The organism is Microbacterium hominis NBRC 15708, assembly GCF_001592125.1.
GTDB classification, from domain to species: domain Bacteria; phylum Actinomycetota; class Actinomycetes; order Actinomycetales; family Microbacteriaceae; genus Microbacterium; species Microbacterium hominis.
Genome location: NZ_BCWI01000006.1, coordinates 55289 through 112211, shown reverse-complemented (window position 1 = coordinate 112211; position 56923 = coordinate 55289). Strand labels below are relative to the sequence as shown.

The window sequence follows — 56923 nt, the reverse complement described above, 5'->3', positions numbered from 1 at the left end:
TCGCGGTCGCGGCGTCCGCGGCCGGCGGTTGCAGCGGTGCGACGACTCCGACGAGTCCCGAGAACACCGCCGCAACGACGACCAGCATCGAGAGGAGACGACGGCGGAGGGTCCGCGGGGCTTCACTCACGGCTGATGGACCAGCACCGATGCGGACGAGCCGGCCGAGGTCGGCGAGGTGAAGCTCAGAACGAGCGTCCAGTCGCCGGGCTCGGCCGCGATCTTGATCAGCCCGCAGTTCACGGCTGCGGGCGTGGCGTGGGCCTCTGTCTGGGCGGTGAGGACGCGACCCGTCGCCGATGTGGCGGTCAGCGAGCACGTCCCCTCCTCGTCGGCGTCTCCCGTGACGAGGCCCGATGCGAAGACGTCCTCCCCGTCCGCTCCCGAGCTGACGATCGTGACCGTCGCCGTGGCGCCGGGCGTCGGCGACGCGATCGGAGAGGGCGTCGCCGGGGTCGCAGAGGACGTCGGCGTCGGCACGGCAACGGTCGCGCTAGTGGGAGGAACCGGAGCGGTCGTCGTCGAGCCCGGCGAGCCTGCGGAGCCGGTCGCGCATGCGACGAGGGACATCATCGCGCCGACCGACACCAGCGCGCCGAAACCGACGCGCCTCATCGCGTCGCGCCGCTCGCCGAGACCAGGCTGCACTCGTTGACCGTAGTTCACTCCCTCAGTATCAACCACAGTTGGCGAGAATGGTCGAGATCAGCCCGCGTGCCCTTCACGGACGCGACTCGCAAGCGATCCCGTTGTTGTCGCGGTCAAGCCTGGCGACATCGCCGTAGTACGGCTTGTACTTGTCGAACCATGCCTGCGCTTGCGCCTGCGTGTCAAAATCGTCGCAGTTGACCGTATCGCCGGGGTTGGCGGGCGTCCCGCCGCCGGACGAGCCGCCCGTCGACGGCGCGGAGCCCGGCAGGGGATAGCTGGCCCGCCACGCATCGGCCTCGGCTCCCGTGAGCACCCGTACGCCTCCACCGGGCTGCCACACCATGAGGCCGTGCTGGAACGGAACCTGGCACTGGCCGCTGAAGCACGACTCGGGCCCCTCGACGAGACCGAGGTGACCGTCGGGCCCACCTTCGCGATAGAGCCAATGGTCGACGTACGCCGTGGAGAGCGACACGATCCCCGTGGACGACGACGTCAGCGTGCCTCTACTGAACTGCTGATAACACGCCGCTCGTTGACACTCCATCGCACCGAGCGGAACACCGAGAGAGCCACCGCCCCCTCCTCGGGCGATCCAGTCGCCGTAGAACCAGCGCTTCGTGACGGGGAACGTCACGCCGTAGCCGCCCGGATTCCAGACGATGACACCACCCGTGAACGAAGCCTCGCAGTACCACCCGTAGCACTTCTCGGGCCCCGAGACCAGACCGATGTCGCCGTCCGGTCCGCCCCACGCAAGCCACGTGCGCACATAGGAGCTGGAGAGTTTCACGATCTGGGTGCCGTCCGAGGTGAGCACGCCACCCACGAACTCCTGCCAGCACGAGGACGACTGGCACGTGAGGCCGTTGAGCGGGATGCCGATCTCTCCGGTGACCGCACCGAGCCGCTTCCACGCCTCTTCGAACCACGGGTGCACGAGGATCACCTGAACCCCGACGCCGGGCGTCCACCGTGCGACACCGTGGGTGAACGGAGTGGCGCAGTACGTACCGAAGCAGGATTCCGGGCCCGCGACCAGCCCGAGCCCGCCGTCCGGGCCTCCGGCCGCGAGCCATGTCGAGACGTACTCGGTGGAGAGCTTGACGATCCGGGTCCCATCGGACGTGAGCACTCCGCCGGCGAACTCCTGCCAGCACGAGCTCGACTGACACTGCATCGGGTGCAGGGGTGCGCCGAGGACGCCGCCGGTTCCGCCCAATTCGGTGTACGTCGGTTCGAACCACGGGTGCACCGGGATGTCGGTCGAGGCAGCCGGTGCGCTCGACGCCGTCGAGCCGGCGATACGTGCGGGCGCGGCGTCCACGGGCGCGGCGTACGCACCGGTGCCCGCTCCTGCGGCGACGATCACCACGACCAGGGCTGCGCAGACCGCGCTGAACAGAGAAAGGCGCCCCCGCCGCCTTCGCGCCCCGACCATGGACACCAATGGATTCGACTGCACAGTCATGTCCTTTCATCCCGCAGACGGCTCGTCTCCCGCGCCTCGACCACACGCTACCGTTCTTCCGGGATCCGCCGAGGGCGTCACCGCCGTCCACGCCCCCGATCACGTGCCGCCTTCGCCGCCCGGGTGCGATAGCGTCGCCGGGTGGACACGCTCACGCAGGAGACACGACGCCGAAACACCTCGGGTCGGCAGTGGTGTCTCTTCCTCGACCGCGACGGCGTGATCAACACCCGCATCATCGACGGCTATGTGCGCACGTGGGAGCAGTTCGCGTTCGAACCCGGGGCACTCGAGGCCCTGGCAGTCCTCGCGCAGTGGGCACCGCGCATCGTGGTCGTGACGAACCAGCAGGGCGTGGGCAAGGGGCTCATGACGGCTGCCGACCTCGACGACATCCATCGGCGGATGCGCCTCGAGATCGAAGGGGCGGGAGGGCGGATCGACGACATCCGCGTGTGCCCCCACCTCGTCGGCGCGGACTGCGACTGCCGCAAGCCTGCTCCCGGGATGGCGCTGAGCTACCTCGCCCAGCATCCGGAGGTCGATGCGGCACTGTCGGTCATGGTGGGCGACACGGAGTCGGACATCGAGATGGGACGGCGACTGGGAGCGCGCACCGGCGGCACGATGACCGTGCGCATCGATGCCGTGGACGATCCGCACGCCGACGTCACGTTCCCGACGTTGGCGGCATTCGCCGCCGCCGCCGCGGGGCCGGATCACTCCGCGGAGTAGCCGAACCCGTCCTCGATGGCCTGCATCAGCGAGTGGATGACGACGAGCTCCGACTCCTGGATGCGGTCGGCCCAGCGACTGGCGCCGAGGGCGATCGTCACATCGGCCAACGCCCCGATCGGGCTCTCGGCCGTGCCCGACGAGGCCACGACCTTGCCTCCCGCCGCCTTCATCGCCTCCGCCGCGCGGAGCACGTTCGGTGACTTGCCGCTCGTGCTGAGCGCGAGCAGGACGTCGCCGGGGCGAGCGAACGCCTCGACGAACTTGGAGAACACGAACTCGTAGCCGTAGTCGTTGGCGACGCAGGTGAGGTGGGACGGGTCGGAGATCGCCATCGCGCGCAGCGGCGGCCGATTCCCACGGAACCTGCCGGTGAGTTCCTCGGCGAAGTGCTGAGCGTTGGTCATCGAACCGCCGTTGCCGCAGGCGAACAGCGTCCCTCCCCCGCGCAGTGAGGTCACCATGGTCTCCGCCGCGGCCGCGAACGACGCTCCGAAGCGCTCGTCCTCCGCGAGGGCCGACATCCGGCGTGCGTTCTCGAGCAGGTTCTCCTGAACGATGTTCATCTTGTGATTCCTCTCCCGCGCGGCTCAGCCGCGACGCACCTGTTCGCCCTGCGACAGCTTCGTCGTCGAGACACCGTCGAGGAGGGTCACGATATGGACTCTGCCGCCCCAGGCCTTGGCATCGTCTCCCCCGACGACCTGATCGGGTCGGTAGTCCGATCCTTTCACGATGACGTCCGGCTGGATGGCCCGGATCAGCTCGCGGGGAGTGTCCTGCTCGAACACGGTGACGAAATCCACGTAGCGTACGGCGTCCAGCACCGCCATGCGGTCCGCCTGCGGTTGCAGCGGTCGCGACGGTCCTTTGAGTCGCGCCGTCGAGGCATCCGAGTTCACTCCCACGACGAGCACGTCGCCGAGCGAACGGGCCTCCTTGAGGAGAGCGACATGGCCGGCGTGCAGGAGGTCGAAGACTCCGTTCGCGAAGACCACCGTCCGGCCCGCGTCCTTCTCCACCCGCACCAGTCGCGCCAGCTCATCCCAGTCCTCGATCGTGCCCGGCCGGTGGGCGGGAGAGGAATCGATCAGCAGTTCGTTGAGGAGGTCGGCCGAGGTCACCACCGCGGTGCCCGGACGGGCGCAGGCGATGCCGGCGGCCAGGTTTCCGACCTGCACGGCCTTCAGGGTGGACAGGCCGCTGCCGAGGCCCACTGCGAGACCCGCGATCATGGAGTCACCGGCACCGGAGACGTCGGCGACGAGACGGGCGCGCGTGGGAAGCCGCGTGCGCGCGCCGCCCTCGACGACCTCGACGCCCAGCGCGGACAGGGAGATCGCGACGGCCGACACATCCGGGACGGCCATCGCCTCGGCGATCTGCGCGAGCACCTCCTCGGTCGGCGCGGTCGCCGACACCCCCGCCATGAGGGCCGCCTCGGCGAAGTTGGGCTTCACGACCGTCGCGCCGCTGTACTTGCGGATGTCCGCCGACTTCGGGTCGACGACGACGGGCAGGGAGCGCTCTCGGGCGAAGGCGATCACGCGCTGCACGACCGCCTCGTCGAGCATGCCCTTCGCGTAGTCGGAGAGGACGATGACGCACCGATGGTCGTGCCCCTCGACGGCATCGCGCACAGCGCTGAGCACGGCATCCGCACCGGCCGCATCCAGCGACGACGTGTCCTCGCGATCGATGCGCACGATCTGCTGCTGCCCGGCCACGACCCGCAGCTTCTCGATCGTGGGGGCATCGCCTCGGGCGACGCGGCGCGCCTGGACGCCGGCGGCCGCGAGCAGTCTCTCGAGCTCCCGGCCCGCCTCGTCCTCGGCCCACGCCGCGATGAGAGTCGCCGCGGCGCCGAGCCCCGCGATGTTCATTGCCGCGTTCGCGGCGCCTCCGGCCACCGAGCGGTCCTGGGCGACGCGGAGCACGGGGATCGGCGCTTCCGGAGAGATGCGGTGCACCGCGCCCTCGACGTACCGATCGAGCATCGCGTCGCCGACGACGACCACATGCACCGCCTGGAACCCGAGGACGTCGTGAGGAGTGATGAGGGGAAGAGAAGTCATGGCGGGTTCCAGATCAGTGACGGAGACAGGACGCGGTTCAGCCCGCGGACGCCGGTGTCTCGGAAGGACGAGAGGACTCACCGATGAGCGCGAGGGCGGCGCCGGCGACATCGGCGGAGTCGACGGCGAGGATGCAGTGCGGCTCGCGGGACGAGCACTCCTCGCCGCATCCGGGTGCGGGCCGTTCCGGCTGGAGAACCGCTCGCTGACGCGACCACGGGCCGAATCGCTCCGGCGCATTGTCGCTCCAGGGCGAGCCCGTCGCGGGATGGCAGGTGACGACGACGGTGGGAACGTCGAGAGAGCTCGAGATGTGCTGCAGACCGGAGTCGTTGCCGATGAAGAGGTCGCACTGCGAGATCGCCGCGGCGCTCTCGCTCAAGGAGAGTTCGCCCGCGAGATCCACGGCCGCGATCCCGCGGTCGCGGAGAAGCCCCACGAGTTCGGCCGCACGCTCGCGGTCGGTCGGGCCTCCGAGGATGCGGACGCGGACCGGCCCGCTCTTCGCGATCTCGACGACGGCCTCGGTCAGACGTTCGACGGGCCACTGACGCTTCGCGTCCCGTGCGCCGATGCCGAGGCCGATGACCCGTCCGCTCTCACCGGGCAAGGAGGCGCGGGCTTCTGCGCGCGCCGCGTCGGCGGCGTCGAACAGGGCTCGTCCCACCGGCCGGGCGCCCGGATGGGTCCATGCCAGCCCGAGCCAGTCCGCCAGGCGGCGCAGCTGAGCGACGGTCAGCAGGGGGTCGTTTCCGCGCGGGAGCTCATCGGTGAAGAGCGCGCTCTGGTCGCCGAGCCAGTCGGGCTCGCGCTGGGGGACGGGGGTGAAGCCGACGACCGAGCGCGCACGGGCGGCGACCGCGAGGTACCGGATCGGGGTGTCGTCGAAGTCCCAGCGCGGCAGGACCGCCAGATCGTAGCCGCGGAGCCCGAACCGGCGCAGAGCCTGCCGAACCGTGAGGATCTGCCGCTTCAACGCCGAGCCCTCCGTGATCGGCGACCAGAAGATCAGACGGTCGACGCTGGGGGCGGCATGGAAAGCGGACCCCGGGCCCGGCTTGACCACGAGGTGCAGTTTCGCGGAGGGCCACTGGCGACGCATGGCGTCCAGCAGCGTCAACGTGCTGACGGTGTCGCCGATCTCGTCGCTGCGGAGGATGACGACCCGGCGCGGCTCCTGCGTCGGGTCCCAGGAGCGCCGCCGGCGCGAACCGAACAACCGGACAAACCGCCGTGGCGACAGAGGATCGCGATGCCGGATGGCATTGATCTCCCACTGGACGCGGTGAAGCAAGGAACGCGCGTTCATCCGAGCCATTCTACTGCTCACGCGGCGCCGCCCCCGCGGCGCGGTGGCGGAGGACGTCGTCGACGATACGTCCGGCCCGCGCGTCGAAGGAATGATCCCGTCGGATGCGCTCGGACGCGGCCGCGAGCCCCTCCGCATCCGGGAACAGATCGGCGGGGTCGCGTGCCAGCAGCTCGAGCAGTTCCTCGTCCGTTCGGAACACGGGCACGGCGTCACCGAACACGCGGTCGATACCGTCGACGTCCTCGCTGATCACCCGCCCGCCGGCGGCCACGACGTCGAACGGCCGCATGGCGATGAACCCTTCTTGCCGCATCGCCGGCCATTGGTCGTTGAGGACGATGGAGGCCGTCTCATAGCGCTCGCTGAGCCGGTCGTTCGGAAGGTTCTCCGCCGCGATGGCCGAGGCGGGGATGTAGGTGCGCCAATCCGGTCCGTAGACGCGCACCGGGATGCCCGCCGCCAGTGGCACGACGACGCTGGGCCGAGCGATTCCTCGCGCGGTGCCGACGAAGACGATCTCGTCGGTGCGCGCCAGGCCACGCGGGTAGAACTGATCGGCGTCGGTGCACTCCAGCAGCGGCGAGACGGTGATGTTCCACCGCTCGGAGGCCGCTGCACTCCACAGATCGGATGCCGCGTAGACGATGTCGAAGTCGTCCACCTCGGCTCGCGTGATCTGGTCGGGGTGGCTGATGATCCACTCGACGCGGGTACCCGTCGTCGGGGGAGAGATGCGGTACGGACCTCGCACCACCAGCGTCACGTCGTCGAGGGCAGACGTCCACCGGTCCCGGGCATCGAAGCTGTCCACGGCCACGAAGTGTCCGCGTCGTCTGAGGGCCTTGGCGAGTCCGTCGGCGAAGTGCGTGTCGCCCCAGACGGCGCCGAGGGGACCGGGCGGTGCGCAGATCTTGATGGCCCACCGCAAGGCCGCCGGCTCCGGGCGTCGCCACTCGAGCTCGGGCAGCGGTGCGGCGGACGGCGTGAGCGCAGGGCGCCAGGCCGTCACCCGGAAGCCCGCTGCACGGAGGATCTCTTCGGCGCGACGGCGCTCGTCGGAGAAGGGCGCCGCGGCGGGTTCCTCCGTCCGGAACGCGGTGTGGCGCGCGTACGACGTGCTCCGGATGCCCGCGTCGATCTGGCAGACGAAGCCGGGAACTCGAGCACGCAGGGCGGCGCTGAGGGCAGGCACGGCCGCTCCCGCCGAGACACCGTCGAACCCGCCGATCGCGGACCAATCCTCACGAGCCATCGCGAACGTGGGACCGGCCAGAAGGGGCACTTCGATGCGCGACGTCCCGAGGAGATCGAGGTCTTCGCGGGGATGGCCGCTGAGAATCGCGTAGGGCACGGTCCCGCCGGTGCCGGCCGCGCCGAAGGCCGCGACGGTTCCGTCGGGCGCGATCTCCACGGGTGCGACCGCCCGGCCCGGCACGACGCCTTCCCGCAGTGCGCGGATCTCGGCCGTGGTGAGGTCCGATCGCGGGCCGACGATCGTGATCGTGCCCGATCCGCGTCGGGGCGCGGCGTCGGCGCTGCGGACGGCATCCCGATAGGACGCGGCGCGCGGAACGATCACTCGCCGCAACGACGGGAACAGCCGTGCGGCGACGTCGAGCCCGATCCACTGACCGGCTTCGCATCCGACCGCGACGACGACCACGTCATCCGTGTGGGCCAGGGGGGTGACCTCGAGGACGCGACGGGGGTAATCGCGATCCCGCCGCTGGAGGATCCGAACGACCAGGTCGGCTCGATCTGCGTCCCCGGCGGGTGCGCGCGTCCCCCGTCGCCACTCTTGCGCGGCCTCCATCGCCCAGGCGCGCAGCTGCATCACCGGCACGGACCGCGACCGTTCGCCGATCCGAACCTCGACGATCGCGCTCTCCCGGCGCGCCCAGACGTCGTCCAGTGGCGCAACGCCCTCGGCCCGGTGGGCGTCGGCCGGCGCGTCCCACCAGGGATGGACGGACACCGTGCGTCGATCGCTCACGAGGTAGGCGTAGAGCGCGGGGACCCGATCGGGCTCGGGCAGCGCCCGCCCGGCGACGAGCTCGTCGAACAGCGGATTCAGGCTGAGGCCGGATCTGAATCCGCGCGTGACGTAGTCCACGATCGCCCGCGCGTCACCGGCACGGCGCCATCCGCGCTGTGCGGCGTAATACTGCGCGTCCACCAGGCCGGAGCGGCGGATGACCCGCCACCACAGCAGACGGTCCGCGGCCCTGACGAGCGCGCCGGCCACCGGAGCGCCCCTGACGCGACGCCAGGCGGCGCGCAGACGCGATCGGGAAGCGGTCATCACGAGTCGCCTCGGCCGCCCAGACGTCGTCGCAGACGCCGCAGACGCGAAGCGATGGGCTGATGAGAATCGATGTCAGCACGGATCTGCTCCCGGAGGCGGTCGGCCGACGCATCGACGTGGTCCGCCAGCCGCCTCTCCATCCCCGCCAGGTACAGCGGAAGGCCCATTCCGTTGGCGGACGTCCAGGCGGCGAGCTCGCGATCGCGCACGAGGGCGTCGTCTTCGGCGTGTCGATCCTCGAGGGCGAACATGCTGTTGGACGCCACTCCGGTGGCGGAAGGGCGTTGGGTCCATATCGCGAGGGGAGCACCGGGGATGAACCCCACCGAGTGTCGAGCGAGCACCCGCAGCAGGAACTCCCAGTCCTCGACGGTGCCCAGTCGCTCGTCGTAACCGCCGACCTCGTCGTGGACCCGACGTCGGTAGAGCAACGAGATCGGGACGACGCGATTGCGATCGAGCATGTCGGTCAAGGAGACGCGGGTCATCCCTTCCCAGAACGGCACCCGTGAGGCCTCGACCCATACGCCGCCGACGTTCTGCTCGTAGGCGATCGCGGTGGCGACGGCGACGCCCACGTCCTCCGGGTGCGCGTCGAGCCAGGCGACCGTGCGCTCCAGGAAGCGCGGGTCCCACAGGTCGTCGTCGTCGTGGAGGACGACGAACTCGCTCCCGTCGGCCGCCGCGACTCCGGTGTTCGCGGCGACGCACCGCCCGCCCGGTGCGGCGGTGTCGATCAGTCGGGAATCGACGCCGGCGGAGGACACGATCTGCGCGGCCACGGCGCGGTCGCCGCCGTCATTGACGACGACGATGCCGACGTCACGGAAGGTCTGTGCCGAGATGTCAGCGAGAGACCTCGTCAAGAACTCCGGTCGGTTCTTCGTCCGCACGATCACGGTGACACGAGGAGGCATGACTTACACCCTAGAACCGCGCGCGTCCTCGCGCGTCCTCACAGGTCGGCGTGCAGCTGCCAGACCCGCTCGGCCGCGCTGAGCCAGGAGAAGGCGCGTCCGCGGTCGGCGGCGAGCACGGCCTGCCGCTCGACGACGGCCGTCGACGACAGCAGGCCCGCGAGCGCGTCCGCGAAGGCGCCCTCCTCGTCCGCCGGCACCAGCACGCCGCCGTCCCACACGATCTCGCGGTGCGTCGGCGAGTCCGCGGCGATGACGGGCACGCCGACGGCGAGCGCCTCGACGACCCGCCACGGGAAGCCCGCGAGCCGGCTCGGCGCCAGCAGCGCGACGGCGCCCCCGAGGACGGCCGCACGATCGGCATCCTCGAGCGTCCCCCGCACGTGCACGCGGCCCTCCGCCAGACCGGATGCCGCGGCCTGCTCGGCGAGCGCGGGCTCCTCCCCCTCGGGGGCGTCGAGGACGACGACGGGCAGGTCGGCTCCCGAGGCCGCGATCGCCGTGAAGGCGTCGGAGAGACCCGCGGATGCCGCCGCGGAACCGGACATGACGAGGCACCCGTCCGGGATGTCGAGCGCGCGGCGTCGACCCACCTCGTCGGTGGGGACGGCGAAGCGTGCGGGTGCGGCGCCGGCGATGACGCGGAGGCGGTCGCCCAGGGGGGCGATCTCCGCGAGCCTCTCCGCCATCGCATGGGTGGGCACCACGACGGCGTCGGCATGCTTGACGGCGCGCTTGAGCATCGCCCGATGCCACGCGACGGCGGGACGCGACATCTCCGCGGCGCGCTCCCACGCGGCGAGATCCCACATCGTGACGACCGTCTGATCGTTCTCGTGCACCCGATCGTGCTTCACCAGGGGCGCGAGGGAGGTGGGCGAGTGGATCATCCCTCCCCCGATGCCCGGTGCGATCCCGAGCTGCCACGAGGCGGCGAGCTCACGGCGCGGCAGCGAGGCGCGAGTGACATCGACGAGGCCGGGAACGGCGGCCTCCAGCGCGGCGGCCGCGTCGGGCACCGACGGCACGATCGCGGCGACGTCGCACCCCGACGGCGCGGTCGTCACGAGGGCGCGGGCGATCTCGCGGGTGGCGATCGCGAGATCGGCGTCGGTCGCGGCGACGATCTGATCCAGCACCAGGCGGAGGGTGGCGGTCATGACCTCAGCCCTCCGGGGTCGGCGTGGGCGAGGGCGGGTAGAGCGCCTGCTGGATGAGGTCGCGCACGTGCGCGTACTCGTCGGCCGTCGGCTCGTCCGTGTCGATGCCGGCGCCCTCGGGCGTCAGCTCGAGCGTCTGCACGGGCTGCTCCTTCGCCTTGACGCCGAGCTGCACCAGATACCCCAGCATCGAATCGGGGATGTCGGTCTTCACGAGGTCCTCGCCCGCCGCGGCGACCGCCTGGAAGCGGCTGAGGACGTTCGCGGGGTTCGCCTGCGCCAGGATCGCCTGCTGCAGCTCCCGCTGACGGCGCATGCGGTCCCAGTCGCTCGTGGTGTACCGCGACCGCGCGTACCACTGCGCCGTGTCGCCGTCCATGTGCTGCGCTCCGGCCTCGATCCAGCCGATCGCCCAGTCCTCCGCCGGCTCCCCCTCGTAGGTGGGACCGCCGCCCTTGGGCAGCCGCTCCTGGACGGTGATGTCCACGCCGCCGAGTGCGTCGACGATGTCGGCGAACCCCTTCATGTCGACGAACACGTAGTACGGGATCTGGATGCCGAGGATGCCCTCCGCGGCATCCTTCGTCGCCTCGATGGCAGGGGTGGAGCTCTGCGCGGCGGCGTCGGGGTAGATCTCCGCGCCTCCGTCGGGCTGGCAGATCTCGACGGCGTTCATGAGCTGGTTGATGCCCGGGCCCCAGCCGCACGTCTGCGAGGGGTGGCCCTCGAACCCGTCGGGATAGCGGTCGTGCATGGGTCCGTCGGCGAACGGCGCGTAGGCGAGGTCGCGCGGGATGCCGGTGATGTGCACGGCGCCGGTCTCGGCGTTGACCGAGACCACCGAGATGCTGTCGAACCGCATCGAATCGCGGCCCAGGCCGCTGTCGGCGCCGAGGAGCAGGAAGTTGTAGTACCCGTCGGAGGGCGGCACCGGCGGGGCGTTGTTCGTGAAGATCGCCGCGATCGCCTCGCGAGCCGGAGCCAGCAGCTGCTGCGCGGCGTACACGGCGCCGCCGCTGCCGACGACGAGGCTGAGGATCGCGAGCGCCGCGACGATCGGCCGCGAGCCGCGGCGGACGTTCACCAGCCGGATCAGCCGGAGCGTGTCGATCGTGAGCACGACCCACAGCACGGCGTACGCCAGGAGCACGAGCTGGATGACGAGCAGCGCGAACCCGTTCGTGCCGATCGTGAAGAGCAGCGACGGCCAGATCAGCGCGGCGACGCCGGCGAGCACGACGACCACCCACATGAGCAGGGTCGCCGTCAGGCCCACCCGCCCGAGGCGACGGCTGCCGGCGAGGGCCTGAGCCGAGCCGGGCAGGAGGAAGTTGAGGGCCAGGAGCCACCAGGCGCGCCGCGTCATGACCTGCGGCGAGCGGGTGTCGGGACGACGCATCGGCTGCTCGCCGACGATCACGCCTCCCCCGGCACCGCCTCCCGCGCCACGGGGCGGACGCGGCGGGGCGGCGATGCTCACAGCGATTCCTTCAGACGCAGGTTCTTCTCCTCGACCTGCTCCTCGAGGGTCTGCGCGTACTGCTCGACACGGTCGGCCAGTCGCGGGTCGGACGAGCCGAGGATGCGGGCCGCGAGCAGTCCGGCGTTCTTGGCGCCGTTGATGGACACGGTCGCCACCGGGATGCCCGCGGGCATCTGCACGATGCTGAGCAGGGAGTCCAGCCCGTCGAGCGTCGCGAGCTGCACCGGCACACCGATGACGGGGAGGGAGGTGACCGACGCCAGCATGCCGGGCAGGTGCGCCGCGCCGCCGGCTCCGGCGATGATCGCGCGGAGGCCGCGGCCGCGCGCCTCACGGCCGTACCGCAGGAGCTTGTCGGGCGTGCGGTGGGCCGAGACCACCTCGACCTCGTGCGGGATCGTGAACTCGCTGAGCACCTGCGAGGCGTCGCTCATGACCCGCCAGTCGGAGTCCGACCCCATGACCACGCCGACGAGAGGGGATGCCGAGGAATGCAGGGGTCTTGTCACCCGACAAGGCTATGGCGGCACCCTGGAAGAACCCCGGAACGCCACGCTCGAGAGCCGTCGGTGACGAGCGTCGGAGTCATGCCCTCATACCCGTCGACATCACCCGCACGCACGCCCATGCCCACCGATGGTCCGACGTTCGTCACGCAGCAACCGCCGACCCACCCCCACGATCGGGCGCGGGCCGGAGGGCGGAGGGGCGCGTCAGTCGGCGAAGAAGGCCGCCGCCGCGCGGGCCTCGTACACCACGGCATCGAGATCGTCGCCGACGGCGTTGACGTGCCCGACCTTGCGCCCGGGGCGGGGCGCCTTGCCGTAGGTGTGCACCTTCACAGCGGGATGGGCCTCGAGCACCGCGGGGAATCGACTCTCGAGCGTGTCGTGCTGCGGACCGCCGAGGATGTTCACCATGACCGCCCACGGCTGCCGCGGGGACGAGTCGCCCAGCGGAAGGTCGAGGACCGCACGCACGTGCTGCTCGAACTGTCCGGTGACGGCGCCGTCCTGGCTCCAGTGGCCGCTGTTGTGCGGGCGCATCGCGAGCTCGTTGACCAGCAGCCGCTCGTCGGTCGTCTCGAACAACTCGACGGCGAGCATGCCCGTCACGCCGAGACCCTCCGCGATCGCGGTTCCGATCTCGGCCGCGACCTCGGCCAGACGCGCGCCGCCGCGCGGGGCGGGCGCGATCGCCTCGGCGCACACGCCGTCGCGCTGCACCGTCTCGACCACGGGATAGGCGAGCAGCGCACCCGACGGTCGTCGCGCCACCTGCTGGGCGAGTTCGCGGGAGAAGTCCACGAGCTCCTCCGCCAGCAGCGCGCCGCCGTCGAACCAGTCCGCGACCTCCGCCGGGTCGCTGACGACGCGCACGCCCTTGCCGTCGTAGCCGCCCCGGGGCGTCTTGACGACGGCGCGGCCGCCGTGGGTGTCGAGGAACGCCCGCAGCGCCTCGGCATCGGCCACGGCCGCCCAATCGGGCTGCGGCATCCCGAGCTCGTCGAGGCGGGCACGCATCGCGAGCTTGTCCTGCGCGAACTGCAGCGCGTCGGGCCCGGGGTGCACGCGCACACCGTCGTCCATGAGCGCGCGCAGCACCTCCTGGGGCACGTGCTCGTGATCGAAGGTGAGCACGTCGACGTCGCGCGCGAACGCCCGCACGGTCTCGAGGTCGCGGTAGTCGCCGGTCGCGGTCGCGGCGATCGCGGCGGCCATCCCGGGCTCCTCGGCGAGCACCCGCACCTGCACGCCCAGCTCGACGGCCGGCGCGATCATCATCCGCGCCAGCTGACCGCCGCCGACGATTCCGAGGGTGAGTGCCATGGTGCTCCCTTTCGTCCGCTCCATCTTCTCAGGTCGGCGAGAGGGCGCTCCGCCACCGCGGCCGCGCCGTCCGCCGGCCGGGCCGCACGGGGCTACGGAAGCGGGGGCGGGTCCGGGATGACCGTGGTCGCGGCATCCCACCGGGCGTCGCGATGGGCCAGGATCTGGCTCACCTCGACCTGGTCGGACAGCGCCTCGTGCAGGAGGCGGACCGCGGGGACGTTCACGAGCCGGAGGGGCTCGTCGACGCCGTTGGAGAGCACCAGCGTTCCGGCGCCCCACAGCCGCTGCAGCGGACCGCGGCGCTCCGCGATCGTGTAGCCGCGCGCGTGCAGGAGCTCACGGCGGCGCTGGCCGAAGGTCCCGGACTGCTCGACGACGCGCCGCGTCGTGACCGTGTAGGTGTGCGACAGCCACCGCAGGTACGGGAGGACGACCAGCAGGAGGACGACGGCGCCCGCCGTCGCCCACAGCATCCAGTCCTCGAACGGAGCGGGGAGATTGCCCGTGAAGTAGCCGGCGGCTCCGGCGGCGACGATGAGGACGAGCGCCGACCAGAACAGCCGGCGCGCGTGTCCGCGCACGCGCGCGATGCGGCGCTCGGGTGTCGGCGCGCCCGGCGCGGGCGTGGCGGGTCGCCCGGGGTACGCGGTCGGCGAGGTCACGCTCTCATTGTGCCGGTCACCGCGCCGAAACGGGGCGTGACCGGGCCGAGGTCCGCGATTCGCCCGCCGCCGGCGCGATCAGCGCACGTGCACGACGTCACCGGCGCCCACGACGCTCTCCGGGCCGTCGTCGGTCGCGACGACGAGCCGACCGTCGGCGTCCAGCCGCGCGGCCGTGCCTTCGATGACCCCGCCGTCGGGCAGCGAGACGGTCACCCGCGTGCCGAGCGTGCCGCAGCGCGCGACGACGTCGGAGGCCACCGCGGCACCCCCACCGACGGCCAGGCGGGCGATGCGGTCGCGGAGCGCGTCGAGGAACGCCGCGACGAGCCGGTCCTCGTCGGCGACGGCCCGCAGGGCGGCGAACGAGGTCGCCGTGGGCACGGGCAGCTCCGCCTCGGACATCGTCGTGTTCACACCGGCGCCGACGACGACCGTGTGCGGATCCGAGGGAACGACCTCGACGAGGATGCCGCAGATCTTGCGGCCGTCGACGAGCACGTCGTTCGGCCACTTCACCGCGACGTCGTGGGCGGGCAGCTGGGCGGCGATCGCGTCGACCATCGCGGCGCCCGCGACGAGCGGGATCCAGCCCCGGTCGTGCACGGCGACGGCGCCGACGCGCAGCAGCACCGACACCGCGAGGGCCGATCCGGGGGGCGTCACCCAGGTGCGGCTGAGCCGGCCGCGGCCGGCGCGCTGGTCGCGGGTGAGCAGCACCGACAGGTGCGGATGCCCGTCCGGATCGTCCTCGGCATCGCGGACGAGCTTGGCGTTGGTGGAGTCGACGGTGTCGATGACGTGAACGCGGGGCGAGACAGCGGCCGTCAGGGGATAGCCCTCGGTGGGAATCGACATAGCGTCACCCTACGCCGCACCCGCGAGGCCGGACGGCGCGTCGTTCCGCGGCATCCCACAATCGAATCGCCGTCTCGTTGTGAGCGTCCCCCAACCGACGCACGGGGGCGGTCGCTAGGGTGGGAGGCGTGCCAGAGCAGCCAGACGAAACCGTGCAGCCAGACGAAACCGTGCAGCCAGACCACTCCGCGCAGCCCGACCTGTCGACGACGGCCGGCAAGATCGCCGACCTCCGCGCCCGCTACCAGGCGGCCGTCGTGGATGCCGAGGCCACCGCGCGCGACAAGCAGCACGCGAAGGGCAAGCTCACGGCGCGCGAGCGCATCGAGATGCTCGTGGACCCCGGGACCTTCGTCGAGTTCGACGAGTACGTGCGTCACCGCACGACGGCCTTCGGCATGGACCGCTCCCGCCCGTACGGCGACTCGGTGGTGACCGGCGTCGGCACGATCCACGGCCGCACGGTCGCCGTCTACGCGCAGGACTTCACGACCTTCGGCGGGTCGCTCGGCGAGGTGGCCGGCGACAAGATCATCAAGATCATGGAGTTCGCGCTGCGCGGCGGCATGCCCATCATCGGCATCCTCGACTCCGGCGGCGCCCGCATCCAGGAGGGCGTGGTCGCCCTCGGCAAGTACGGCGAGATCTTCCGCCTGAACACGGCGGCCTCCGGCGTCATCCCGCAGATCTCGATCATCATGGGCCCGGCGGCCGGCGGCGCGGTGTACTCTCCCGCGCTCACCGACTTCGTCGTCATGGTCGACAAGACCAGCCAGATGTTCGTGACGGGTCCCGACGTGATCAAGACGGTCACCGGCGAGGACGTCGGCATGGAGGAGCTCGGCGGCGCCTACACGCACAACACCCGCTCCGGCGTGGCGCACTACCTGGCCGAGGACGAGGACGACGCGATCGACTACGTCCGCTCGATGGTCGGCTTCCTGCCCGACAACAACATGGCCGAGATCCCCGTCTACGAGAACGAGTTCGAGTGGGAGACCACCGACGCCGACCGGACGCTCAACACGGTCGTGCCCGACTCCCCCAACCAGCCGTACGACATCCACCAGGTGATCTCCCACATCGTGGATGCTGGGGACTTCCTCGAGGTGCAGCCGCTGTTCGCGCCGAACATCGTCATCGGCCTCGGCCGTGTCGAGGGCCGCACCGTCGGCATCATCGCCAACCAGCCGTCGCAGATGGCCGGCACCCTGAACATCGAGGCGGGCGAGAAGGCGAGCCGGTTCGTCCGCTTCTGCGACGCGTTCTCCATCCCGATCCTCACCCTCGTCGACGTCCCGGGCTACCTGCCCGGCACCGACCAGGAGTGGACCGGCGTCATCCGCCGCGGCGCCAAGCTGCTGTACGCGTACGCCGAGGCGACTGTCCCGCTCGTCACGGTCATCCTGCGCAAGGCCTACGGCGGCGCCTACATCGTGATGGGCTCCAAGCAGCTGGGCGCCGACGTCAACCTCGCCTGGCCGACCGCCGAGATCGCTGTCATGGGCGGCCAGGGCGCCGTCAACATCCTCTACCGCGGCGAGATCCGCAAGGCGGAGGAGGCCGGCGAAGACGTCGCGGCGGTGCGTCAGCGCCTCGCGAACGAGTACACCTACAACGTCGCGTCGCCGTTCCTGGCCGCCGAGCGCGGCGAGCTCGACGGCATCATCGAGCCCGCCCAGACCCGCGTCGCGGTCGCCAAGGCACTGCGGTCGCTGCGCGGGAAGCGGGCCAGCCTGCCCGCGAAGAAGCACGGTAACATCCCGCTATGACCGCGTCCGCCACGCCGCCGCCGAGCGCGGCCGCCGCCGGTGCGGATGCCGTGCGCATCGATGTCCGCCGCGGCGACCCCACCCCGGAGGAGCTGGCCGCCGTGCTCGCGGTGGTCACCGAGGCCTACGAGCGCGAGGCCGCCGACGCCGTCGCCGACGAGACCCCGCGGCGATCGGCCTGGGAGCTCTCGGCCCGGAACCTGCGCGCGCCCCTGCGGCGCGAGATCGGCTGGGGACGCTTCGCGGGCTGACCCGCTGTCTTTGTCCCCCAAAATACCTACAGACACAGCTTCTCGGAGCCGGAAGAATCGATATCGCTGGAACGCTTCTGCGTTCGGTCGGTTCCGCTTGATGAGCGGATCGGCCCTTCGCGAGTCGGTTTTCGGGTAACCACTCGCATGGCGAGGGGCGGGCGGCTTCGCCGCCCCTCGCCTCCTCTTTCTCTCGAGCCGCTGTCTCGGGCCGCTCCCTCGGGCCGCTGTCTCGGGCCGCCGGCCTCACCCGCGGCGCGGGATCTCGCTCCAGAGGTCCACCTGGTCCTCACCGTCGTCGGACGGGGTCCGCCCCACGACGGTGACGGCGATCTCCTCGTGCGCGGCCGCGCGCACGTAGACGCGTTCCGAGTCGGCATCGGCCAGCACCTCCGCCAGGCGTGCACGGATCACCGCGCGCTCGGCGGGCGACAGCCCGTCCAGTCCGCCCTCGTCCAGCACCGAGACGATGGTTCCGCGCTCCCGGGCGGCGGACAGGGCGGCGCGGACGGCCTCGTCCAGCAGCGCCGATCCGCGAAGCTCGTCGCGCAGCGCCTCCTCCGCGATACGGGCCGCTCGTCGCTCGCCCTCCGTCAGGCGCCCCCGGGTCTCGATCGTCCGGGTGAGCACGGGCCCCGCCAGCGCGAGCGCGCGCTGCACCTGTGTGCGCCGCTCGCGCCGCGTCCCCTCCTGAGCCGCGAGCCATTCGGACGCCGCGCGCTGCAATGCGGTCAGTTCCGCCGTGTCGGATGCCGCGCGGTCGACGAGCCAGGTCAGCAGCTGCGCCACCCCCACCCACAGCACGGCGCCCACGACGCCGAGCGCCAGCGCGTCGACCGGCCCGATCCACAGGGTCGCCTCCGCGGCCAGAAGGAGCACGCCGACCCACGCGACCCACGGACGTCGGCGCACCATGACGATGGCCAGCAGCGCCCCGACCGCCCCCACGCTCCAGGTGCCGATGTCGGTGCGTCGCGCCTCCGTCCCCACGGCGACCCAGCTCGCGTTCGGCACGAGCACCGCCGTCGCCAGCGCCAGCACCGCGGCCCATGCCGGCAGCACCGAGCGGTGTCCGAGGTCGCCGGTGATCGGGTCTCGTCGCGACGGCTTGGATCCGGAGTTCCAGAAGACGCACACCCAGGTGGTCGCGAGGTAGAGCGCCACGGCGACCAGCTGCACCGCGACGTGCGGCGGCGGGCTCGACCACAGCACGGCGCCCGCGGCGAGGTAGGAGGTGAAGGCGATCGCGAGCACCGAGAGCGTGGCGCGCACCCGCAGGTTCATCGCGGGTACTCCCAGTCGAGGGTGACGACGGTTCCGGCGGCGGTGGTCCGCACGCGGGCCCGGCCGCCGACGGCGGCCATCCGCGCGACGATCGATCCGCGGATGCCGAGGCGGTCGTCGGGGATGGCGGCCGGATCGAAGCCCGGTCCGCGATCGACGATCTGCACTCGCACACGAGCGGCATCCGCGCGCAGCGACACCTGCAGCCCGCGCCCGTGGGCGTGGTCGATCGCGTTGCTCACCGCCTGCGTCGCCGCGAGCACGAGCGCCCGGGCCACCCGCCCCGGCAGCACCGGGGCGTCGGCGGCGACCTCCCCCGCGACCGGGGCGGCCCCGTCGAGCTCGGCGACCACGGCGCGGAGGGTCGCCGCAACCGCGGCGGCCGCGACGGGCTCGTCGGGACCCTCGCCGGAGTCCTGGTCGGTGTTGGCGAGGCGGGTCAGCGCCTCGCGCGCCATCGCGGCGGCCAGCGCCTCTTCGCGCGGTGTGCCGGCGCGCTCGGCGGCGATGAGGGCGGCCAGCACGCTGTCGTGCATGAGGGCGGCGACGGCCACCCGTTCGGTCTCGGCCGCGTTGGCCGCGGCGGCCTCGGCGTAGGAGGCGACCGCGTCGCTGCGGGCGCCGTCGATCCCCACGGCCACGCTGCGCAGCAGCCAGCCGAGCGTGATCACGACGGCGGCCAGGATGGCAGCGAAGACGGCGTCGCGCACGACGTCGACGGTCTGGGCGGCGTCGGCGCCCAGCTGCGTCACGCGCGCGATCGCATAGAGCAGCGGCACGAGGGCCGCCCACGCGATCTGAACCGGCAGCCGGAAGGCGAGGACGGCGGCGGAGGTCGCGACGTTCAGGAGGTACCAGATCCACGGCGCACCCGCCGCCTCCTCGGCACGGCCCTGCGTCACCAGCGGCCAGCACAGCAGCGCGACCGGGAACACGACCGCGAAGACGCCCGCCGCGGTGCGCACCCCCACTCCGGCGACGCACGCCGCGATCATCACCCCGAGCGGGATGAAGACGGCCAGCAGCAGCGGCAGATGGGCGGCCGGAGCCTCCTGACGGGAGGCGAGGGCGTTCAGGAACGACTGCGCCCCCAGCACGGCGCACCCCAGCGCCACCACGACACGGATGATCCGCTCGACCCGCGCCTGCGTGAAACGCTCGGCGCCGGCCGCGATGTCGCCGAGCGGGCGACGCACCGCCGGATCGACGGCGATCGGCGGCACACCGGCCGGTGACGACCCGTCAGTCGCCACCGGCGCCCGCTCCGGCGTGGCCGGGCATGAGGCCGTCTTCCATCGCTCGGCGCAGGAGATCGACCTTCGTGGGTGCGGGACGGCCGACCTCGACGTACTTCACGCGCACCCGGGTGATGTTCTCCTTGGCCGTGGAGTAGGCGATGCCGAGACGGTCGGCGACCGCCTTCAGCGGAAGGCCGGCGGCGTACAGGCGCAGGACGTCGCGCTCGCGCTTGGAGAGCTGGGCGTCGGCGAACGCGCGGTCGCCGTCCACCGCGCTCGCCCACTCCACGTTGTCGAGCGCCTCTCCGCGCGCCACCGTGCGGATCGCCGCGATGACGTCGTCGATGCGGGACGCCTTGCTGATGACGCCGGCGGCGCCGGCGGCGAGCGCCTCGCGCACGGCCCCGGGACGGTCGGCGACGCTGTGGATCAGCACGGGCGATCCGTCGGCGACCAGGCTGGAGACGTTCTCCGTGACGGTCGTCCCGTCACCCAGGGTCAGATCCAGCACGACGATGTCGGCGGGGGCCGCTCCGGATCGCTGCCGCCATTCCAGGTAGGCGCGCACACTGCTGCCGGAGAACACGACGTCCTTGGTCACGGCGCGTGCACACGCGGCCTCGAGCCCGAGCCGCACGGACTCGTGGTCGTCGATGAGAGCCACACGCGTCATGGGGTCAGCCTAACCATGACGCGTGGCGCCGACATCCGCCGAACGGGTGAGTTCCGCGGCGCCGTCGGCTCACTCGGCGCGTTGCAGGACCGCCACCGCTTCGACGTGATGCGAGTGCGGGAACAGGTCGCGCGCCTCGATGCGACGCGGCTCGTAGCCGTGCTCACGGAAGCTGCCGAGGTCGCGCGCGAGGGCGACCGGATCGCAGGCGACGTACACGACGGATGCCGGGGCCAACGCCGCGATGCCGTCGACGACCGCGCGGCCCGCTCCCGCCCGCGGCGGGTCGAGGAGGATGACGCCGCGGCTCAGCCGCGCGCGCTCGGCGGCGCCGGCGTCGGCGTTCAGCCGGGCGAGGAAGCGGTCGGTCCGCGCCGTCTCGGCGCGCGCACCGACCCAGTCGGCGAGGTTCTCGCCGGCGTGCTCGGTCGCGCGCGGATCGGATTCCACCGAGGTCACCCGGGTGGCGGCGCCGCCGAGCTCGCCGAGGGTGGCGGCGAAGAGCCCGACGCCGCCGTAGAGGTCCAGATGCTGGGCGGTGTCGTCGATGCCGCCCAGCTCTCGCAGCGCCTCGGCCACGACGGCGGTCAGGGTGTGCGCCGCGAGGCGGTGCACCTGCCAGAATCCGCCCGCGTCGACGCGGAAGCGCCGTCCGGCCGCCTCCTCCCAGACCACCTCGGCGGCGGCATCCGCCCGGCCGGGGCCCGCGGAGGCAGACGCTCCGGCGCGGTTGCGGCCGCGACCCCTCCCGCGTCCGGCGCGTTCCGCTTCGGGACGCGGCACGATCCGCACCCGCCCGTCGGCGGGCTGGACGAGGTCCACCCGACCGGGCTGGGCGGTCAGCTCCCGCGCGGCGCGCGCGATCTCCGCCGTCGCCAGCGGCAGGTCGTCGACCGGCACGACGCGGTGGCTGCGCGCCGCGTAGGGTCCGACGCGTCCGTCCGCGTCGACGTGGAGGCTGACCCGGGTGCGCCAGCCGGTCGCATCCTCCGACTCCGCGGCGAGCACCTCGCCGTCCGCACCGTGCAGCGCCGCCGCGCCCGAGACGGCCACCTCGGGACCGGTCAGCCCGCCGAAGCGCTCGAGGGCGTCGCGGAGCACCTGCTGCTTCAACGCGCGCTGGCGCTCGAGGGTGATGTGGCCGAAGTCGGCACCGCCGGGGCGCAGGTCGGGGTCGACGTCCAGGTCGGCCGCCGCCCAGACGTGGGCGCGCCGATCGGGCGAGGCGTCGAGCACCTCGACCGTGGCCGCGCGCCAGAACGACGACTTCGCGGTGTCGGTGAGACGGGCGCGCACCCGTTCGCCCGGGATGGCGTCGGCGACGAACACGACGCGTCCCTCGTGGCGGGCGACGAACACACCGCCGTGCGCCACGTCGGTGATGTCGAGGTCGATGAGGTCGCCGGAGTCCATCCTCCGATGCTGTCACGTCGGCCGAGCGCGCGCCGACCGCCGGTGATGATCGTCGGATTCTTGTCCGTCCTCCGGCGATCGGCCGCGCGTCCGGCTCGCGCGCAGTGGAAACTCCGACGTTCGTCACGAGCGGGGCCGGGCGGGCGCCGGCGGGGCGGGGCCGGGGCCGGCGGGGGGCGGGTGCCGCGGCGGGGACCGTACCCTTGACGGCATGCGCGTCTGCCTGGCCTCCACCTCGCCCGCCCGCCTGATGCTCATGCGGCAGGCGGGGATCGAACCGATCCTGCGCGCCCCGCAGGTGGACGAGGAGGCCGTCATCGCCGCGGTCGAGGCGAGCGAGCACCGGGTGCTGCCGCCGGACGAGCACGTGCTGCTGCTGGCCCGGCGCAAGGCGGCCGACGTCGCGGCCGCGCTCGTGCGCGACGATCCCGACTTCGACGGACTCATCGTCGGGGGCGATTCGATGTTCGAGATCGACGGCCAGGTGCTCGGCAAGCCGCTGCGGCCGGAGGTCGCGGTCGCACGGTGGGAGCAGATGAGAGGACGCACCGGCATCCTGCACTCGGGGCACAGCGTCATCCGGGTGGCCCCGGGGATGCCGCCGCGCGAGGAGCACGCCGTCGCCGCGGCGTCGGTGGGTTTCGTCGCCGACGTCTCCGACGCCGAGATCGCCGCCTACGTCGCGACCGGCGAGCCGTTGCAGGTGGCGGGGGCGTTCACCGTCGACAGCCTCGGCGGTCCGTTCATCGACCGGGTCGAGGGCGACCCCTCCACGGTCGTCGGGATGTCGCTGTCGACCGTCCGCCGGCTCTGCGCGCGGCTCGGGGTCGTCTGGACCGATCTGTGGGCACCGCCCGAGCAGGCGCCGGAGGCGGCGGCGTCTTCGTAGGCTCTCGCACACGATTTCCCGACGATCTTGTGCGGGTGATCCAAATGCGGGGGGTCGGACGTGGGTAGGCTGACATCCATGCCACGCTCACTGGACCTGGCGGCCGCGCGCCCGCAGATCACCAAAGTGCTCATTGCGAACCGCGGCGAGATCGCCGTCCGGGTGATCCGGGCCGCCCGCGACTCCGGCCGCGGGTCGGTGGCGGTGTACGCCGATCAGGACCGCGACGCGATGCACGCGAAGCTCGCGGACGAGGCCTACGCCCTCGAGGGCGCCACGAGCGCGGACACCTACCTCTCGATCGAGAAGATCCTCTCCGTCGCCCGCCGCTCCGGCGCCGACGCGGTGCACCCCGGCTACGGCTTCCTCGCCGAGAACGCCGAGTTCGCCCGCGCCGTGATCGCCGCGGGCCTCGTCTGGATCGGCCCGTCGCCCGAGGCCATCGAGGCGCTCGGCGACAAGGTCACCGCCCGCCACGTCGCCGAGAAGGTCGGCGCCCCGCTGGCGCCGGGCACGCCCGGGCCCGTAGCCGGAGCCGACGAGGTCATCGCGTTCGCCGAGCAGGTCGGCCTGCCGATCGCGATCAAGGCCGCCTACGGCGGCGGCGGACGCGGGCTAAAGGTCGCCCGCGAGCTGGACGAGGTCGCCGAGCTGTTCGAGTCGGCCACGCGCGAGGCGGTCGCCGCCTTCGGCCGCGGCGAGTGCTTCGTGGAGAAGTACCTCGACAAGCCCCGTCACGTCGAGACCCAGTGCCTCGCGGATGCCGAGGGCAACGTCGTCGTGGTCTCGACGCGCGACTGCTCGCTGCAGCGCCGTCACCAGAAGCTCGTGGAGGAGGCGCCGGCGCCGTTCCTCACCCAGGAGCAGAACCGCACGCTCTACGACTCCTCCAAGGCGATCCTGCGCGAAGTCGGCTACGTGGGCGCGGGAACGTGCGAGTTCCTCATCGGCGCCGACGGCACGATCTCGTTCCTCGAGGTCAACACCCGGCTGCAGGTGGAGCACCCCGTGTCCGAGGAGGTCACCGGCATCGATCTCGTTCGCGAGCAGTTCCGCCTCGCCGAGGGCGGTGTGCTCGACTACGACGACCCCCAGCCGACCGGCCACTCGATCGAGTTCCGCATCAACGGCGAAGACCCGGGGCGCGGCTTCCTCCCCCAGCCCGGCCGCATCCACCAGTTCAAGACCTTCGGCGGCCCCGGCATCCGTCTGGACTCCGGCGTCACCGCCGGCGACAGCGTCTCGGGCGCGTTCGACTCGCTGCTCGGCAAGCTGATCGTCACCGGCCGCGACCGCGCGGAGGCGCTCGAGCGTTCGCGCCGCGCGCTCGACGAGTTCGAGGTCGCCGGCATGCCCACCGTGCTGCCCTTCCACCGCAAGGTGGTGCGCGACCCCGCCTTCACCGCGGAGGACGGCCGCTTCGGCGTGTTCACGCGCTGGATCGAGACCGAGTTCGTCAACGACATCGCCCCGTGGGACGGCGAGGCGGAGTCCCCGGCGGAGGCCGAGCCGCGCCACACCGTCGTCGTCGAGGTGTCGGGCAAGCGTCTCGAGGTGAGCCTTCCCGACCGCATCGCGGTCGCTCCCGCGAAGATCGGTCGCCCGGTCGCCGTGCCGCCGTCGCGCCGCTCGCACGCCCCGTCGGTGTCCTCGGGCGCGTCGGGCGACGCCGTCAAGGCGCCGATGCAGGCCACGATCGTCAAGGTCGCGGTCGAGGACGGGCAGCCCGTCGTCAAGGGCGACCTCGTCGTGGTCCTCGAGGCCATGAAGATGGAGCAGCCGATCCAGGCACACAAGGACGGCGTCGTCGGCGCCATCAACGCCGACCCGGGAACCACCGTGTCCGCCGGCCACCAGCTGCTCACGATCTCCTGACATGACCGCCCGTCGCCGCCGTGTCGCCCTGGTCGCGGCCGCGGCATCCGCCGTCGTGCTCGTCGGCTGCAGCGCGGGCCCCTCCGACGCGGACCGCGCGGCATGGTCGGCCTGGTCGGAGTCGGTCATCGGCTCGGCGCCGGACACGGCCGTCGGCGGCATGCTCGCGGCGGTCGAGGGCGGGCCCGCGGCGACGCTGGACTTCGCCGAGCCGAGCCCGTTCCGCGCGGTGGAGCTGCGCTGCATCGGCGCCGACCGCGCACAGTTCGCCCTCGTCTACACGGCGGGCGGACAGACCCTCAGCACCACCCAGGACATCGTCTGCCAGCAGGGCGCCCTGCGCACGCCCATCGCGATCCCCACCGCCGTGCAGAACCTGACGGCCGTCAGCGTGTCGGCGACCTCTCCCGAGGGCACCGGCATGTGGACCGCCCAGGTGCAGCACTAGCCGTCGCGTTCACCCCGCGGCGGGCGGCGCAGGCGGATGCCGGCCCCCAGCCGGTCAGCCGAAGAAGTCGTCGTCGCGGTTGACGAGGTGCATCGCGCGCGTGGCGTCGGTGATCGAGCCGCTCAACGAGGGGAACACCGCGAACACGCGCGAGACCTGATCGACGGTCAGGCGCCGCTCGACGGCGATCGCGATGGGGTAGATCAGCTCCGACGCCCGCGGGGCGACGATCACGCCGCCGATCACGGTGCCGCTGCCCTCGCGCGCGATGATCTTGACGAAGCCGTCCTTGATCCCCATCATCTTCGCGCGCGCGTTGGCGGTCAGCGGGAGCTTGTAGACGTAGCCGTTGATCGCGCCGGTCTCCAGGTCCTTCTCCTGCCGTCCGACGGTCGCGATCTCCGGCGCCGTGAAGATGTTCGCGGTGATCCGGCGGCGCTCCAGCGGGATGACGGTGTCGCCTAGGGCGTGGAAGATCGCGGTGCGCCCCTGCATCGAGGCGACGGAGGCGAGCGGGACGAAGGTCGTGCAGTCGCCGGCGGCGTAGATGTTGGGAACCGACGTGCGCGCGACCCGGTTGACGCGGATGTGACCCGAGTCGGTCAGCTGCACGCCGGCATCCTCGAGGCCGATGCCGGCGGTGTTCGGGATCGATCCGACGGCGAGCAGGCAGTGGCTGCCTTCGACGGTGCGCCCGTCCGAGAGGGTCACGACCACGCCGTCGCCGGCGCGCTGCACACTGTCGGCGCGCGACTTCGAGAGCACAGTCATCCCGCCGCGGGTGAACACCTTCTCCAGGACGGCGGCGGCGTCGGCATCCTCGCCGGGCAGCACCTGATCGCGACTGGAGATGAGCGTGACCTTGGCGCCGAGGTTCATGTAGGCCGACGCGAACTCCGCGCCGGTGACGCCCGAGCCGACGACGATGAGGTGCTCGGGAAGCGCCTTCATGTCGTAGAGCTGGGTCCACGTGAGGATGCGCTGGCCGTCGGGCTTGGCCGTCGGCAGCTCGCGCGGCGAGGCGCCCACGGCGACGACGAGCGTGTCCGCCTCGACGCGGTCGAAGTCGGTGCCGCCGGGGCCTGTGGCGACCACGAGGGCATGATGGCCGTCGAGGCGTCCGTGGCCGGAGATGATCCGCACGCCCGCATCGACGAGCTGGGCCCGCATGTCGTCGGACTGCTGTCGGGCCAGCGACAGCAGGCGCTTGTTGACGGCGGCGAGATTGATCGCGACCTCGGGCTTGAGCGCGACGCCGCTCTCCCCCTTCGCGAAGAACTGGACCCCGAGGTCGGACGCCTCGGAGATCGCGACCGCGGCATCGGCCGTGGCGATGAGGCTCTTCGAGGGGACCACGTCGGTGATCACGGCGGCACCGCCGACACCCGCGCGCTCGACGAGGGTGACGTCCGCGCCGAGCTGCGCTGCGGCGAGCGCCGCCTCGTAGCCGCCGGGGCCGCCGCCGAGGACGGCGACGGACTGGGTGTTCACGAAGCTCGACGACATTGCTCCATTCTCTCAGGCGCCGGCATCCGGAATGTCGCCCGCCGGCGACGGGGCCGGCTGCGGCGGAGCGAGTGGCCCGGGGCGGTCCGTGTTCCTAGAGTGGGAGGATGTCCGACATGAACAGCAATCCGCTCGACGATCCCGCCGCCGACCCCTTCGAGATCGCGGCGCGCGCCGCGGGCGACATCGCCCGCCTCACGGGCGTCGAGCACCACGACATCGCCCTCACGCTCGGCAGCGGCTGGGGCAAGGCCGCCGACCTCGTGGGCGAGACGACCGCGACCGTTCCGGCCACCGAGATCACGGGGTTCAGCGCACCGGCGCTGGCCGGACACGTCGGATCGATCCGCAGCATCCTCACGCCGACCGGCACGCGCGTGCTCGTCATCGGGGCCCGCACCCACTACTACGAGGGCCACGGCGTACGTCGCGTCGTGCACAGCGTCCGCACCGCGGCGGCGACCGGCGCGAAGACGATGGTGCTCACCAACGGCGCCGGCGGCATCAAGCAGACGTGGACGCCGGGAACCCCCGTGCTCATCAGCGACCACATCAACCTCACGGCGGACTCGCCCCTGGAGGGCGCGACCTTCATCGACCTCACCGACCTGTACTCCTCGCGCCTGCGCGAGATCGCCCGCAGCGTCGACCCGACCCTCGACGAGGGCGTCTACTGCCAGTTCCGCGGACCGCACTACGAGACGCCGGCCGAGGTGCAGATGGCGAAGGCGATCGGCGGCCACATCGTCGGCATGTCGACGGCCCTGGAGGCCATCGCCGCCCGGCAGGCGGGCATGGAGGTACTCGGCTTCTCGCTCATCACGAACCTCGCCGCCGGCATCCAGAAGACCCCGCTCAGCCACGCCGAGGTCATCGAGGCCGGCCAGGCCGCCGAGCCGGTGATCTCCGCCCTGCTCGCCCGCGTGATCGGTCGGCTGTGAGCGGGGCGGATGCCGCGGGCACCGCGGTCCTCGACGCGGCCCGCGCCTGGCTCGCCCAGGATCCCGACCCCGAGACCCGCGCCGAGCTGACCGCGCTGCTGGACGCCGCCGCGGCGGGGGATGCCGCGGCATCCGCCGATCTGGCCGACCGCTTCGGCGCGCGCCTGCAGTTCGGCACGGCGGGGCTGCGCGGGCGTCTGGGCGCCGGCAGCAACCGCATGAACCGCGTGCTCGTCTCGCAGGCCGCGGGCGGCTTCGCCGCGTACCTGCGGGAGAAGGCCGGCCCCGACGCGGCACCGCTCGTCGTGATCGGCTACGACGGCCGCCGCAACTCCGACGTGTTCGCGCGCGACTCCGCCGAGCTGTTCGCGGGAGCGGGGCTGCGCGCGGTGCTGCTGCCGCGGATGCTCCCCACGCCCGTGCTGGCGTTCGCCGTGCGTCACCTCGGCGCCGCCGCCGGCGTGATGGTCACGGCCTCGCACAACCCGCCGGACGACAACGGCTACAAGGTGTACCTGGGCGGCGCGGACGAGGGGTCGCAGATCGTCTCCCCCGCCGACGCCGAGATCGCGGCGCACATCGACCGCGTCGCCGCCGGCGCGGCGGTGCCCGACCTGCCGCGCGGAACGTACGAGATCGCCGAGGAGAGCGTCGTCGAGGCATATGTCGCCGCGACCGCAGCGGTCGCACCCGCGACGGCCGGCGCGGCCGGGATGACCTGGGTCTACACGGCGATGCACGGCGTCGGCTCCGAGACGCTGCACGCCATCCTCGAGCTCGCGGGATACCCGCGGCCGACGGTCGTCGAGGCGCAGATCGCTCCGGACGGCCGCTTCCCCACCGTCGCGTTCCCCAACCCGGAGGAGCCGGGTGCGATGGACCTCGCGTTCGAGACGGCACGGGCGGCGGATGCCGAGTTCGTCATCGCCAACGACCCCGACGCCGACCGTCTCGCGGTCGCCCTCCCCGACCCGTCCGCGGACGGCGGGTGGCGGGCGCTCACCGGCAACGAGATCGGGCTGCTGCTCGGCTGGCGCGCGGCCGCCCGGGCGGCCGAACGCGGGGAGACGGGGTCGCTCGCGTGCTCGCTCGTCTCCTCTCCCGGACTGCATGCGGTCGCCGAGCACTACGGACTGGATTTCCACGCGACCCTCACCGGTTTCAAGTGGATCTCCCGCGCTCCCGGCATCCTCTTCGGGTTCGAGGAGGCCCTGGGCTACCTCGTCAACCCGGAGACGGTGCGCGACAAGGACGGCATCTCGGCGGCGATCGCGATCCTCGGCATGATCGCCGAGGCGCGCGAGCGGGGCGAGGGGCTGGGCGATCTGCTGCGGCGCTTCCAGGACACGTTCGGCTTCTTCGCCTCGGGCCAGGTCTCGCTGCGCGTCGACGACCTGTCGGTCATCGGGCGCATCATGTCCGCTCTGCGCGCCGCCCCGCCGACACGGCTCGGGGAGGTCGCGGTCGAGCGGATCGATGATCTGCTGACGGGCGTCGACGGGTTCCCGCCCGGCGACGTGCTCCGCCTCTGGCTCGACGACGGCTCGCGACTGATCGTGCGCCCGAGCGGCACCGAGCCCAAGCTGAAGGCGTACCTCGACGTGCGCGGCACGTCGGCCGCCGACGCCCAGGCCCGCCTCGCCGCCCTCGACGCCGCCACCCGCGCCCTCATCGCCGCCCGCTCCTGACTCCCGCGAGCCGCCATCCCCCGTGCGAGCCGCCACGCCCCGGGCGGGCCGCGCCATGGCGGCCCGGCCGGGTCGTGGCGGCTCGCGGGAGGGCGGAGGGAGAAGAAGAAGAAGAGGGGAGAGCTAGCCGTCTACGACGGCGACGAGCTCGTCCAGGAAGGGGGTGAAGGTGGTGCCGCGGCGGACGATGCGCTGCACGCTGTCGCGTTCGCTGAACACCTCGACGAGCTGCTCGAACACGGTCTGGAACGCCTCGCGGTCGCTCTCCGAGAAGGCGACCATCGCGATCACCTGCACACGCCCCTCGCCCCACGCCATCGACGGGTCGGCGATCGCGACGGCGATCGCCGTGCGGGTCGCGGTCATCCCGATCGCGTGCGGCACGGCCAGCGCGTCGGTGAACGCGGTCGATGACAGACGCTCCCGCTCGAGGGTGCGCGTGACGTAGTCGTCGTCGATCACGCCCTGCGCGACCAGCCGGGCGCCGAGGTCGCGGATGACGCTCTCCTCGTCGGCATCCGCATCGACCCGCCCCACGAAGGCGTCGGCCGAGAAGTAGCGCCCGAGCTCGTCGCGAAGCCGGGCCAGACGCCGTCCCCGCCGCACGCGCCCCGCCGCGGCCTGCACCCGCTCGATGTCCGACTCGGTGAGGAACGGCTGGATGCGCACGATGCCGTCGCCCGCGAAGGGCGGGTCGATCGTGGTCAGGATGAGGTCGGTGTGGATCGCGCTCCAGTCGGGATCGGCTCGCGTGTCGACGCCGACGACGTCGACCGACTGGCCGAGGGAACGGTCGACGCTCGAGCGCAGCAGCTCGTGCAGCTCGTAGTACCCGGGGCACACGATGGTCGCCGTCAGCACCGTCCCGGCGTGCCGGCTGCGCTCCAGCTGTCCTCCGACGTGCATCGCGATGTAGGCGATCTCGTCGTCGAGAAGCGGGATGCCGAGGAGCCCCCGCAAGCCGTCGGCGATGAAGACCGCGACCTCGAAGATCATCGGATAGGTCGCCTTGAGCGATCGGGTGAGGGGGTTGCGCGACCATGCCTGCTCCTGGGCGCGCAGTCGCAGGTTCTGCACGTGCAGCGCGAGACGCAGCACGAAGTCCTCGTGCTCGATGTCGACGAGGAACTCCGCCGCCGCACGGTGCACCACGTCGCGGACGGCGCTCTCGACGTCGGGCTGCAGCCCGGCGCGGGTGACGGATGCCGCTTCACCCGGACCCGGCGCCACGACACGGCCGAGGACGAGCGCGGCGAGGTGGCGGCGGTCGCCCGCGCCGAGCCGCAGCCCGAGGTGGTGGCCGCACAGCGCGTCGAGCAGGTCGCCCACCTGCTCCTGTGCCGGTGTGGCCGCGTCGACCGCGGCGGTCTCGAGGGCACAGTCGTGGGCCACGCGGTCGGCGGTGATCGCGACGTGCATCATGACGTCGCCGATGCCGAACTCGTTGACGAAGAAGCCGAGGTCGCGCAGCCCCGCCACGAGGTCGGCCTTGAAGGGACCGAACACCGCTTCGCCGATGGACCCCGCGCCCAGGCTGCGCCGGAGCGCGTCGAGGTCGAACGCGCCGTCGTCGGTCTCGTCGTGGGCGAGCCGGCTGAGCAGACGGCGCTGGGCCATCTCCGTGCCGCGCAGGCGCGCGCGCGAGCCGGTGCGTTCGAGGGTCAGCTCGGTGTCGCCCAGCAGGGCGCGGACGCGGGCGAGATCGCCCTCCAGGGTCGCCGGACTCACGTGGAACCCGTCGGCCGTCTCGTACACGTCGATGCCCTCACGACCCGACAGCAGGCTCCGCACCAGCCGATGGACGCGCTCGCGCGGCGTCGCGGTGTCGACGGCGGCACGCAGCGCGAGCGGCGCCTCGGCGCCCGCACGGTAGCCGAGCGGCCCCGACTCCACGACCCCTCCGCCGGGGACGCGGGCGTTCAGGGCCGTGACGTAGCTGCGGATGCTGCGCGGCGTGACGCCAACGATGTCGGCCAGCTCGCCGGCGGTCAGCCAGTCGCCCTCCCGCGCGAGGAGCGCGATGACACGGTCCTGTCGCGCTCTGCTCACGTGTTCCAGTCAACCATGCCCACCGTCGGGTGTTTCCGCCCCCGCGGAAACAGGTGTGGTTGTCGCCTCCCAGGCCTTTCACAAGAATGGCGGAGAAGGAGGCGGATCGATGAGGATCCTCGTTGTGTGCGGCGCGGGAGCGTCGAGCACGTTCGTGGCGCAGCGTGTCCGACACGCGGCGCAGGCGGCCGGGCGCGAGCTCAGCGCCGTCGCCGGCACCGAGCAGTCGCTCCCGATCGACATCGCTGCCGCAGACGTCGTGCTCGTGGGCCCCCACCTGCAGGACAGCCTGGACCGCATCCGTCGCGAAGCGGAGACGCGTCGCGCGCGGGTCGTCCTCCTTCCCCCCGACATCTACAGCGACCTCCACGGCACGCGCACCCTCGCGCTCGTCGACGAGGTGCTGGCGACCGGCCGAGAACAGACCGCCCCGACGGAGAGGAACCCCGCATGAGCACCGTGACCCGCACGATCCGCATCGGATCGTCCAATGGATTGCACGCCCGCCCGGCCAAGCTCTTCGCCCAGGCCGTCAAGGACTCGGGCCTGTCCGTGACCATCTCGAAGGGCTCGGGCGCGCCGGTCAACGCCGCCAGCATCCTCGGCGTCATCTCGCTGGGCGCCGAGAAGGGCGACTACGTCACCCTGGCCGCGGAGGGCGACAGCGCGAACGCCGTGCTCGACACCCTGGCCGAGCTGCTCACGACCGACCACGACGAGAACTGAACCGAAAGAGAGATCTGAAGATGAGCGAACTGCGTGGAGTGGGTATCGGACTGGGCGTCGCACAGGGCCCCGTGGCCCGCATGGCGGACCCGCTGCCGGCCCCCGCGGACGTCCCCAGCACCCTCACCCCCGACGAGGAGCTCGCCCGCGTGCGCGAGGCGGTCGCGGCGGTGGCCCGCGAGCTGGAGGACCGCGGTTCGAAGGCCGGCGGCCTCGCCCGCGACGTCCTGGAGGCGCAGGCGATGATGGCCGAGGACCCGACGCTCGACGCGGAGGTCTCCACGCGGGTGAACGCCGGCAAGACCGGCGAGTTCGCCGTCCACGAGGCGTTCGCGAGCTTCCGTGACAGCCTGGCCGCGATGGGCGGCTACCTCGGCGAGCGCGCCGCGGACCTCGACGACGTCGCACAGCGGGTCATCGCCCGACTGCGCGGGCTGCCCGCACCGGGCGTCCCCGACCCCGGCCACCCGTTCGTGCTCGTCGCGAAGGACCTCGCTCCCGCCGACACCGCCCTGCTCGACCTCGACCAGGTGCTCGCCCTCGTCACGACCGACGGCGGCCCCACGTCGCACACCGCGATCCTGGCGCGCGAGAAGTCCATCGTCGCCGTCGTCGGCGCCGCCGCGGCGAAGGACCTGGTCGACGGCCAGACCGTCATCGTGGATGCCGCGAAGGGCGTCGTCACGACCGACCCCACCTCGGACGAGCTCGCCCAGGCCCAGCACCGCGCCGACACCCGCGCGGCCGCCGGCTCGGCACCGCTCACCCCGGGCGCGCTGAAGGACGGCCACGCCGTGCCGCTGCTGGCCAACCTCGGCAAGCCGGGCGGGGCCGCTCAGGCCGTCGAGCTGGGCGCCGAGGGCGTCGGATTGTTCCGCACCGAGTTCCTGTTCCTCTCCGCGACACAGGCCCCCACCGTCGAGGAGCAGACCGCGTCGTACACCGAGCTGCTGCAGGCGTTCCCCGGCAAGAAGGTCGTGGTCCGGGCGCTCGACGCGGGCGCCGACAAGCCGCTCGCGTTCCTCAACGACGCGCACGAGGACAACCCGGCGCTGGGGCTCCGGGGCCTGCGCGCCCTCCGCGCGAGCGAGGACATCCTGCGCGAGCAGCTGACGGCCCTCGCCAACGCGGATGCCGCGAGCGACGCGGACCTGTGGGTCATGGCGCCGATGGTCTCGACGGTCGAGGAGACGGAGTACTTCGTCACCCTCGCGAAGGAGTACGGCATCAAGACCGCGGGTGTCATGGTCGAGGTGCCGTCGTCGGCGATCCAGGCCGCGCGGATCCTGCAGCTCGCGGACTTCGCCTCGATCGGCACGAACGACCTCACCCAGTACACGCTGGCCGCCGACCGGCTGCTCGGCTCGGTCGCGTCGTATCAGGACCCCTGGCACCCCGCCGTCCTCCAGCTGATCAAGATGACCGCCGACGGCGGCAAGGCGAACGGCAAGCCGGTGGGCATCTGCGGCGAGGCCGCCGCCGACCCGCTGCTGGCCGTCGTGCTCGTCGGCCTCGGTGCGACCACGCTCTCCATGGCGCCCACGGCGCTCGCGGACGTGCGCGCGTCGCTCCTGCAGTACACCCGCGAGGATGCCGAGCGCATCGCCGCGGCCGCCCTCGCCGCCGATGACGCGGCATCCGCACGATCGGCGGCACAGGCCGCCGCTGAGAACTCCGCCGGCTGACGGCGGAGCACACCCGAAGGGAACACACGACAATGACAACGGCGTCTACGACCTCGACGGGGGTGAACCGCGCGCGCGTCGGCGTGCAGCGGTTCGGCACCTTCCTGTCGGGCATGATCATGCCCAACATCGCGGCATTCATCGCGTGGGGCTTCATCACGATGCTCTTCATCTCCGCGGGCTGGTTGGGCGGCTGGTTCCCCGTCGCCAACCTGCTCGGCGGTTTCGGCGACGCGGCGACCATCAACTGGCAGGGCGCGATGACCGCCCTCGCCCAGGACAAGGACGGCGCGACGTTCACGACGTTCGTCGGCCTGGTCGGCCCGATGGTCACCTATCTGCTGCCCCTGCTGATCGCCAACACCGGCGGTCGGATGGTCTACGGCGAGCGCGGCGGCGTCGTGGCCACGATCGCGACGATGGGTGTCATCGTCGGCACGAACATCCCCATGTTCCTCGGCGCGATGATCATGGGGCCGCTGGCCGCCTGGATCACCAAGCAGATGGACAAGCTCTGGGACGGCAAGATCCGCCCCGGGTTCGAGATGCTGGTGAACAACTTCTCCGCCGGCATCCTGGGCATGCTCCTCGCGATCTTCGGGTTCTTCGCGTTCGGCCCGGTGATGCTGGGCGTGAGCACGTTCCTCGGCGGCATCGTCGGGTGGCTCGTCGACCTCCACCTGCTGCCCGTGCTGTCGGTGATCGTCGAGCCGGCGAAGGTGCTGTTCCTCAACAACGCGATCAACCACGGCGTCTTCACCCCGCTCGGCATCCAGCAGGCGACCGAGGCGGGCAAGTCGATCCTGTTCCTCATCGAGGCCAACCCCGGCCCCGGTGTGGGTCTGCTGCTCGCCTTCACGTTCTTCGGCGTCGGCGCGGCGAAGGCCTCGGCCCCGGGCGCGATCATCATCCAGTTCTTCGGCGGCATCCACGAGATCTACTTCCCGTACGCGCTGAGCAAGCCGATGACGATCCTCGCCCTCATCGCGGGCGGTGCGACCGGTGTCACCACCAACATGATCTTCAACGGCGGCCTCGCCTTCCCGGCGGCTCCGGGCAGCATCATCGCGGTGACCGCGGCGGCGCTGACCCCCGAGGCCGGCGGCGTCGGCAACCTCCTCGTGGTCTACCTGTCGGTGGTCCTCGCGGCGGCGGTGACCTTCCTCGTGACCGGCGTCATCCTGCGGGCCTCGCGCAAGCGCGACCTCGCGGCCGAAGCGACCTCCAGCGCCTCCTTCGAGGCGGCCATAGCGCAGACCGAGGCGAACAAGGGCAAGAGCTCGGCGACGCTCGCGAACCTGCGTGCGGGTGCCGCGTCGAACGCGGGGCTCGAGGGCGACACGTCGACGCTCGCCGCCGACCGCGCCGCCGACGCCGTCGCGACGGGGACGCTGGCCCCCACCGGTCGGGTGACGAACATCGTGTTCGCCTGCGACGCCGGCATGGGCTCCTCGGCGATGGGCGCGAGCGTGCTGCGCAACAAGATCAAGAAGGCCGGCGTCGACGACGTCTCGGTCACCAACAAGGCGATCGCGAACCTCGACGGCAGCGAGGACCTCGTCATCACCCAGCAGCAGCTGACCGACCGCGCCCGCGGGCGCACACCGAACGCGACGCACGTCTCGGTGGACAACTTCATGAACTCGCCGAAGTACGACGAGGTCGTGGACCTGGTCGTGCGGCAGCACGAGAACGGGGCCTGAACGCGTCAGACCCCCGCGACCGCCGCGGGGACGGCAGGCGTGATGCCCCGTCCCCGCGGCTCTCGCCCGATACATGATCGCCCCGGCATACGATGACCGGGACGACGACACGAACAGAGACGAGGACGACATGTCACGCGACGTACTGAACGCCGGCCAGGTCCGGATCCACCCCGGATCGGTCACCAAGGAGGAAGCCATGCGCGAGGCGGCCGACATCCTCGAAGCCGCCGGGGCGGTCACCGACGCCTACTTCGATGCGATGCGCCAGCGCGAGCAGACCGTGTCCACCTACATGGGCAACGAGCTGGCCATCCCCCACGGCACGAACGAGACGAAGGATGCGATCCTCGCCTCCGCGCTGTCGTTCGTCCGCTACGACGGCGGCGTGGACTGGGACGGCGAGAAGGTCAGCTTCGTGGTCGGCATCGCCGGCAAGGGCGACGAGCACCTCGACATCCTGTCGCAGATCGCCCTCATCTTCTCGGAGGACGAGGAGGTCGCCCGGCTGAAGGCCGCCGGCAGCCCCGAGGAGCTCTTCGGGCTCCTGGCATCGGTGAACGACTGATGAAGGCCGTCCACTTCGGCGCCGGCAACATCGGCCGCGGCTTCGTGGGCCTCCTCCTGCACGAGGGCGGCTACGAGCTCGTGTTCTCGGATGTCGCGGCATCCCTCGTCGACGCCATCAACGCGGCCGACGAGTACACCGTCCACGAGGTGGGCGACGGCGGCCGCGACACCGTGGTGACCGGCTTCCGCGCGATCGACAGCGCGAACGACGCCCAGGCGCTCATCGACGAGATCGCGACGGCCGACGTCGTGACGACCGCGGTCGGCCCGACGATCCTCCGCTTCGTCGCCCCGCACATCCTCGCGGGACTCGCCCTGCGCGACCCCGCGTTGCCGCCGCTTCAGGTCATGGCGTGCGAGAACGCGATCGGCGCCACCGACACGCTGCGCGACGAGATCCGGGCGCAGGCCGCCGACGCCTGGGATGCGATCTCGGGACGCGCGGTCTTCGCCAACACCGCAGTGGACCGCATCGTGCCGGCCCAGCCGGAGGGGGCGGGGATCGACGTGACCGTCGAGCCCTTCTTCGAGTGGGCGATCGAGCGCCCGCCGTTCGGCGACGACCCGCCGCACATCCCCGGGGCGCATTTCGTGGACGACCTCGCGCCGTACATCGAGCGCAAGCTGTTCACCGTGAACACCGGCCACGCCGCCACCGCGTACTTCGGCGCCCAGGCCGGCGTCGACAAGATCTCCGACGCACTGGCCGAGCCGGTCATCGCCGCGAAGGTCGCCGCCGCTCTCGAGGAGACCTCGGCGCTGCTGGTGGCCGTCCACGGCTGGGATGCCGCGGACCTCGCCGACTACCGGGCGACGATCCTCCGTCGGTTCGCCAACCCGGCCCTGCCCGACACGGTCGGCCGCGTCGGACGCCAGCCGCTGCGCAAGCTGTCGCGCCACGAGCGTTTCGTCGGTCCGGCCGCCGCGGCGGCGGAACGAGGGCTGTCGACGTCGGCGCTCGTCGCGGCGATGGCCGCCGCCCTCGAGTTCGACGTCGCCGACGACGAGCAGTCCGTGGAGCTGCAGCGACGGCTCCGCGAGGAGGACCCCGCGACGTTCACCGCCGGGGTGACGGGCCTCGAGCCCACGCATCCCCTCTTCGCATCGGTCGAGGACGTGGTGCGCGCGCGGCAGGCGCAGCTCTGACCTGACCCGCCGATCGCGCCGGCAGGTCCCGCCTAGACTGGACGCATGACTGCCCGGACCCGCCGCCGCCGCGTGTGGCGGTGGGTCTTCGGCATCCTGGGCGGCCTCGTGGTCGCCGCCGTCGCCGGCGTGCTGGTGTGGAGCCAGGTGGGCGTCATGGCCGCCGAGGCCGAACCACTCGCCGCCGTGCGCGCGGATGAGCGCATCGCCATCAGCGACGACGCCGCCGGGATCGTGCTGGCCCCGGCATCCGGCGCGAGCGGCGAGGGCCTCGTGTTCATCCCCGGTGCCAAGGTCGACCCGTGGGCGTACGCCGCGATCCTGTCCGGGCTGGTCACCGACGACGAACTGACCGTCGTGATCACGAAACCGTGGCTGAACCTGGCGTTCTTCGATCCGCGTTCCCTGTCGACGTTCACCGATCTGGCCCCGGGCGTGGGCAGCTGGCTGGTCGGAGGGCATTCGCTCGGCGGCGTGCGCGCCTGCCAGCTCGCCCCCGATGCCGCCGGACTCGTGCTGTTCGGCTCGTACTGCGCGAACGACCTGTCGCAGTCGGGACTGCCCGTCGTGAGCATCAGCGGCTCCGAGGACGGCTTGTCGACGCCGCAGAAGATCGCCGACGCCCGCCCGAACCTCCCCGCCGACGCCGTGATGGTCGAGATCCCGGGCGCCGCGCACGCGTCGTTCGGCGCCTACGGCCCCCAGGCCGGCGACGGCACCCCGACGGCCACCGCGGCCGAGGTGGAGGCCGTCGTGGTCCCGCAGGTGGGCGAGCTGGCCCGCGCCCTCCGCTGACCCGCCCCTCGAGCCTGGGCGCTCGCCGCCCCTGCCCGGCCCGGCCCGGCGCGGCCTCCCCGCCCCGCCGCGGCCTCCCCGGCCCGGCGCGGCCCGAACTCCTCCATCTCGCGCGGCAACGGCCGCCCGGGGCCGGCACGGCCCCGGAGACGGACCTGCTGGAGGAGTTCGGGCCCGGCAGCGCTCCCGACACCCCTACCTCGAAGTCTCCTCCCCACGGCCGAGCACCGCGGGGCTGTCCACAGATCACGCCGGGGCGCTTCTCCGCGGCGACCGCCGTGGTGCGCTGACGGGATGCCCTCGCCTCGCGACCTCGCATCAGTCCTCCTCCGCAGCCGCAGCTGGACCACCGCGCAGTTGCGTCGGTACGGCTTCGGCAAACGCGATCTGCGCCGCATGGTCGACGGCGGAGCGATCCTTCGCGTGCGGCAGGGACGCTACGTCCCGGCCGACACCGATCCCGCCCTGGTCGCGGCGGCCCGGCTCGGAGCCCGGCTCGGCTGCATCTCGCTGCTGTCGGCGCTCGGCGTCTTCGTGCGCGACACGGCGACCCTGCATGTGCACATCGATCGCGGAGCGAGTCGCCTGCCCCCGCGCGACGCGCGCATCGTCGCGCACTGGCGCGAAGCGGATGCCGACGGCGAGGGCGCGCTGACGGTCGATGTCGTCAGCGCGCTCGTCCAAGCCGTGCTCTGCCAGTCCCCGCGGGATGCCGTGGCCACCCTCGACTCCGCCTGGCACCACGGCCTCGTCGACGAGGGCGGCATCGCCGAGGTGTTCCGGCGCCTCCCCCACCGGCACCGGGCGCTACGCCCTCTTGTCGACCCGCGGAGCGAGGCGGGGACGGAGACCCTCATGCGATTGCTGCTGCGGACGCTCGGTCACGACGTGCAGGTGCAGGTGGAGATCGCCGGCGTCGGCCGCGTCGACCTGCTGGTGGACGGATGGCTGATCGTCGAGTGCGACAGCCGCGGGTTCCATGCGGACTGGGCCGCGCGGCGGCGGGACCTGCGGCGTGACCTCGCGGCGGCGCGACTCGGGTACACCACCGTACGGCCGCTGGCGGAAGACATCCTGTTCGCGTACGACGACCTGGTGGCCGCGATGCGCGACGTGCTCCGTCACCCCCGGGCCGTGTCAGCGCGCGGCGTCCCGAACTCCTCCAGATCGCGGCGCTCACGGCGCCGACCCTCCCCCACCGCCGAATGAACCAAGGGATGGAGGAGTGCGGGCCGGGCGCCGGAGCGCCGCCGAGCCCGCCCCGCGGGGTCAGGCGTCGAAGCCCTCGCCGATGAGCTCGATGAGCTCCTCGCGCTCCTCGACCGAGAGGAACGCCCCCGCGGCGGCGTTGAGCTGGAACGCCTCGAGGTCCTCCAGGCTGTACTCGAACGTCTCCGCGAGCAGCGCCAGCTCGCGCGTCAGCGAGGTCCGGCTCATCGTGCGGTTGTCGACGTTGACCGTCACGGCGAAGCCGAGCTGGTACAGCAGGTCGAACGGGTGGTCCTCCAGGCTCGTGCCCCACGCGGCGATCGCGCCGGTCTGCAGGTTGGACGACGGCGAGAGCTCGAGCGGGATCTCGCGGTCGCGCACCCACCGGGCGAGGTCGCCGAAGGTGACCAGCACCTCCTCGCCCTTCTGCTGCACGACCTCCAGGTCCTCCGCGATGCGCACGCCGTGGCCGAGGCGCAGGGCGCGGCCGTCCAGCAGCGCTGAGCGGATCGAGTCGAGACCCGCGGCCTCGCCGGCGTGCACCGTCACGGGGAAGAACTCCGACGCGAGGTAGTCGAACGCGGCGCGGTGGCGGGACGGGAGGAACCCGTCCTCCGCTCCCGCGATGTCGAAGCCGACGGCGCCGCGCCCGCGGAACGCCACGGCGAGCCGGGCGATCTCCAGCGACCGGTCGGCGTGGCGCATCGCGGTGATCAGCTGGCCGACGCGGATGTCGCGACCCGAGCGGTCGACGGCGTCCTCGCCCTCCTCGATGCCCTCCTGCACGGCTTCGACGGCCTCCTCGAGGCTGAGGCCTCCGCCGAGGTGCTGCTCGGGAGCCCACCGCACCTCGCCGTAGATCACGCCGTCGGCGGCGAGGTCCTCGACGAACTCCTTCGCGACGCGCCGCAGCCCGTCGGCGCTCTGCATGACCGCCGTCGTCAGGTCGAAGGTCTTCAGGTACTCCACCAGCGAGCCGGAGTCGCTCTGGTCCTCGAACCAGTCGGCGAGCTCGTCGGCATCCGTCGACGGGACGTCGAGGCCGATCTCGTCGGCGAGCTCGATGATCGTCTGGGGGCGCAGGGCGCCGTCGAGGTGGTCGTGGAGCGACACCTTCGGGAGCGACCGGATCGAGACGCCTTCGATCTTCGGGTCTGCGTGCGGGTCGATGGCCATGAGGGCTTCCTTCTGGTGGGGTGACGCGGAGGGGGCGACGGGTCAGGCGGTGATGCGCTCGAGGACGATCGGCGCGGATGCCGGGGCGTCCGTTCCGATCTCCCAGGCGCCATCGAGGGCGTCGAGGGCGCGCTCGAAGCGCTTCCCATCATCCGCCAGGAGGGTGAACAACGGCTGACCGGCGGTGATCGGCGCGCCGGGCTTGACGTGCAGGTCGATGCCGGCCGCGTGGACGACCGGGTCCTGGGCGCGCGCACGACCGGCGCCGAGGCGCCACGCGGCGATCCCGAAAGGCAGCGCCTCCAGACGGGTGAGCACCCCGTCGCGCGGCGCCGTGACGGTGTGGGTCTCCCGCGGGGTCGGCAGCGGCGCGTCGGGATCGCCGTCCTGGGCGCGGATCATCTCCCGCCAGGCGTCCATGGCCCGGCCGTCGCGGAGCGCCGCTTCGACATCGGCGTCGGGCTGTCCGGCGAGGGCGAGCATCTCGCGGGCGAGCGCGACGGTCAGCTCGACGATGTCGGCGGGACCGCCGCCGGCGAGCACCTCGACCGACTCCCGCACCTCGTTGGCGTTGCCGATGGCGAGGCCGAGCGGCGTGTTCATGTCGGTGAGCAGCGCCGTGGTCGCAACTCCGGAGTCGGTGCCCAGGGCCACCATGGTGCGGGCGAGCTCGCGCGCCTTGTCGACGTCGCGCATGAACGCGCCGGAGCCGAACTTGACGTCCAGCACGAGCGCGTCGGTGCCCTCGGCGATCTTCTTGGACATGATGCTCGAGGCGATCAGCGGGATGGCCTCGACCGTGCCGGTGACGTCGCGCAGGGCGTACAGCCGCTTGTCCGCCGGCGCGAGGCCGGAACCGGCCGCGCAGATGACGGCGCCGACGTCGCGCAGCTGCGCGAACATCTCCTCGTTCGACAGCGCGGCGCGCCATCCCGGGATGGACTCGAGCTTGTCGAGCGTGCCGCCGGTGTGGCCGAGGCCCCGGCCGGACAGCTGCGGCACGGCGACGCCGAAGGCGGCGACGAGCGGCGCGAGCGGCAGGGTGATCTTGTCGCCGACCCCGCCGGTGGAGTGCTTGTCGACGGTGCGCTTGCCGAGTCCGGCGAAGCTCATCCGCTCCCCCGAGGCGATCATCGCGTCGGTCATGACGCGGATCTCGTCGCGGTTCATGCCGTTGAGCAGCACCGCCATCGCGAACGCGGCCATCTGCGAGTCGGCGACGTACTCACGCGTGTAGGCGTCGATCATCCAGCGCAGGGCGTCTTCGGGCACCGCCCCGCCGTCGCGCTTGGTGCGGATGACGTCGACGGCGTCGAACGGCTCCACGGCGGCATCCGTCGTCGAGCTCATCGCGACACCTCCTCGAGGTCGCGGGGGCCGAACGCGTCGGGCAGCACCTCGTCGATCGTGCGGATGCCGGAGACGGTCTCCAGCAGCATGCCGGGAAGGGCGAACTCGTTGAGCAGCTGGCGGCATCGCCCGCACGGCATGATCGTCTCGCCGTCGTTGTTGACGCACACGAACGCGACGAGCTGGCCGCCGCCGGACATGTGCAGATCGCCGACGAGCGCGCACTCCGCACACAGGCCCACCCCGTAGGACGCGTTCTCGACGTTGCATCCCGACACGATCCGCCCGTCGCTGACGAGCGCCGCGGCGCCCACCCGGTAGCGGGAGTACGGCGCGTAGGCGCGCTGCATCGCGTCGGTGGCGACGGCGCGCAGCTCGTCCCAGTCGATGTCGGTCATGTGAGAGGTCACTCCTTGATATAGGGCTTGCCGGATGCCGCGGGCCCGCGGATCTGGCCGGCGAAGCCGGCGACCGCGAGGATCGTCACGACGTAGGGCAGCATGAGCATGAACTCGCTGGGGATCGGTGTCTTCAGGATCGTCAGCAGGTTCTGCAGGTTGGTCGCGAAGCCGAACAGCAGCGCGGCGAGGGTCGCGCGGATCGGGTCCCAGCGACCGAAGATGACCGCCGCGAGGGCGATGAAGCCGAGTCCGGCGGTCATGTCCTTGCCGAACTGCGGCACCGAGACGAGCGTGAAGTACGCGCCGCCGATGCCGGCGATCGCGCCGGCCAGCGACACGTTCCAGAACCGGGACGTGTTCACCTTGATGCCGACCGTGTCGGCCGCCTGCGGGTGCTCGCCCACCGCGCGCAGGCGCAGGCCCCACCGCGTCCGGTAGAGGCCCCAGGCCACGAGCGGCACCGTCACGAACATGAGGTACACGATGAAGGTCTGGTTGAACAGCACCGGGCCGAGGATCGGGATCTCGCTCAGCACCGGGATCTGGATGCGGCCGAAGCGCTCGGGGGTGTTGAGCTGCTGCTCGTTGGGAGCCAGCAGCGCGCCGTACAGGAAGCCGGTCAGACCGGTCACGAGGACGTTCAGCACGACACCGACGATGACCTGGTCGACGAGGTACTTGATCGCGAACGCCGCGAGCACGAACGAGACGAGCACGCCTCCGACCATGGCCCCGAGCAGCCCGATGAACGGGTTGTGCGTGATGCTGGAGAGCACGGCGGCCGAGAACGCGCCGAGCAGCAGCTGCCCTTCGATCGCGACGTTGACCACGCCCACGCGTTCGCCGATCACACCGCCGAGCGCACCGAAGACGAGGGGCACCGAGAGCGAGACGGCGCCGAACAGCAGGCTCGAGACGGGCACGAACCCGTCGGCGGCGGCCCACACCAGGAACGCCACGACGCCGAGGACGCCGAACGCGATCGTCAGCCACAGGGACGGACGCCGGTAGGTCCATGCCCGCCAGGCCGCACCGAGGGTCAGCACGATCAGCACGGCCCACAGCGCCCAGGCGGTCGGCGCGGTGGGGACGCCCACGTCGGGCAGGCCGAAGGACTGCGACGGGTCGCCGAGGCGGAAGGTCGAGATGCCGTCGCGCGGCGCCAGGCCGAACAGCGCCGCCAGCAGCACGACGATCACCGCGAGGACGATGGGCGCCTTGAAGTGGCGCTCCCGGACGACGGCCAGCTGGATGGTGCCGTCGCTCTGCTCGATCTGGGCTGCCGGTGTCGAGGCGCTCATGCGGCCACCGCCTTCTTCGCGGCCTTCGCTCGCGCTTTGGCCGCCTTCTCTGCGTCGGTCTTGGGAAGGAAGAACACGGCGCGCAGCAGCGGCGGCGCCGCGATGAACAGCACGATCAGCGACTGCACGACGAGCACGATGTCCACGGGGATGCCCTGGGCCTGCATCGAGAAGGATCCCGCCTTGAGTGCGCCGAAGAGGATGCCGGCGGCCAGCGTCCCCCACGCGCGGCTGCGCCCGAGGAGGGCGACGGTGATCGCGTCGAAGCCGATGCCGGCGTCGATCGTCGCGCCGAAGCCCGTGGTGACGGTGCCCTGGACCTGGTTCATGGCGGCGAGTCCGGCCAGACCGCCCGCGAAGAGCATCGCGTAGATGTAGAGGCGGTCCACGCTCATGCCCGCGGCCCGGGCGGCGCGCGGGTTCTCGCCGACGGCGCGCAGCCGCAGGCCGAGGCTCGAGCGCTCGATGAGCCACCACACGAACACGGTGGCCGCGAGCACCACGACGAAGCCCCAGTCCAGCTGCGGGAAGAGCGGGCCGAGGAGGTCGGGGAACTGCGCGGAGGCGGGCGTGGGCCTCGTCTGCGGCTGGTTGGTGCCGGGCGCCTGCAGCAGCCCGGGCGTGCGCGTCATCCAGAGCAGGAGGTAGAACGCGACGTAGTTGAGCATGATCGTGAGGATCACCTCGTGCGCCCCGGTCTTGGCCTTCAGCAGGCCCACGAGGCCGCCCCAGAGCGCACCGCCGACGATGCCGGCGAGCAGCGTGAGGGGAAGGTGCAGCCACATCGGCAGATCGAGGTTGAAGGCGAACAGGCCGGCGAAGATCGCACCGACGAGCATCTGACCGCGTGCGCCGATGTTGAACAGTCCCGCACGGAAGGCGAGAGCGACGCCGAGGCCGGCCGCGATGAGCGGCGTCGCGAACCCGAGCGAGTTGGTCAGGGGGCGGATCTGCGCCGCGAAGTCGGCGCCGCGGGCGTTGAACACGGCACCCCGGAAGAGCGCCTCGTAGCCGTTGTAGACGGCCTGCCAGATCGCGACGAGGGTGTCGCCGGGCCGCGCGAAGAAGTAGGAGGATGCCGCCTGCACGTCCTTGTTGGTCACGGCGATGAGGATGCCGCCGACGATCATGGCGAGCACGATGGCCAGGAAGGTCGTCACCGCGCTGCCGCGCAGCAGCTCCTTGAGGAAGACTCCCGACCGCGTCGGAGGGAACTCCTCTCCCTCGCGGGGTGCGGGCTCGCCGGTCAGCGGACCGGTCGCGCGGGGCAGCTCGGCGTCGCCGTGCGGCGCGCCCGTGCCGTCGTTGATGGGCGTCGATCCGCTCATGCGGCCACCTCCGGGTCGTGTGCTCCGGCCATCATGAGACCGAGGGTGTCGCGGGGCGTGTCACCGGGGACGACGCCGACGATCGTGCCGCGATACATCACGGCGATGCGGTCGGCGAGCGCGCTGACCTCGTCCAGCTCGGTGGAGACGACGATGACGGGGATGCCGGAATCGCGCGTCTCGATGATGCGACGGTGGATGAACTCGATCGAGCCGACGTCGACACCGCGGGTCGGCTGGGCGACGACGAGCAGGCGGAGCTCGCGGCTCATCTCCCGGGCGATGACGACCTTCTGCTGGTTTCCGCCCGAGAGGGTGCCGGCGAGGGTGTCCGGTCCCTGCGTGCGGATGTCGTACTCCTGGATGCGGTCGCGGGCGAACGCGTCGATCGCGCCCCGGCGCAGCGTGCCGGCGGCGGCGAAGGCCGACTCCGCGGAGCGGTCCAGGATGAGGTTCTCGGCGACGGAGAACCCGCCGACGAGGCCGTCCTCCTTGCGGTCTTCGGGGACGAACCCGACGCCTTCGTCGAGGATCGCACGGACGTTCTTGCCGACGAGTTCGGTGCCGTCGAGGCTGATGGAGCCCTCGACGCGGGCGGCCAGCCCGACGATCGCCTCGACGAGCTCGGTCTGCCCGTTGCCCTGGACGCCGGCGACGGCGAGCACCTCACCGGGACGCACCTCGAGGTCGACGTCGTCGACGACGATCGCACCGGATGCCGTGAGCACGCGCAGCCCGCGCACGCTCAGCCCGCCTTCGCGCGTTTGCGGCGCCTCCTTGTGCACGGTCAGCTCGACGGCGCGTCCGACCATGAGGGAGGCGAGCTCGGCGTTCGTCGCGGTGGGCGACGCCTCGCCGACGACCTTGCCGAGGCGGATGACGGTGATGCGGTCCGCCACTTCGCGGACCTCACGCAGCTTGTGGGTGATGAAGACGATGGAGGTGCCCTCGTCGCGCAGCTGGCGCATGATCGCCATCAGCTCGTCGGTCTCCTGGGGAGTCAGCACGGCGGTCGGCTCGTCGAACACGAGCACCTTCGCGTCGCGCGAGAGCGCTTTGATGATCTCGACGCGCTGCTGCACGCCGACGGGGAGGTCGCCCACGAGGGCATCGGGGTCGATCTCGAAGCCGAAGCGCTGCGCGACGCTGCGCACGTGCGCACGGGCGGCGTTGAGGTCGAGGCGGCCGAAGGCCTTGGTGTCCTCGTGGCCGAGCATGACGTTCTCGGCGACGGTGAAGACGGGGATGAGCATGAAGTGCTGGTGGACCATGCCGATGCCCGCGGCCATGGCGTCGCCGGGGCCGCGGAAGTGCTGCGCCTGGTCGTCGAGGAGGATCTCGCCCTCGTCGGCGCGATAGAGGCCGTACAGCACGTTCATGAGCGTGGACTTGCCGGCGCCGTTCTCGCCGAGGAGCGCGTGGATCTCCCCGGATTCGACCACGAGATCGATGTGGTCGTTGGCGACGAGGCTGCCGAATCTCTTCGTGATCCCGCGGAGCTCGAGCTTCATAGATGCACCCTACCTGGGTCGGAATTTCTGGCGGAAGGCGGACGAACGGAACTCGGGGCGAGCAGCTTGCGGCTGCTCGCCCCGAGTGCGTCCGCGTCAGATCAGGAGCCGGCGGGCGAGTTCTTCGACTCGACCTTGATGGTCCCCGCGATGATGTCGTCCTGGAGCTTGGTCAGCTCGTCGGTGAGACCGGCCGGCAGCTTCGACTCGAAGTCGTGGAAGCTCGAGAGCTTGACGCCCTCGTTCTTCAGCGTGCCGACGTAGGGGGTCGGGTCGAACTCGCCCTTGGAAGCCGCGATCGTCGCGTCGTACACGGCGACGTCGATGGCCTTCATGATCGAGACGAGGGTGACCGAGGCGACGTTCGGGTCGGCGACGGCGAGGTCGCTGTCGACGCCGAGCATCAGGGTGTCCTTGCCGCTGTCGGCGATCGCCGCCGCTGCGCTCTTGTAGATGGGTCCGCCGACGGGGAGGATGACGTCGACGCCCTGGTCGAGAACGCCCTGCGCGGTCTGCTTGGCCGTGTCGTTGGCGTCGAAGGCCCCGGTGAACGAGCCCTTCTGCTCAGCGCTGTCCCAACCGACGACCTGGACGTTGGCGCTCTTGTCCTCGTTGTACTTCTTCACGCCCTGCTCGTAGCCGTCCATGAAGACCGCGACGGAGGGGATCTGCATGCCGCCGAAGGTGCCGACCTTGTTCACGCCGGCCTGCGCCGACCATGCCGCGGCGGCGTAGCCGCCCAGGTAGGCCGCCTCGGCGGTGTTGAAGACGAGGGGCTTGATGTTCGGGGCGTCGGTCTTGCCGTCGAAGTCGGTGTCGGCGTAGTCGTCGATGATCGCGAAGTCCAGCGTCGGGTTCGCCTTGGCGGCCTCGACCGTGGCGGCGGCGAGCTTGAAGCCGACCGAGATGATCAGGGTGCAGCCCTCGGAGATGGCGGTCGTCATGTTCGGCGCGTAGTCGTTGTCGTTGGTCGACTCGAACTCGACGGCCTGGATGCCGAGCTCGCCGACGGCCTTGTCCATGCCGTTCTTGGCGGACTCGTTGAACGACTTGTCGTCCCAACCGCCCGCGTCCGAGACCAGGCAGGGCTTGAAACCGTCGACGACGGTGCCGCCCGCGGCTCCCGTCCCGGTGCTCGCGGCGTCAGGGGCCGAGCCGCAGCCGGCGAGGGCGATGATGAGCCCCGCGGCAGCTGTGATGCCGGCGAGCTTCTTGGTGGTCGAGATGGTCAATGCAGCCTCCACATTGATAGACCCACGGATTTCGCGGGCGCACGGATCGAAGTTACCTACTGTGACGTGGGATTTGCACGCTGCACACCCGGGTGCGGGCGAAAGGTTACAAAGACGCAATCAAGCGGACACGCAGGCGGCATCCTGCCCGTCGCCGCGTCTCAGAGGACGTCGCCGCGACCCGTCAGCTTCAACGCGTCGACGACGCCCTTGACGCGCTGGGCGTGCTCGCTGGTGGTCACCAGGAGCGCGTCCGGGGTGTCGACGACGACGATGTCCTTCACGCCGATGAGGCTGATGACGCGGTTGGTGTGGCTGACGACGATGCCGCTCGCGGCATCCGAGAGGATGCGGGCGTTCTCGCCCAGGATCGCCAGGTCGTTCTTGCGTCCCCCGCTGTTGAGCTTGGCGAGGCTGGCGAAGTCGCCGACGTCGTCCCAGTCGAAGTGCCCCGGCACGACGGCCAGCCGCCCCTTCTCGGCCGCCGGCTCCGCCACGACGTAGTCGATCGCGATCTTGGGCAGCTTCGGCCAGATCCGGTCGACGGCGGGTCCCCGCCGCTCGCGGTCGTCCCAGGCCTCGGCCAGCTCGAGCAGTCCCGCGTGCAGCTCGGGGTTGTTGGCCGCGATCTCGGCGAGCAGCACATCGGCGCGCGAGATGAACATGCCCGCGTTCCAGAGGTAGTCGCGGTCGGCGAGGTACTTCTTCGCCGTCTCGAGGTCGGGCTTCTCCACGAAGCGCTCGACCAGCGACGCGTCCCGCGCCCCGTCGACGATCAGCTCACCGCCGCGCTTGATGTAGCCGAACCCCACGGCGGGCTCCGAGGGGGCGATTCCGACGGTGCAGATGTAGCCCTCGCGCGCGACCTCGACGGCGTCGCGGACCGCGAACTCGAACACGCGCGTGCCGCGGATCACGTGGTCGGCGGCGAACGAGCCGATGATCACGTCGGGCTCGCGGCGGTGGAGGATCGCCGCGGCCAGGCCGATCGCGGCCGCCGAGTCGCGCGGCTCGGACTCGAGGAAGACGTTGTGGTCGGGGATGCCGGGAAGCTGCTCCTCCACCGCGGCGCGATGCGCGCGCCCCGTGACGACCGCGATGCGGTCGGCGCCGGACAGCGGCGCGAGGCGGTCCCACGTGTCGCGCAGCAGCGAGTGGCCCGACCCGGTGAGGTCGTGCAGGAACTTGGGCGCATCCGCGCGGGAGAGGGGCCACAGGCGGCTGCCGACACCCCCCGCGGGGATCACGGCGTAGAAGTCGTCGATCGGATCGGCCATGCAGACAGGCTAGCCGTCGGCGGGTGACGCACCCGTTTCCGAAAGAAGGCGGTTTCATTCCGGTTCTCTCGATATCGAGAGAACTTAGGGTCGCCTTCCTCGCCCATGTCTCGAACGCCGACCTAGGATATGAGTGCGCCCGTGTGCGACGCCGAGGGTCCAGTGCCGTTGTGAACCCCGGGGCCGAAGTCCTGCCCCCGCCGTACCGAGGTGTCCGTTCACACCAAGGGAGGACGACCGTGTCTGCACCAGCACGCGTCACACCGTCGGTAGCACAGACCACGTCCAAGACGCCGCGCGGAACGCTCTACCGCGGCAACGAGGGCATGTGGTCCTGGGTTCTGCACCGCATCACCGGCGTCGCCATCTTCTTCTTCCTGCTCGTGCACGTGCTCGACACCGCGCTGATCCGCCTCTCCCCCGAGGCGTACGACGCGGTCATCGGCACGTACAAGAACCCGATCATGGGCTTCGGCGAGGTCGCCCTCGTCGCGGCGATCGTCTACCACGCCTTCAACGGCCTGCGCATCATCGCGGTCGACCTGTGGCCGTGGGCGACCCGTCACCAGCGTCAGCTGTGGTGGGGCGTGCTGGGCCTGTGGGTCGTGACCGTGGGCGGCTTCGCCGCACGCCACATCCCCATCGTGCTCTCGAACATCGGAGGCGGTCACTGATGTCCACCCTCACCCCGAGCGACGAGCAGGCCATCCCGGCGCCGCGCACCCCTCAGGTGCGCAAGAAGGGCGCGAACCTGGAGAAGGCCGGCTGGATCTACATGCGCGTGTCCGGCGTGCTGCTGGTCGTGCTCATCTTCGGCCACCTCTTCGTCAACCTGATGCTGGGCGAAGGCATCCACGGCATCGACTTCGCGTTCGTGGCGGGCAAGTTCGCGAGCCCGTTCTGGCAGGTCTGGGACGTGTTGATGCTGTGGCTCGCCCTCATCCATGGCGCGAACGGCATGCGCACGATCGTCAACGACTACGTCGTCGGCGCCACCACCCGCAAGGTGCTCGTCTGGGCGCTGTGGGTCGCCGCAGGGTTCCTGATCCTGCTCGGCACCCTCGTCGTGTTCACCTTCGACCCGTGCCTGGGTGTGGAGAACTCGACGACGGACTGGCTCATCCAGATGTGCGCCGCACGCTGACACCGCACAAGACGACGCAGAAGACAAGGCATCCCTGACGTGACTACCCAGCATCCCGAGGCCGTCCTGAAGGACGGCGTGTACTACCACGAGTTCGACATCGTCATCGTGGGCGCCGGCGGCGCCGGCATGCGCGCCGCGATCGAGGCCGGGCCCGGCGCCCGCACCGCCGTCATCACCAAGCTGTACCCGACCCGCTCGCACACCGGTGCGGCGCAGGGCGGCATGGCGGCGGCGCTCGCGAACGTCGAAGAGGACTCCTGGGAGTGGCACACCTTCGACACCGTCAAGGGCGGCGACTACCTCGTCGACCAGGATGCCGCGGAGATCCTCGCCCGCGAGGCCATCGACGCCGTCATCGACCTCGAGAACATGGGCCTGCCGTTCAACCGCACCCCCGAGGGCAAGATCGACCAGCGCCGCTTCGGCGGGCACACGGCCGACCACGGCAAGACCCCGGTCCGCCGCGCGTGCTACGCCGCCGACCGCACCGGACACATGATCCTGCAGACGCTGTTCCAGAACTGCGTGCGGCTCGGCATCAACTTCTTCAACGAGTACTACGCGCTCGACCTGATCACGGTGAAGGATGCCGACGGCAACACCCAGGTCGCCGGCGTCGTCGCCTACGAGCTGGCCACGGGCGACCTGCACGTCTTCCACTCCAAGGCCGTCATCTTCGCCACGGGCGGTTTCGGCAAGATCTACAAGACGACCTCCAACGCGCACACCCTCACCGGCGACGGCGTGGGCATCGTGTGGCGCAAGGGCCTGCCGCTGGAGGACATCGAGTTCTTCCAGTTCCACCCGACCGGTCTCGCGGGTCTCGGCATCCTGCTCACCGAGGGCGCCCGCGGCGAGGGCGCGATCCTGCGCAACGCCTCCGGCGAGCGGTTCATGGAGCGCTACGCGCCGACCATCAAGGACCTCGCCCCGCGTGACATCGTCGCCCGCTGCATGGTCAAGGAGGTGCTCGAAGGCCGCGGCGCCGGTCCCCACAAGGACTACGTGTACCTGGACTGCACCCACCTCGGGGCCGAGGTGCTGGAGACCAAGCTCCCCGACATCACCGAGTTCGCGCGCACCTACCTGGGCGTCGACCCCGTCACCGAGCCGGTGCCGGTCATGCCGACGGCCCACTACGCGATGGGCGGCATCCCGACCAACAACAACGGCGAGGTGCTGCAGGACAACGACACCGTCGTGCCCGGCCTCTACGCCGCCGGCGAGTGCGCGTGCGTGTCGGTGCACGGCGCCAACCGCCTGGGCACCAACTCGCTGCTCGACATCAACGTCTTCGGCAAGCGCAGCGGCCGCAACGCCGTCGAGTACGTGCAGACGGCCGACTTCGTGCCGCTGCCCGAGGACCCGGCCAAGGAGGTCCGCGAGATGCTCGAGGGCCTGCGCGCGAACGCGGGCACCGAGCGCGTCGCGGTGCTGCGCAAGAAGCTGCAGGAGGAGATGGACGCCAACGCCCAGGTCTTCCGCACCGAGGAGACCCTCACCAACGTGATGGGCACCATCCACGACCTGCGCCAGCGCTTCAAGAACGTGCACATCGACGACAAGGGCAAGCGCTTCAACACCGACCTGCTCGAGGCCGTCGAGCTCGGCTTCCTGCTCGACCTCGCCGAGATCGTCGCGTACGCCGCCCGCAACCGCCGCGAGAGCCGCGGCGGCCACATGCGCGAGGACTACCCCGACCGCAACGACGAGCAGTACATGCAGCACACGATGGCCTACCTCACGGGCGACCCGCACTCCCCCGACCCCGAGGACCACATCAAGCTCGACTGGAAGCCCGTCGTGTTCACGAAGAACGACAAGGGCGAGTTGAACTACCCCCCGATGGAGAGGAAGTACTGATGACGACCGCCATCGTCGAACAGGACGTCGTCGCCGAGACGACCGGTGAGGCTCCGATCCAGTCGTACCTCGTCACCTTCATCATCCGTCGCTTCGACCCCGAGACCGACAGCGAGCCGCGCTGGGTCGACTACGACGTCGAGATGTACCCCACCGACCGGGTGCTCGACGCGCTGCACAAGATCAAGTGGGAGGTCGACGGCTCGCTCACCTTCCGCCGCTCGTGCGCGCACGGCATCTGCGGCTCCGACGCCATGCGCATCAACGGCCGCAACCGTCTGGCCTGCAAGACGCTGATCAAGGACCTCGACATCTCGAAGCCGATCTACGTCGAGGCGATCAAGGGCCTGCCGCTGGAGAAGGACCTCGTCGTCGACATGGAGCCGTTCTTCGCGTCGTACCGCGAGGTGCAGCCGTTCCTCATCGCCAACAGCAAGCCCGAGGCCGGCAAGGAGCGCATCCAGTCGATCGTCGACCGCGAGATCTTCGACGACACCACCAAGTGCATCCTCTGCGCCGCGTGCACGTCGTCGTGTCCCGTGTTCTGGACCGACGGGCAATACTTCGGCCCGGCCGCGATCGTCAACGCGCACCGCTTCATCTTCGACTCGCGCGACGACGCGGCCGATGTGCGCCTGGACATCCTCAACGACAAGGAAGGCGTCTGGCGCTGCCGTACGACCTTCAACTGTACCGAGGCGTGCCCCCGCGGCATCGAGGTCACAAAGGCCATCGCCGAGGTCAAGCAGGCCGTGCTGCGCGGCGGACGCTGAGACGACCACGGATGCCGGGTCCCGCGCCTCGGCGGGGGCCACGGCATCCACGATCGCTACTCTGAACGGGTGACGGATTCGTCGGAACGCGCGGACGCCGTGTGGCGCGCGCGCTGGGAGCAGTCGCCGCTGCGCGAGCGGCTGGACGAGCCGATCGAGCGCGCGACGAAGATCACGCGCAAGACCCTCGCGTGGTTCCCGATCCGCGTGTGGCGCCACTTCCTGAGGGCGAACGGGTTCCTGCTGGCGGCGGCGATCAGCTACCAGTCGCTGTTCGCGATCTTCGCGGTGATCTACTTCGGCTTCGCGATCGTCGGCATCTGGCTCGGCGGCAGCGAGCAGGCGATCGACGGCCTCATCCAGATCGTCAACCTGTACATCCCCGGACTCATCGGCGCGCAGGACGGGCAGGGCCTGGTCAGCGAGGCGGACGTCGCGCAGATCGCCCAGGAGTCGGCGAGCGTGCTCGCCATCACCGGTGCGGTCGCCTTCGTCGCCGCCCTGTGGACGGCGATCGGGTTCGTCACCTTCACCCGCCGCGCGGTGCGCGACATCTTCGGCCTCCCGTTCGACACCCGCAGCTACGTGCTGCTCAAGGCGCGCGACTTCCTGGCCGCCGCCCTGTTCGGTCTGGCCCTCGTCGTCGGCGCGGTGCTGGCCACCATCGCGGCCGGGGCGATCGAACTGCTCTTCCGGCTGTTCGACTGGCCCGACTACTCGGGGTGGGTGTGGGGCACCGGCCGGGTCGCCTCGGCGGCGGTCGCCTTCGCGATCAACACCGCGGCGATCGCCGCCCTCATCCGCTTCCTGACCGGGACGTCGCTGCGGTGGCGGCTCATCGCCCCCGGCGCCGCGCTCGGCGGCGCCGCGATGGTCGTGCTGCAGTACGGCGCCGGCATCCTCCTGTCGTACTCCCCCTCCAACCCGCTGCTGGCCACGTTCTCCGTGTTCGTCGGCTTCCTGCTGTGGTTCCGCCTCGTGGGGATCGTGATCCTCGTCGCCGCCTCGTGGGTGGCCCTCACGGCCCAGGACGCCGACGTCCCGATCGAGCAGCTCAGCGAGGACGAGCAGCGCCGCCGCGAGCACGCCGCACTCCTCCTCGCGGCCCGCATCCGCGTGCGCGACGCGCATCTGGCGCGCGGCGAAGCGCCCTGGTGGGGCCGGTGGAGCGCCACCCGCGAGCTGCGGCGCGCCGAGGACGACCTCGCCCGCATCGAGGCGGACACACCGCCGCCGCGCCGCGGGCTGCTGCTGGACTGACCTCGGCGTCGCCCGAGCCGGCCGTGTCGGAGACGCTGGTTAGGGTGGTCTGGTGCCTCGAAACCTCCGCGTCGCCTCGGTCAACGTCAACGGCATCCGTGCCGCCGCCCGCAAGGGGATGCGTCCCTGGCTCGAGTCCGCCGGCGTCGACGTGCTCACCCTGCAGGAGGTGCGCGGTGAGGCCGCACATCTGGCCGAGGCGCTGCCGGGCTGGCACGTCGTCAACGACGAGGCGCTGGCGAAGGGCCGCGCCGGGGTCGCGATCGCGGCGCGCGAGCCCATCGACGTCTGGCGCGTCGAGCTCGGAGACGAGGCGCTCGACTCGCGGGGCCGCTGGGTGGAGGCCGACATCGACGTGGACGGCGAGCGCCTCACGGTCGTGAGCGCATACGTCCACACCGGCGAGGCCGACACCGCGAAGCAGCTCGCCAAGTACGCCTTCCTCGACGCGATGGAGGCGCGGATGCCGCAGCTCGGCGCGCTCGCGCTGATCACCGGCGATCTCAACGTCGGTCACCGCGAGCTCGACATCCGCAATTGGCGCGGCAACGTGAAGAAGGCGGGCTTCCTGCCGCGGGAGCGCGCGTACTTCGACCGGTTCCTCGGCCCGGCCGGTGCCGAGGTCGCCTGCATCGACGGGACCACCGGCACCGGCCTGGGCTGGGTCGACGTCGGCCGCCGCTGGGCGGGCGAGGTCGACGGACCGTACTCCTGGTGGTCGAACCGGGGGAAGGCGTTCGACACCGACACCGGATGGCGCATCGACTACCACCTCGCCAGCCCGGCGCTCGCGGAGCGGGTGGTCGACTACCGCGTGGTGCGCGCCCCCTCCTGGGACACCCGGTGGAGCGATCACGCGCCCGTCATCGCCGACTACACCTTCTGACGGGGGCGCGGCGGGGCGGCGGCCGTCGCGGGCGGGGACCCGGCATCCGTTCTCTAGACTTGGACGATGACCAGGCCCCGCCTCTACTCCGGAATGCAGCCCTCCGCCGACTCCCTCCAGCTCGGCAACTACATCGGGGCTCTCCTGCAGTGGCGTGACCTGCAGGAGGCGTACGAGGCGTTCTTCTCGGTCGTCGACCTCCACGCGCTCACCCAGCCGAACGACCCGGCGGAGCTGCGCGAGAAGACCCGCCGCACGGCGGCGCAGTACATCGCGGCCGGCATCGAGCCGTCGAAGTCGACCCTCTACGTGCAGTCGCACGTGCGGGCGCACGCCGAGCTCGCCTGGGTGCTGTCGACGATCACCGGCTTCGGCGAGGCCGGCCGCATGACGCAGTTCAAGGACAAGTCCGCCCGGTACGGCGCCGATCAGACGAATGTCGGCCTGTTCACCTATCCGGTGCTGATGGCGGCCGACATCCTGCTCTACCAGACCGACATCGTGCCGGTCGGCGACGACCAGAAGCAGCACGTCGAGCTCACCCGCGACCTCGCCGAGCGCTTCAACGGCCGGTACGGCGAGACGTTCCGGGTGCCGATGCCGGTGATCCAGAAGGACACCGCCCGCATCTACGACCTGCAGAACCCGACGTCGAAGATGAGCAAGTCCGCCGAGTCCGACGCGGGTGTGCTGTGGATGCTGGACGACCCGGCCGTGTCGGCGAAGAAGATCATGCGCGCCGTCACCGACAGCGAGGGCGCGGTGCGCTACGACAAGGAGAACAAGCCCGGCGTCTCGAACCTGCTCGTGATCTACGCGGCCCTGACCGGTCGCCAGATCCCGTCGATCGAGGACGAGTACGCGGGCCGCGGCTACGGCGACTTCAAGAAGGGGCTCGCCGAGGTGGTCGTGAACGAGTTCGGGCCGGTGCGCCGGCGCGCGCTCGAGCTGCTCGACGACCCGGCGGAGCTGGATCGCGTGCTCGCTGCCAACGCCGACCGCGCCGCGGAGGTCGCCGACGCGACCCTCGCGGACGTCTACGCCAAGGTCGGGCTGCTGCGCCGCGGCTGAGCCCCCCTCCCCCCGACCGCGAGCGGGCGTCGCGGGCTGGGTGCCGGTGTGATCTGCACAACTCCGCCTGCGCGGTCACCGTGAGGGCTCGACCCCTTCCGGCGCCCCGCTCAGGCGGAGTTGCGCCGGGACGCGGCCGCTGGTCGTCCACCCTGCACGAGGGCGCGCAGCGCGGTGTACACCTCGTCGGGACGGTACAGGATCTGCGCTGCCGTCAGGCGGAGGGTGAGGTAGCCGCGGGCGGCGAGCGCGAGATCCCGTTCGCGGTCCTTGACCTGCTGACGCCAGTCCGAGTGGAACTCCCTGCTGTCGCACTCTATGACGAGCCATCCGTCGACGAGGAGATCCACGAAGCCCACCCCGCGGAAGTAGACCTGCGGGACGGCGCGCGCACCCATCTTCCAGAGCATCACGCGGACCAGACTCTCGGTGCCCGCCTGCGCGCGACCGTCGAGACGCCGGCGCAGCGTGCGATACCGCCTCGGCAGGTGCGAGAACAGCGCATCGAGGTCACTGGGACGGATCAGTCCTTTGTTGAGGGCGGAGTCCAGGGTCGCGACGGCATAGCGCGGAGGCTGGCAGAGCACGGCGTGGACCAGCGCGTCGAAGACACCCACGCACACGGTGTCGGCGTCCTCCGGACGTGCCAGCGGCATCCAGTGAAGACGCAACCCACGGCGGTCGGCCCGCTGCGGCAGCGGGCGCCGACGATCGTCGGGGGCTCGCAGTCGGCTGGCTCCGCGGGTGACGTGCACATGGAGCGCGTCGTTGGCGAACACGAAGACGCCGCGCGTCGCCAGCGCGCTGAGACAGGTGAGACGTCCACCGACGCGCACCGCCTCGACGGCGGCCGCCGGAGCCGTTGCCGGGAGATAGTGATCACGGCGGGCACGGACGATCTGGCCGCGTCGCACGGCTTCAGCGATGCGGTGTCGGGTCATTCCCCTCTCCAGGAGCTCGCGTGCGGAGAGACAGACGACCTGATCCATGCCGCAATGCTGACCAGCCTCCGGCGGCTCGCGCCC

General features: G+C 71.5%; 52 protein-coding genes (1 of these 52 only partly in view). 23 read left to right on the top strand and 29 right to left on the bottom strand.

The window, feature by feature from the left end; genetic code table 11:
* The 3 genes from MHO01S_RS07040 to MHO01S_RS07030 all read right to left on the bottom strand — a co-directional run.
* Positions 1-88 carry the beginning of an LGFP repeat-containing protein gene (locus MHO01S_RS07040; RefSeq protein WP_060960954.1) on the bottom strand. 2243 nt of this gene lie to the left of the window's left edge, so the window shows 88 of its 2331 coding nt (coding positions 1-88); it begins with the start codon at positions 86-88; the stop codon falls past the left edge of the window.
* Between the two features lie 38 nt (positions 89-126).
* Positions 127-480: a hypothetical protein gene (locus tag MHO01S_RS07035; protein ID WP_157553753.1), complete on the bottom strand. Its 354-nt coding sequence runs from the start codon at positions 478-480 to the stop codon at positions 127-129.
* Between the two features lie 241 nt (positions 481-721).
* Positions 722-2026, bottom strand: a complete 1305-nt coding sequence (locus tag MHO01S_RS07030) for an excalibur calcium-binding domain-containing protein (protein ID WP_061782061.1) — start codon at positions 2024-2026, stop codon at positions 722-724.
* 237 nt (positions 2027-2263) lie between these two features.
* Between MHO01S_RS07030 and MHO01S_RS07025 the strand changes: the two genes are divergently transcribed.
* Positions 2264-2857, top strand: a complete 594-nt coding sequence (locus tag MHO01S_RS07025; protein WP_060960957.1) for a D-glycero-alpha-D-manno-heptose-1,7-bisphosphate 7-phosphatase — start codon at positions 2264-2266, stop codon at positions 2855-2857.
* On the opposite strand, the gene MHO01S_RS07020 is transcribed toward MHO01S_RS07025, so the two are convergent.
* The 11 genes from MHO01S_RS07020 to MHO01S_RS06970 form a co-directional block, all read right to left on the bottom strand.
* The gene (locus tag MHO01S_RS07020; protein WP_060960958.1) at positions 2842-3423 is read right to left on the bottom strand and encodes a D-sedoheptulose-7-phosphate isomerase; all 582 of its coding nucleotides are present in this window, start codon (positions 3421-3423) and stop codon (positions 2842-2844) included. The genes MHO01S_RS07025 and MHO01S_RS07020 overlap by 16 nt on opposite strands.
* Before the next feature lie 24 nt (positions 3424-3447).
* Positions 3448-4932, bottom strand: coding sequence for a PfkB family carbohydrate kinase (locus MHO01S_RS07015; protein ID WP_060960959.1), 1485 nt, complete (start codon positions 4930-4932; stop codon positions 3448-3450).
* Positions 4933-4969: 37 nt separating this feature from the next.
* Positions 4970-6241 (bottom strand): glycosyltransferase family 9 protein, encoded by a 1272-nt coding sequence (locus tag MHO01S_RS07010; protein WP_167626515.1) that lies wholly within the window; start codon positions 6239-6241, stop codon positions 4970-4972.
* Between the two features lie 10 nt (positions 6242-6251).
* Positions 6252-8546: a glycosyltransferase family protein gene (locus MHO01S_RS16640; protein ID WP_060960961.1), complete on the bottom strand. Its 2295-nt coding sequence runs from the start codon at positions 8544-8546 to the stop codon at positions 6252-6254.
* Positions 8546-9466, bottom strand: a complete 921-nt coding sequence (locus MHO01S_RS07000) for a glycosyltransferase family 2 protein (protein WP_061782060.1) — start codon at positions 9464-9466, stop codon at positions 8546-8548. The genes MHO01S_RS16640 and MHO01S_RS07000 overlap by 1 nt, the downstream gene beginning before the upstream one ends.
* 38 nt (positions 9467-9504) lie before the next feature.
* A complete protein-coding gene (locus MHO01S_RS06995; RefSeq protein WP_061782059.1) occupies positions 9505-10626 on the bottom strand; it encodes a glycosyltransferase in 1122 nt (373 codons plus the stop codon).
* A gap of 4 nt (positions 10627-10630) precedes the next feature.
* Positions 10631-12106, bottom strand: a complete 1476-nt coding sequence (locus tag MHO01S_RS06990) for an LCP family protein (protein ID WP_060960964.1) — start codon at positions 12104-12106, stop codon at positions 10631-10633.
* Positions 12103-12570 carry a 5-(carboxyamino)imidazole ribonucleotide mutase gene (gene purE / locus MHO01S_RS06985; protein ID WP_060960965.1) on the bottom strand — a complete coding sequence of 156 codons (468 nt, stop codon included), beginning with the start codon at positions 12568-12570 and terminating at the stop codon, positions 12103-12105. The genes MHO01S_RS06990 and purE overlap by 4 nt, the downstream gene beginning before the upstream one ends.
* A 252-nt stretch (positions 12571-12822) precedes the next feature.
* On the bottom strand, positions 12823-13962 hold the full coding sequence (locus MHO01S_RS06980) for a 5-(carboxyamino)imidazole ribonucleotide synthase (RefSeq protein ID WP_082808046.1): 1140 nt from the start codon (positions 13960-13962) through the stop codon (positions 12823-12825).
* A gap of 68 nt (positions 13963-14030) precedes the next feature.
* Positions 14031-14603, bottom strand: a complete 573-nt coding sequence (locus tag MHO01S_RS06975) for a PH domain-containing protein (RefSeq protein WP_061782057.1) — start codon at positions 14601-14603, stop codon at positions 14031-14033.
* A gap of 78 nt (positions 14604-14681) precedes the next feature.
* Positions 14682-15461, bottom strand: a complete 780-nt coding sequence (locus tag MHO01S_RS06970; RefSeq protein ID WP_061782056.1) for a biotin--[acetyl-CoA-carboxylase] ligase — start codon at positions 15459-15461, stop codon at positions 14682-14684.
* Positions 15462-15631: 170 nt separating this feature from the next.
* Here MHO01S_RS06970 and MHO01S_RS06965 point away from each other — a divergent pair, with 170 nt between their 5' ends.
* Together MHO01S_RS06965 and MHO01S_RS06960 are read left to right on the top strand one after the other, a co-directional pair.
* Entirely contained in the window at positions 15632-17233 is a 1602-nt protein-coding gene (locus tag MHO01S_RS06965; RefSeq protein ID WP_060960968.1) for an acyl-CoA carboxylase subunit beta, read from the top strand.
* The gene (locus MHO01S_RS06960) at positions 17230-17484 is read left to right on the top strand and encodes an acyl-CoA carboxylase subunit epsilon (protein WP_060960969.1); all 255 of its coding nucleotides are present in this window, start codon (positions 17230-17232) and stop codon (positions 17482-17484) included. Before MHO01S_RS06965 ends, MHO01S_RS06960 begins: the two co-directional genes overlap by 4 nt.
* A 246-nt stretch (positions 17485-17730) precedes the next feature.
* On the opposite strand, the gene MHO01S_RS06955 is transcribed toward MHO01S_RS06960, so the two are convergent.
* The 4 genes from MHO01S_RS06955 to MHO01S_RS06940 form a co-directional block, all read right to left on the bottom strand.
* Positions 17731-18768, bottom strand: coding sequence for a hypothetical protein (locus MHO01S_RS06955; RefSeq protein ID WP_061782055.1), 1038 nt, complete (start codon positions 18766-18768; stop codon positions 17731-17733).
* Positions 18765-20021: a sensor histidine kinase gene (locus MHO01S_RS06950; protein WP_255266074.1), complete on the bottom strand. Its 1257-nt coding sequence runs from the start codon at positions 20019-20021 to the stop codon at positions 18765-18767. The genes MHO01S_RS06955 and MHO01S_RS06950 overlap by 4 nt, the downstream gene beginning before the upstream one ends.
* Complete coding sequence (locus MHO01S_RS06945) at positions 20011-20679, bottom strand: response regulator transcription factor (protein WP_060960971.1); 669 nt, start codon at positions 20677-20679, stop codon at positions 20011-20013. The genes MHO01S_RS06950 and MHO01S_RS06945 overlap by 11 nt, the downstream gene beginning before the upstream one ends.
* A gap of 69 nt (positions 20680-20748) precedes the next feature.
* Positions 20749-22092 (bottom strand): class I SAM-dependent RNA methyltransferase, encoded by a 1344-nt coding sequence (locus MHO01S_RS06940; RefSeq protein ID WP_061782054.1) that lies wholly within the window; start codon positions 22090-22092, stop codon positions 20749-20751.
* Between the two features lie 211 nt (positions 22093-22303).
* On the opposite strand from MHO01S_RS06940, the gene MHO01S_RS06935 reads away from it, so the two are divergent.
* The 3 genes from MHO01S_RS06935 to MHO01S_RS06925 all read left to right on the top strand — a co-directional run bounded on the left by MHO01S_RS06935 (position 22304) and on the right by MHO01S_RS06925 (position 25304).
* Positions 22304-22981 carry a Maf family protein gene (locus tag MHO01S_RS06935; protein WP_061782053.1) on the top strand — a complete coding sequence of 226 codons (678 nt, stop codon included), beginning with the start codon at positions 22304-22306 and terminating at the stop codon, positions 22979-22981.
* Positions 22982-23059: 78 nt separating this feature from the next.
* Positions 23060-24856, top strand: coding sequence for an acetyl/propionyl/methylcrotonyl-CoA carboxylase subunit alpha (locus MHO01S_RS06930; protein WP_061782052.1), 1797 nt, complete (start codon positions 23060-23062; stop codon positions 24854-24856).
* A 1-nt stretch (position 24857) separates the two neighbouring features.
* On the top strand, positions 24858-25304 hold the full coding sequence (locus MHO01S_RS06925; protein WP_157553752.1) for a hypothetical protein: 447 nt from the start codon (positions 24858-24860) through the stop codon (positions 25302-25304).
* A 54-nt stretch (positions 25305-25358) separates the two neighbouring features.
* Here MHO01S_RS06925 and MHO01S_RS06920 read toward each other — a convergent pair whose 3' ends face one another.
* Positions 25359-26810: an NAD(P)H-quinone dehydrogenase gene (locus MHO01S_RS06920; RefSeq protein ID WP_061782051.1), complete on the bottom strand. Its 1452-nt coding sequence runs from the start codon at positions 26808-26810 to the stop codon at positions 25359-25361.
* A gap of 107 nt (positions 26811-26917) precedes the next feature.
* Between MHO01S_RS06920 and MHO01S_RS06915 the strand changes: the two genes are divergently transcribed.
* Complete coding sequence (locus MHO01S_RS06915) at positions 26918-27751, top strand: purine-nucleoside phosphorylase (RefSeq protein WP_060960976.1); 834 nt, start codon at positions 26918-26920, stop codon at positions 27749-27751.
* Entirely contained in the window at positions 27748-29439 is a 1692-nt protein-coding gene (locus MHO01S_RS06910) for a phospho-sugar mutase (protein ID WP_061782050.1), read from the top strand. Before MHO01S_RS06915 ends, MHO01S_RS06910 begins: the two co-directional genes overlap by 4 nt.
* 123 nt (positions 29440-29562) lie before the next feature.
* On the opposite strand, the gene MHO01S_RS06905 is transcribed toward MHO01S_RS06910, so the two are convergent.
* Positions 29563-31488, bottom strand: coding sequence for a BglG family transcription antiterminator (locus tag MHO01S_RS06905; RefSeq protein WP_082808044.1), 1926 nt, complete (start codon positions 31486-31488; stop codon positions 29563-29565).
* Between the two features lie 109 nt (positions 31489-31597).
* On the opposite strand from MHO01S_RS06905, the gene MHO01S_RS06900 reads away from it, so the two are divergent.
* The 8 genes from MHO01S_RS06900 (at position 31598) to MHO01S_RS06865 (ending at position 39322) form a co-directional block, all read left to right on the top strand.
* Positions 31598-31942 (top strand): PTS sugar transporter subunit IIB, encoded by a 345-nt coding sequence (locus MHO01S_RS06900; protein ID WP_060960978.1) that lies wholly within the window; start codon positions 31598-31600, stop codon positions 31940-31942.
* On the top strand, positions 31939-32214 hold the full coding sequence (locus tag MHO01S_RS06895) for an HPr family phosphocarrier protein (RefSeq protein ID WP_060960979.1): 276 nt from the start codon (positions 31939-31941) through the stop codon (positions 32212-32214). Before MHO01S_RS06900 ends, MHO01S_RS06895 begins: the two co-directional genes overlap by 4 nt.
* Positions 32215-32234: 20 nt before the next feature.
* Positions 32235-33899, top strand: a complete 1665-nt coding sequence (gene ptsP, locus MHO01S_RS06890) for a phosphoenolpyruvate--protein phosphotransferase (protein ID WP_082808043.1) — start codon at positions 32235-32237, stop codon at positions 33897-33899.
* 32 nt (positions 33900-33931) lie between these two features.
* Positions 33932-35602, top strand: a complete 1671-nt coding sequence (locus MHO01S_RS06885; protein ID WP_060960980.1) for a PTS mannitol transporter subunit IIBC — start codon at positions 33932-33934, stop codon at positions 35600-35602.
* A 130-nt stretch (positions 35603-35732) separates the two neighbouring features.
* A complete protein-coding gene (locus MHO01S_RS06880; protein WP_060961040.1) occupies positions 35733-36170 on the top strand; it encodes a PTS mannitol transporter subunit IIA in 438 nt (145 codons plus the stop codon).
* Positions 36170-37318, top strand: coding sequence for a mannitol-1-phosphate 5-dehydrogenase (locus MHO01S_RS06875; RefSeq protein ID WP_061782049.1), 1149 nt, complete (start codon positions 36170-36172; stop codon positions 37316-37318). The genes MHO01S_RS06880 and MHO01S_RS06875 overlap by 1 nt, the downstream gene beginning before the upstream one ends.
* Positions 37319-37363: 45 nt before the next feature.
* Positions 37364-38113 (top strand): alpha/beta hydrolase, encoded by a 750-nt coding sequence (locus tag MHO01S_RS06870; protein ID WP_060960982.1) that lies wholly within the window; start codon positions 37364-37366, stop codon positions 38111-38113.
* Between the two features lie 294 nt (positions 38114-38407).
* Positions 38408-39322 (top strand): hypothetical protein, encoded by a 915-nt coding sequence (locus tag MHO01S_RS06865; protein ID WP_174524667.1) that lies wholly within the window; start codon positions 38408-38410, stop codon positions 39320-39322.
* Between the two features lie 60 nt (positions 39323-39382).
* Here MHO01S_RS06865 and MHO01S_RS06860 read toward each other — a convergent pair whose 3' ends face one another.
* From MHO01S_RS06860 to MHO01S_RS06825, 8 genes are all read right to left on the bottom strand, one after another.
* Positions 39383-40498, bottom strand: coding sequence for an adenosine deaminase (locus MHO01S_RS06860; RefSeq protein ID WP_060960983.1), 1116 nt, complete (start codon positions 40496-40498; stop codon positions 39383-39385).
* Positions 40499-40540: 42 nt separating this feature from the next.
* Positions 40541-41848 carry a thymidine phosphorylase gene (locus MHO01S_RS06855; protein ID WP_060960984.1) on the bottom strand — a complete coding sequence of 436 codons (1308 nt, stop codon included), beginning with the start codon at positions 41846-41848 and terminating at the stop codon, positions 40541-40543.
* Positions 41845-42246 carry a cytidine deaminase gene (locus MHO01S_RS06850; RefSeq protein WP_060960985.1) on the bottom strand — a complete coding sequence of 134 codons (402 nt, stop codon included), beginning with the start codon at positions 42244-42246 and terminating at the stop codon, positions 41845-41847. Before MHO01S_RS06850 ends, MHO01S_RS06855 begins: the two co-directional genes overlap by 4 nt.
* Before the next feature lie 8 nt (positions 42247-42254).
* Positions 42255-43550, bottom strand: coding sequence for an ABC transporter permease (locus tag MHO01S_RS06845; RefSeq protein ID WP_060960986.1), 1296 nt, complete (start codon positions 43548-43550; stop codon positions 42255-42257).
* Entirely contained in the window at positions 43547-44878 is a 1332-nt protein-coding gene (locus tag MHO01S_RS06840; protein WP_060960987.1) for an ABC transporter permease, read from the bottom strand. The genes MHO01S_RS06845 and MHO01S_RS06840 overlap by 4 nt, the downstream gene beginning before the upstream one ends.
* The gene (locus MHO01S_RS06835) at positions 44875-46389 is read right to left on the bottom strand and encodes an ABC transporter ATP-binding protein (RefSeq protein WP_060960988.1); all 1515 of its coding nucleotides are present in this window, start codon (positions 46387-46389) and stop codon (positions 44875-44877) included. The genes MHO01S_RS06840 and MHO01S_RS06835 overlap by 4 nt, the downstream gene beginning before the upstream one ends.
* 101 nt (positions 46390-46490) lie before the next feature.
* Complete coding sequence (locus MHO01S_RS06830) at positions 46491-47621, bottom strand: BMP family lipoprotein (RefSeq protein ID WP_060960989.1); 1131 nt, start codon at positions 47619-47621, stop codon at positions 46491-46493.
* Positions 47622-47782: 161 nt separating this feature from the next.
* Positions 47783-48898, bottom strand: a complete 1116-nt coding sequence (locus tag MHO01S_RS06825; protein WP_060960990.1) for a mannose-1-phosphate guanylyltransferase — start codon at positions 48896-48898, stop codon at positions 47783-47785.
* A 239-nt stretch (positions 48899-49137) separates the two neighbouring features.
* On the opposite strand from MHO01S_RS06825, the gene sdhC reads away from it, so the two are divergent.
* From sdhC to trpS, 7 genes are all read left to right on the top strand, one after another.
* Positions 49138-49572, top strand: coding sequence for a succinate dehydrogenase, cytochrome b556 subunit (gene sdhC / locus MHO01S_RS06820; protein ID WP_005048122.1), 435 nt, complete (start codon positions 49138-49140; stop codon positions 49570-49572).
* Positions 49572-50042 carry a succinate dehydrogenase hydrophobic membrane anchor subunit gene (locus MHO01S_RS06815; protein ID WP_060960991.1) on the top strand — a complete coding sequence of 157 codons (471 nt, stop codon included), beginning with the start codon at positions 49572-49574 and terminating at the stop codon, positions 50040-50042. Before sdhC ends, MHO01S_RS06815 begins: the two co-directional genes overlap by 1 nt.
* Before the next feature lie 39 nt (positions 50043-50081).
* Positions 50082-51908 carry a succinate dehydrogenase flavoprotein subunit gene (sdhA, locus tag MHO01S_RS06810; protein ID WP_060960992.1) on the top strand — a complete coding sequence of 609 codons (1827 nt, stop codon included), beginning with the start codon at positions 50082-50084 and terminating at the stop codon, positions 51906-51908.
* Complete coding sequence (locus MHO01S_RS06805) at positions 51908-52681, top strand: succinate dehydrogenase iron-sulfur subunit (protein WP_060960993.1); 774 nt, start codon at positions 51908-51910, stop codon at positions 52679-52681. The genes sdhA and MHO01S_RS06805 overlap by 1 nt, the downstream gene beginning before the upstream one ends.
* Positions 52682-52750: 69 nt before the next feature.
* On the top strand, positions 52751-53941 hold the full coding sequence (locus MHO01S_RS06800) for a YihY/virulence factor BrkB family protein (protein WP_060960994.1): 1191 nt from the start codon (positions 52751-52753) through the stop codon (positions 53939-53941).
* Positions 53942-53993: 52 nt separating this feature from the next.
* Positions 53994-54827 (top strand): exodeoxyribonuclease III, encoded by an 834-nt coding sequence (locus tag MHO01S_RS06795; RefSeq protein WP_060960995.1) that lies wholly within the window; start codon positions 53994-53996, stop codon positions 54825-54827.
* 66 nt (positions 54828-54893) lie between these two features.
* Complete coding sequence (gene trpS, locus MHO01S_RS06790) at positions 54894-55898, top strand: tryptophan--tRNA ligase (protein ID WP_082734301.1); 1005 nt, start codon at positions 54894-54896, stop codon at positions 55896-55898.
* Positions 55899-56008: 110 nt separating this feature from the next.
* Here trpS and MHO01S_RS06785 read toward each other — a convergent pair whose 3' ends face one another.
* Complete coding sequence (locus MHO01S_RS06785) at positions 56009-56839, bottom strand: endonuclease domain-containing protein (protein WP_157553751.1); 831 nt, start codon at positions 56837-56839, stop codon at positions 56009-56011.
* Positions 56840-56923 lie beyond the last annotated feature (84 nt).

What these genes read in the sequence shown, in the direction of transcription:
- MHO01S_RS07020 (WP_060960958.1), bottom strand. Translation starts at nt 3,423, where the DNA reads ATGAACATCGTTCAGGAGAACCTGCTCGAGAACGCACGCCGGATGTCG.
- MHO01S_RS07015 (WP_060960959.1), bottom strand. Translation starts at nt 4,932, where the DNA reads ATGACTTCTCTTCCCCTCATCACTCCTCACGACGTCCTCGGGTTCCAG.
- MHO01S_RS07010 (WP_167626515.1), bottom strand. Translation starts at nt 6,241, where the DNA reads ATGAACGCGCGTTCCTTGCTTCACCGCGTCCAGTGGGAGATCAATGCC.
- MHO01S_RS16640 (WP_060960961.1), bottom strand. Translation starts at nt 8,546, where the DNA reads ATGACCGCTTCCCGATCGCGTCTGCGCGCCGCCTGGCGTCGCGTCAGG.
- MHO01S_RS07000 (WP_061782060.1), bottom strand. Translation starts at nt 9,466, where the DNA reads ATGCCTCCTCGTGTCACCGTGATCGTGCGGACGAAGAACCGACCGGAG.
- MHO01S_RS06995 (WP_061782059.1), bottom strand. Translation starts at nt 10,626, where the DNA reads ATGACCGCCACCCTCCGCCTGGTGCTGGATCAGATCGTCGCCGCGACC.
- purE (WP_060960965.1), bottom strand. Translation starts at nt 12,570, where the DNA reads ATGGGGTCGGACTCCGACTGGCGGGTCATGAGCGACGCCTCGCAGGTG.
- MHO01S_RS06980 (WP_082808046.1), bottom strand. Translation starts at nt 13,962, where the DNA reads ATGGAGCGGACGAAAGGGAGCACCATGGCACTCACCCTCGGAATCGTC.
- MHO01S_RS06970 (WP_061782056.1), bottom strand. Translation starts at nt 15,461, where the DNA reads ATGTCGATTCCCACCGAGGGCTATCCCCTGACGGCCGCTGTCTCGCCC.
- MHO01S_RS06960 (WP_060960969.1), top strand. Translation starts at nt 17,230, where the DNA reads ATGACCGCGTCCGCCACGCCGCCGCCGAGCGCGGCCGCCGCCGGTGCG.
- MHO01S_RS06955 (WP_061782055.1), bottom strand. Translation starts at nt 18,768, where the DNA reads ATGAACCTGCGGGTGCGCGCCACGCTCTCGGTGCTCGCGATCGCCTTC.
- MHO01S_RS06945 (WP_060960971.1), bottom strand. Translation starts at nt 20,679, where the DNA reads ATGACGCGTGTGGCTCTCATCGACGACCACGAGTCCGTGCGGCTCGGG.
- MHO01S_RS06940 (WP_061782054.1), bottom strand. Translation starts at nt 22,092, where the DNA reads ATGGACTCCGGCGACCTCATCGACCTCGACATCACCGACGTGGCGCAC.
- MHO01S_RS06935 (WP_061782053.1), top strand. Translation starts at nt 22,304, where the DNA reads ATGCGCGTCTGCCTGGCCTCCACCTCGCCCGCCCGCCTGATGCTCATG.
- MHO01S_RS06930 (WP_061782052.1), top strand. Translation starts at nt 23,060, where the DNA reads ATGCCACGCTCACTGGACCTGGCGGCCGCGCGCCCGCAGATCACCAAA.
- MHO01S_RS06925 (WP_157553752.1), top strand. Translation starts at nt 24,858, where the DNA reads ATGACCGCCCGTCGCCGCCGTGTCGCCCTGGTCGCGGCCGCGGCATCC.
- MHO01S_RS06920 (WP_061782051.1), bottom strand. Translation starts at nt 26,810, where the DNA reads ATGTCGTCGAGCTTCGTGAACACCCAGTCCGTCGCCGTCCTCGGCGGC.
- MHO01S_RS06915 (WP_060960976.1), top strand. Translation starts at nt 26,918, where the DNA reads ATGTCCGACATGAACAGCAATCCGCTCGACGATCCCGCCGCCGACCCC.
- MHO01S_RS06900 (WP_060960978.1), top strand. Translation starts at nt 31,598, where the DNA reads ATGAGGATCCTCGTTGTGTGCGGCGCGGGAGCGTCGAGCACGTTCGTG.
- MHO01S_RS06895 (WP_060960979.1), top strand. Translation starts at nt 31,939, where the DNA reads ATGAGCACCGTGACCCGCACGATCCGCATCGGATCGTCCAATGGATTG.
- ptsP (WP_082808043.1), top strand. Translation starts at nt 32,235, where the DNA reads ATGAGCGAACTGCGTGGAGTGGGTATCGGACTGGGCGTCGCACAGGGC.
- MHO01S_RS06885 (WP_060960980.1), top strand. Translation starts at nt 33,932, where the DNA reads ATGACAACGGCGTCTACGACCTCGACGGGGGTGAACCGCGCGCGCGTC.
- MHO01S_RS06880 (WP_060961040.1), top strand. Translation starts at nt 35,733, where the DNA reads ATGTCACGCGACGTACTGAACGCCGGCCAGGTCCGGATCCACCCCGGA.
- MHO01S_RS06875 (WP_061782049.1), top strand. Translation starts at nt 36,170, where the DNA reads ATGAAGGCCGTCCACTTCGGCGCCGGCAACATCGGCCGCGGCTTCGTG.
- MHO01S_RS06870 (WP_060960982.1), top strand. Translation starts at nt 37,364, where the DNA reads ATGACTGCCCGGACCCGCCGCCGCCGCGTGTGGCGGTGGGTCTTCGGC.
- MHO01S_RS06865 (WP_174524667.1), top strand. Translation starts at nt 38,408, where the DNA reads ATGCCCTCGCCTCGCGACCTCGCATCAGTCCTCCTCCGCAGCCGCAGC.
- MHO01S_RS06860 (WP_060960983.1), bottom strand. Translation starts at nt 40,498, where the DNA reads ATGGCCATCGACCCGCACGCAGACCCGAAGATCGAAGGCGTCTCGATC.
- MHO01S_RS06855 (WP_060960984.1), bottom strand. Translation starts at nt 41,848, where the DNA reads ATGAGCTCGACGACGGATGCCGCCGTGGAGCCGTTCGACGCCGTCGAC.
- MHO01S_RS06850 (WP_060960985.1), bottom strand. Translation starts at nt 42,246, where the DNA reads ATGACCGACATCGACTGGGACGAGCTGCGCGCCGTCGCCACCGACGCG.
- MHO01S_RS06845 (WP_060960986.1), bottom strand. Translation starts at nt 43,550, where the DNA reads ATGAGCGCCTCGACACCGGCAGCCCAGATCGAGCAGAGCGACGGCACC.
- MHO01S_RS06840 (WP_060960987.1), bottom strand. Translation starts at nt 44,878, where the DNA reads ATGAGCGGATCGACGCCCATCAACGACGGCACGGGCGCGCCGCACGGC.
- MHO01S_RS06835 (WP_060960988.1), bottom strand. Translation starts at nt 46,389, where the DNA reads ATGAAGCTCGAGCTCCGCGGGATCACGAAGAGATTCGGCAGCCTCGTC.
- MHO01S_RS06825 (WP_060960990.1), bottom strand. Translation starts at nt 48,898, where the DNA reads ATGGCCGATCCGATCGACGACTTCTACGCCGTGATCCCCGCGGGGGGT.
- MHO01S_RS06815 (WP_060960991.1), top strand. Translation starts at nt 49,572, where the DNA reads ATGTCCACCCTCACCCCGAGCGACGAGCAGGCCATCCCGGCGCCGCGC.
- MHO01S_RS06805 (WP_060960993.1), top strand. Translation starts at nt 51,908, where the DNA reads ATGACGACCGCCATCGTCGAACAGGACGTCGTCGCCGAGACGACCGGT.
- trpS (WP_082734301.1), top strand. Translation starts at nt 54,894, where the DNA reads ATGACCAGGCCCCGCCTCTACTCCGGAATGCAGCCCTCCGCCGACTCC.
- MHO01S_RS06785 (WP_157553751.1), bottom strand. Translation starts at nt 56,839, where the DNA reads ATGACCCGACACCGCATCGCTGAAGCCGTGCGACGCGGCCAGATCGTC.